Origin of the sequence: Streptomyces hokutonensis (assembly GCF_000376565.1) — a bacterium.
Classification (GTDB): Bacteria; Actinomycetota; Actinomycetes; order Streptomycetales; family Streptomycetaceae; genus Streptomyces; species Streptomyces hokutonensis.
In genome coordinates, this window is record NZ_BARG01000084.1 from 1 (window position 1) to 57,671 (window position 57,671).

Here is a 57,671-nt window from a genome sequence, read left to right on the forward strand (position 1 = left end):
CCCCAACAGCACGGCCGTCCGCACCACCGGTCTCATGGCCGACACCGCTCATGGACCGGTCCACATCCCCGGCCGCTACCTCCGCATCATCGAAAACGTCACGGCGGCCGGTCCTCAACTCCACGACCACACCGGCCAGTTGACGAACGGCCCGACCCAGGACCCCGACACCACCCCCATCCCCACCGACACCACCCCCACCTGGCCCACCTCCAACGCCCCCGTCGCGCCGCCCTCCTCGACGTTCGTCCTCGGCTACGGCTCCCAACTGGACGGCAACGTAGGCCTGGTGCACCTCGAACCGCTGTCGGCGGCTGTCGTGGACGGGCTGCACCAGCAGGTGATGACGGCGCTCGGGCTGGGACGCGCGGCGGACACGCATCCGGTGCGGGAGCAGTTGCGGACGGTGGCGAGCGCCGAGACGCTGGTGATCAACCTGCCGTATCTGCGCGGCAGTCTGGGCTTCCGGATCACGTTGCGCGTGGAGGGCCGGGACCGGGACGTGGACCTGCGGATGCGGCTCGCGAACCCGGTCGCGTCGGCCCGGTACGGGCAGGCCGAGGGTGCCGAGCGGGACGTACGGGTGGAGCGGCGCGGCATCGGCAGCCAGGAGTCGGTGTCGTCGGAGGTGTCCGGCAACATCCGTACCCTGTTGCTGCCCTGGACCGCGCTGTTCCCCGTGACCCGGGCGATCCCGGTGCGCGGGGTCGACGTGGCGCTGACGCTTGCGCTGACCTTGAACCAGCTCTCGTCCTCCGCGTCGGTGACCACGGTGGTGCAGTCGACGACGGCCCAGCGCAGCAACGAGCCCTCCGAGCCGTACGACTTCACCGCCCTGTGGGACGTACGGCTGGACACTCCGGCGCTGGCCGCGCCCGTCACCTGGGGCGCGCCGCAGTCGCACGGGCCGGTGACCTTCTGGTTCCCGCAGCATCTGGCGCGGGACGAGGAAGGGGAGTTGCCCGCGGCGGCGGGTCTGGGCGACCTTCCGGTGTGGGGCGTGGACACGGTGGCGGAGCCGGGGCGGCTGCTCGCGGAGACGCTGACGCGCTTCGACGCGCGGCTGCGGACGCTGCACGAGGACTCCCTCGCGGAACTGGAGACGTTCCTGTCGGAGCCGTTGCTGCGGGGCACCCTGCCGATGCAGCGGGAGGGCGGGGTCTTCTCGCCGGTGCTGCTCGACCGGTCGGGGCGCGCGGTCGGCATGTTCCAGCTGCTGACCGAGGTGGAGGTGGGGGAGCCGGTGCGGCAGAGCGTCCCCGGGAAGATCAATCTGGAGAGCCATCTGACGCAGGTGGTGAGGATCGAGGCCCAGTCGAGGTTCACCAGCGGTGTTTCCCTCTCCGGGAGCGTCGGCCCGGCGCTCACCGGTGACCACGCCGAGGGCCACCCGGACGCCTCGCGGCGGGTCGGCGGCGGTGTGCTGGGGCGGGTCGCCGTCCAGGCGGGGACGAACGACGCGCTGACCCAGAGCGCCGGCGCGGCACTGATGCACGCGGTGCGCACCAACCGCAGCCATCTGCTGGCGCCGACGACGGTACGGCACACCCTGGTGCTGCATCTGCCGGGCGGCGGGCAGGAGCGCTTCGAGCCCGGCGACTGGCCGCGCGGGATGCATCTGCGGCTGCTGACCGCCGAGGACGCCCGGGGACATGCCCCGGCCGATGACGAACTGCGGCGCCTTCCCGCCGAGTTGGAGCATCTGCGGTCGATCGGCACCACCGCGACACCGCTGGCCGTGACGGGCGGCGAACCCCTCTTCGTGCACGCCTACAACTGGCTGCGCCGCGAGGGCTTCCTGCCCGGCGACACCAACGCCCGCAACCGGGTGCTGCCCGACGAGGCGCTGGTGCAGGCCCAGTTGAACAATCTGCGCCGGTTCGAGCAGACCCGGTCGGGGATCGGACTGCGGGCGGCGACGGACGCCATGGTGGACGGCGGCCACCCGCTGTTCCTGGAGATCCCGACCGCGGGCGGCACCCGTCGGGTGAGGCTTGTGCTCAGCGCGGTGCGCGGCGAGGGCGAGAGCACGCACACCACGGTGCTGCCCGATGTGCAGGGCATCGGCCTGGCCTCGCTGTCGACGGTCGCCGGCGACTCGAACGGCTCGCAGTACGGGGCGTCGTACGGCGCCGGCGGTTCCTTCGGGCTGCCGGTGCGCGGCGGCGCGTGGACCCTGGGCGGGACCGGCGACCATGTGCGCTCCCACCAGGCGCAGCACGACAACAGTGCGCAGCTGTCCCTCGGACACGACCAGCAGTTCATCGGCAGCGGCGCGGGACAGCGCAGCGAGGTGTTCGAGGTCCCGGCCGAGCTGGCGCTCGACCTGTACGAGGGGCCGGGGGAGGAGCCGCAGGTGCGGTTCGCCCACGAGACGGTGGTACGGCCGTACGAACCGCACGGCGCGCCGGTCGCCGACCCGCAGGACCCGCCGCCCGACCGGGTGCCGGGGACGCTGCGGCTTTCGGTGCCGACGCTCCGCACGCTGCCCGCCGACGAGCCCGCCCCGGCGGCGCCCGCCGCGCCCACCGTGCGGGCCGCCACCGACGCCGACCGCGCCCTGCTCGAACTGACCGACGAGCACGGCACCCCGCGCCCCGACTCGATACCGCTGCCGGACGACTCGATGGTGGAGGTCTTCCAGGCATCGGCCGCCCTGGACGAGGCGTTCCGCGCGGTGCTCGGCAACACATACGCGGGGCACCCGGAGCGCGGCCTGCTGGACGGGGCCCGGGACGCGGTGGCGGACCGTACGCCCGCACCGGTGGCACGCGTCGGCCGGGCCGTGGGCGGGTCGCTGGCCGGCGCCGCCGCCACCGATCCGACCACGGTGGCGGCGGAGATGCTGACCGCCGCCCGCAGCCCCGCGGCCCTGCTGGCCCGTGGCCACCAGGTGTTCAAGGGCGCCTACGTCGTCGAGGGACTCACCCTGCCGGGGCTCGCCGCGGACGAGGTGCTGTCGGTGGAGATCCAGGGTGTCCTGCGCCGGCCGCGGGCGTCGGGCGAGTTCACGCAGTACTTCGAGTCCGGGCTGGCCGCGGGCGACGGGGCCGGGCAGCAGCGCGGGGTGTCCCACGCGGCTCAGTGGGCGGCCGGCTTCACCGCCGTCCGCAACGGTGCGTCGGTCCAGACGCCGGGCTCCGACCAGGCCGCGGGCAACGACGGCGACATCGGCGGCATGGACGGCGGCGGCACGCTGCACACCCGCGCCGACGAACCGGAGCAGCAACAGGGCGCCGCCACGACGAGCACCGCGCCCCGGCATCCGAGCCTCAACCCCTCGGCCCGGTACACCCGTACCACCCGGGGCGACAAGGCACGCGCGCTGGCCTCCTCGACGGTCGTGAACCGTACGGCCACCGAGTCCGGCGCCCAGCACCGCGTCACCGCCGACGCACTCCTGCTGGTGACGTTCCGCCGGGGCCGCCGCAACGTCGTCGGCAACGCGTTCGGGCAGGGCGAGGGCCGTACCGTGACGGTGGCGGTCGAACTGCCGGACGCCGTACGGTTCCTGGCCACCCCGGCACAACTCCGGCGCCACGCCGCCTGGTTCACACCGGTGGCCGGTCTCACGGTGCCCGGGGCGACGGTGGGCTCCGTGCCGCTGCCGCGCCGGTTCACCGCCTCGGGCGAGGTGGGCCTCGGCAGCGTCAACGGAATGGACCAGTTCACCGACGCCACACGGACGGTGCCGCGCCGCGACGCACTGCGCCAGGAACTCCTCACCCTGATCGAGGAAGAGGCATACGGCACGACCCGGCCCGGCCACGCGTCGTACCTCCCGGGCGTGGCCACCCGCATCGCCGACCTGGCCTCCACGGCGGGCCTGCGCACCCTGCCCGGCCGCGGCCCCGGCCACCTCCAGCGCTTCCGCTTCCGGCACGTCGGCTACGGCGGTGCCCGCCTCGTCGAGGTCACCCTCACCGCCCGGCCGGACGCCGACGAACACGCGCTGCGACTGCTGCGCGGACACCCGGCGGCAGCGGGCTCCGGCATCGAGCAGTACCACGGCCACACGCCGTCCTCGGTGACCGACCGGACCGCCGACAGCACCCGGCACTCCGGGTTCGTCCAGCTCCAGACCCGGCTCCCGAGGCCCACCGGCGGCCCCCGCACCGACCGGGCGAGCGCACTGCTCAGCGCCGACACCGTGCGCGGCAACTCCGCACGGGTCAGCCGCGCCGCCGAGGACCGCCACTGGCTGCGCACCGACAACGCCGCCGACTTCGACGGCGTCCCGTACCGGATCACCGCCACGGTACGGTCCACCCTCACCGCCGACTGGCTGGTGGACCTGCCGGGCAGCGTGATCCAGCACGGCGTGCTCAGCCTGACCGACGCGAACACCCCGCTCGCCGACCGCATCGCCCACCTCTTCCTCGGCCGCCCGGCGCGCACCGCGACCGTGCACGCCACCGCCGCGCTGCGCTTCACCGGAAGCGAGACCGACGAACCCGCCCCGGCCGAGCGGCAGTTGACGCCGGGCCGGTCCGACCGCCGGCCGCCGGCACCCGGCCACCGCTTCACACCGGGCGGCCCCGCACCGGTCTTCGGCTTCGACGCGGGCACCGAACTCGCCGCCGCGCTCGGCGAGGTGGCCCCGGCCCTGACCCGCTCCTGGCGCTCGCTCGCCGCCTCCGACTCCGCGGACACCACCGCCGTACGGATCGGCGAACTCCTCCAGGCGGGCACGATCTCGCTGGACCACCCTCGGGGTCCCGCCGGCCTCACCACCTCGATGCCGGGCGCCTACCCGTTCCAGAGCGCCCCCGGCACCCCGCCCCGGCTCACCGTGGAGCTGTACCGGCCGCGCCCGGTGACCGACACCGGCGACGTGACGGTGGACCGGGTGCGGCTCATCACCGTCGGCGCGGGCTCCTCCTCCCACGCGGGCCTCACCGGCGGCCTCTCTGCCCAGGGCGGCTTCAGCGCCGACGACTCCAACCGCCAACTGCTCGGCTTCACCGTGCCGGTACTGGCCCGCCAGGCGCAGGACCCCGGCACGGGCGCCACGGTCGCCGGCACTCGCCGCGAGTGGTTCAAACACGGCAACACCAGCACCCCGGAGGGCGCACGCGGCACCCGCAGCCACGAGATCGTCGCCGACGCGCTGCTCACCCTCCACGGCCCGAACGGCACCCGGTACGTGACGGGCACGGTCCGGCTGCGCCCCCTGGAGCGCGACCTCCTCGGCCACGGCGTCACCGCTCCGCGCACCGACCCGGGCGTCTACGACGGTGCGTCCCTGACCCGCGCGGCGGCCGACGCCCAGGCCCGGGAAGGCCGCGCGGCCGACGCACAGGCTCAGGAAGGCCGCGCGCCCGACGTGCTGCGCGACTGGCGCACGGTGCCGCTCCGCGACCTTCCGACCCTGCTGTCCCGCGGCATCGAGACGGCCCAGGCCCCCGCGCCCGACACCACCCCCATGCTCCAACTCTGGCTGGCCACGGACGGCGGCCCGTCCCAGACGGCCCGCGCCCTGTACGCCGCTTCCGGTACGGCCGCGCTGCTACGGCGCCCTGTCGAACTCGCGCTGCGGGACGGGGAGGGCGTGCGCTTCCGGCGGTTCGACGTGAACGGCGATCCGGAGGGGACGCCGGGCACGGAGGAGTACGGCGAGGAGGAGCGGGACGACCGGGGCCGGGGCGGCGAGGTTCAGGACGACACCGCGCACGACGCCGGCTGGAGGGCCGTACGCGATCAGATACGGACGTTGGAGGCGGCCGGGCAGGCGGAGGACGAGGCGCGGGTGCGGGAGGCCGGGCTCCAGGAGGGGATGCCGGGGGCCCGGCGCGCGCTGGAGGAGGCGCTGCGGCCGGTGGCCCGGGCGGAACGGGACGTCACCGACGCCCGCGCCGCCGCGGACACCGCGGCCGGCGAACTCTCCGTCGCCGACCGGGCTGTGACGGACGCCGCCGAGGACGACCACGAACGGCAGGCCCACGTAAGGCAGTTGACCGCCGACCTCAGGGACCGGACCCAGCGGGTGGCGGACGCGACCCGGGCGGCGGGGGAGTTCCACGAGGCGGTCAGGACGGCGGAGGACGAACTGGCGGCAGCGCGGGCTGCCAACTCGCCGACTCGGGCCGGTGGTTCGCAACGCGACGACGGCAACTCCGGCTCGGACGGCCCCGGTTCCCCCGCCCGGAGTGAGTCGCGCCGGAACCGGGCACAGCGCGCGCTGGACCGGGCGCGAACGGCGGCCGAGGCGGCCGACCGCGCCGTGGAGACGGCCCGGCACGCCGCCGACGACACCAGGGTCCGGCTCGGCCTGGCCCAGGACGCCGCCCGCACCGCGGCCGACGTCCTGGACCGGGCCCGGAACCTCGCCGTGACGGCGGCCGAGACGGACCGTACGGCCCGGGACGCGCTCGCCGCGGCCACCGCGCACCACGACCGGACGGTCGCCGCGCGGAACGCGGCCCAGGAGGAGTTGGACGCCCTCGGCCTCCGCATCATCGACGCGCTCGCCGAGCAGACCCGGCAGGCGGCCCGGCAGCGCCACGCGGAACGGGACCTCGGCGATGTCGTGGCCGTCCTGGAGGCACGGCGAGTTGCGGCGGGCGACGGCTCGGCAGTCCTGACGACCGGTTCCCTGTCCGCCACCCCGGCCGCCTGGCCCCGCCGCACCCCCCGCCCGGCACCGGCCCGTATGCCCCGGCTGACGGAGCAACCGGAGAACGAACCGGAGGTCGAGCCCGAGGCGGAGCCTGAAGCAGCGCCTCAGGAACCGGAGTTGAGGCCGGACGGAGCCGGGACGGAGGCCGACGAGGAACCCGAAGAGGGCCGTCGTCGTGTCGCCGTATCCCGGGCGCAGGGCCCCGAGACGTTCGCCCGCTCCCTGGCCCAGTTGCTCGCGACCCCCGCCCCCGGCACCACCGCATCCGATACCGCCGCCCCCACCTGGCCCAGCGCCCGAGACCCCCACGCAGCCCTCCTCACCTGGGCCCAGGCCGACGTAGCGGCCCACGGTGCCCCCGACGACGCGGCGCTCCCGGCCCCGGAGACCTCGGTGCCCACCGAGGCGCTGGCGGAGATCGGCGCCCTCACCCCGGAGTTGAACGCCCAGTCGATCCTCCAGAACGGCACGGTGACCGTGGCCGACGCCGGACTGGACGACCCCGCGCGCCTCGCCCTGGTGCTGGCCCGCCCCGACGACACCCTCGGCTACACGTCCACCCTGGCGGCCCTGGTCGCACGGAACACCGGCCGGCCGGTCCAGGTGCTCGGCCCCGACGGCCGTACCGACCGGTTCGGCCCGGCCGACGGCACCCCGCTGACCCTGTACTTCGACGGCAACCGGTTCTCGGTCACCCCGCCCGCCCCGGGCGACGACTGACCGGTCGTCCCCCCACCAATTTCCTGGAAGGAACACCATGTCCGGCAAGAACAACCCGCAGCACCAGGCGGCTACGGGCGGGACGGAGCCCGCCCCGGCCCCGGACACCACCACGGGCGGTGCCCCCGAGACCGCGACGACGCTCCCGCCGACGAGCGGCGAGACGACGGCCGCCGCTTCGGCGACCGCGGCGCAGGCGGAGGCGGCACTCACGGCCCCGGCTCAACTCCCGTCCCCCGCCGGGGAAGCGACTCCGGAAGCCGCCGTCGGCACCGACGAAGCCGCACTCCCGGCAGCGGACCCCGACACCCACGCGGACCCCGACCCCGAGGCCGCCACGGCCACCGCCACCTCGACCGGAGCCCCGTCGGAATCCGGGGCAGGCTCCGGAACCGGCGAGGACGTTGCCGCCGCGGCCCCCGCCTTCGGCCGCCCCTCCCGGGGACTCCTCGCCGGCGCCGCGATAGCCGGCGCGCTGCTGGTCGGGGTGCCGTTCCTGGTGTCCGGGATGCTCGGCAAGTCGAGTTCGGACGGGAAGCCGTCGGAGCAAGTGGCCGACGCCGGAACCGTGTTGAACAGCGCGTCGGCGAACATCGGTGCCGGCGCCTACGGTTCGGCCAGCCCGGACCCGGCCTCGCCGAAGCCGAGCGCCTCGAACTCGGTGGGCGGCGGCAAGAACAACACGGTGAAGAAGGGCGGGGGAGCCGTGGCCGCCGGTGCCGGTTCGGGCGCCGGAGTGATCGCGGGCAGCTCCGCCGAGGCCCCCAAGAAGGCGTCCTCAGGCGGGAGTTCGAAGAAGAAGTCCACGACCAAGGTCACGGCCACCAAGACGGTGACCACCGCGCCCGGCACCACGATCTACAGCCACGCCTCCAACAAGTGCATCGAGATGGTGGGCCACAAGGGCGCCGACGGTTCGCCGCTGCAGATCAACAGCTGCACCGGCAAGAACTGGCAGAAGTGGGACTTCCGTTCGGACGGCACGATCCGCTCGATGGGCCTGTGCATGGACGTCGCCTGGGGCTCGTCGGCGAACGGCGCGGTGATCCAGATCGCGGTGTGCAGCGGCAACCCGGCCCAGCAGTTCCGCCTCAACTCCAGCAACGACCTGGTCAACCCGCAGGCCAACAAGTGCGTGGACGTCAAGGACCAGGGCACCGCCAACGGCACCCGGCTCCAACTCTGGGACTGCAACGGCCAGGACAACCAGAAGTGGAGTACGCGCTGAGAGATGATGGATCCGTGTCCTGGCTCGAAGAAGTCCGGCGCATCATGCCCTCCCCTCCGGGAGCCGGTGACTCCGTGGACCGGGATGCTGTCGAGGCCAGTTGGGGAACGCGCTTCCCCGGCGACTACAAGGAGTTCATGGCCGAGTACGGCGAAGGTGCCATCGACGACTACCTGTCGCTGATGGCACCTGAGATCCACGTCGGTCCTGGTGGCGAGTCCCCCTGCATGGGCATGCAGCAGGAATCGGCGAACGCCGAGGACGTGTGGCGAGCCGCCGGGCGGGGGGCGGCGGAGACTCCGCGTCTCATCGCCTGGGGAGCGGATTCCAGCGCGGACATTCTGTGCTGGCCGGCCACGGACAGCGATCCGGACAAGTGGCCCGTGGTGGTGTGGGGCCGGGGCGACGCACGAGGCACCGAATACCCGTGCGGAATGGTGGAGTTCCTGTGCCGCCTGTTCCGCGCGGAGTTCGACGAGTGCCCGCTCGGTGCTGTATCGCTCTGGGGAGTCGGTTCCGCCCGCTTCCTGCCCGGGGAGGAGGAACAGCGGCTCCGGAAGGCCGGAATCTCTCCGTGGACCGGTGAACCGGACCCGTATGCCGGAATGTTCGGAGACTGAGCCGTCGCGGATGCCGCCGCACCCGTGAAAGGCACGGCGGCACCCCTACGACAACGGCTCAGATGTCGCCGATCTGCTCGGCGACCGTGCCACCCACACCGCGGACGACCACGCCGTCCTGCTCGACCTGCTCCACGAGAGCCTGGGCCGACTACACGCCCGGGTCCACCGCCGTACCGGCGCCGGTCTGCCGGGTACTCTTGCCCGGCTGCCGGCCGAGAGACGGCTCGCGCACGGTGGCTGTCCCGGTCGGGCTGCCGCAGGACTGGCCGGCTGAGGCGCGGGCCGAACAGGTCCTCGAAGAACCGCAGGTGACGGTGCGTCACCTCAACGCCGCGGACAGTGTGGTCACCGGGTGCGCGTCGGCGATCGCCGAGACCGGCACCATTGTCCTGGACCCCGGACCGGGCCAGGGCCGACGCGTCCTGACCCTGGCGGTCCGACCACCACATATGCGTGGTCCACGTTCCGGAGCAGGCCGTCGCCTCCCTGCCGTAGGCGATGCTCCGGTTGGACCCGGCGCGTCCGCAGTCCTGGATCTCGGGACCCTCTGCCACCAGCGACATCGAACTCGACCGGGTCGAAGGCGTCCTCGGACCCCGCACCCCTGGATTGCTGGACATACTGAACGACTGGTATGCTCCATCCTACTAAACGACCAGTATGTAACGGGCTTCGTTCAGGCATCCTGGCGGCAGCCCTGGGTCATCCAGTCGAAGGACGGTCAGGGCTATGAAGAATGACGACACCAGGTTCATCTCCCGGCGCTCGGCGCTGGCCGGGGCCGTGGTCGGCGGTGCGGCGCTCGCGGGCACGTGGGCCTTCCCGGGCTTCGCCGAGGCGTCCTCCGACGTCTCCGCCACGGCCCCGGCCAGAATCCAGCGCCTCTTCGCGTCCTTCCTGACGGCGAAGAGCGCGGCCGATGTCGACCGGACCATGGCGTTCTTCAGCCGAAGCGACACCACCTACTGGGACGCGACCGCCGGATTCGACTTCCCGGACTGGGCCGCTCTGAAGGCGGTGTTCGGGGCCTACATGCCGACCTGGGGCCCGGCCGCGCACTCCTACGCGACCAACCTCCTCGGCGGCGACACGGGCGCGGCGCTGTTCTTCACCAACACTCCGGAGGAGTTCGGGCACGAGATCCGTGGCATCTCGGTCGTGGACATCCGGGACGGGAAGTTCGTCCGCTGGATCGACTACTGGGACGGTCGCCACTACGGACTCGAGGCCCTGAACGGCTTTCGCGCACCCCTCGCGGCGTTTCCGAGCGACTTCGGGTGGGCGCTGCCGGGGGAGAACGCCTCGTCAGGGCTGAAGCGAACGGTGGCCGACCTGGCCCGGAGCCTGGGCGGCGGCGACTTTCAGCGCGCGGCGGGGCTCTTCGAGGAGAACGGCGTCCTGGAGGACCTGACCCTGCACACCGCGGTGGCCGGCCCGCAGTCGATCGCGGCCTACCTCAAGCAAGCGGTGGGCAGTCTGCCCTACGGCCGGGGAGCACGGGTGCGGCACACCGTGGGAGGCGACACGGGGGGTGCCTTCGAGTGGACGAACAGCCGCGGGCCCGTCCCGCGCGGAGTCAGCGCACTCCAGCTCGACGCCGCTGGAAAGATCACCCGGCTCAGCTCGATCTGGGACGGATCGCTGGTCGACCCGGCCTGGCTCACCCAGCGCATGGCCGAGACGATCGAAAGCTGACCCCACGACCGGGACACCCCCGAGGACCATGGTGAACACACAATGACTGTCGATCAGGCGACCCTGGAACGGCTTGCGTCGGGCAAGTACCTCCTGGTCACCACCTTCCGTCGGGACGGCAGGGAAGTGCCGACCCCGGTATGGGTGGTCCGCGACGGGGATGCACTCGGCATCTGGACCGTCACCGACTCCGGCAAGGTCAAGCGGACCCGCAACCGGGCCGACGTGCTGGTCGGCGAGTGCGACCTGCGCGGAAACCCCTTGAGTGAGCAGGTCCCGGGTCGGGCCGTCCTCCTCGATGCCGCACAGACCCAGCGCTATCGCGGCCTGGTGCGCCGCAAGTACGGCTTGACCGGCTGGTTGACGGTGCTCGGCAGCCGACTGCGGCGCGGAACGGAGGGGAGCGTCGGCATCCGGATCACCCTCGTCCAGCCGTAGTCGGCCCTGAACCGTCCCGGCCCGGCCCCGATCGCGAGTGAGGCGTCGGGGCCGTCGGTCGTTGGGTGTCCGGGTTCCCGTCGGTTCTAGGCGGCGGACCGGCTGCCCGGGTCGAGGGTTGCCAGTGCGGCTTCGAGCAGCTCCTGCCGTGTTCCGTCGGTGAGTGTGCCCTGGCCGGCCACGAGCGAGGCCATGGTGCCTTCCTTGACGGCGGCGACGGCCATCCGGGCCCGGATGAGGCGCATGGGCGAGGGGTTCTGCCCGGCGATGGCCAGGATGATCAGCTCGGTCTTGCCGGTGAAGTCGTGGCGCTGGGAGTGCTCCTGCAGCACCGAGGCGTCCCCGGACTGCAGTGCCATGTAGGCGGCCGGGTGCTTGGCCTGGAGGTCGATCAGCGCGGTGAGCAGTTCCTGCGGGGTCCGTTCGGCGGCGTCGCTGGCGATCACCGCGATCTCGGCGGCCGGCTCCGCGACCAGGGCGGAGAGGATCGCCTCCTTCGATTTGAAGTGGTAGTAGAGCGCGCCCTTGGTGACGCCCAGGGCTTCGGCCAGGTCGGCGATCGAGGTGACGGTGTAGCCCTTGGTCCCGAACAGCTTCCGTGCTGCATCGAGGATGTCCGCCCGCATGTCGCGGCGCTGCTGTGGGGTCATGGAACCAGAGTACTAAACGTTCGGTATGCTGTTGACATACTGAACGACTGGTATGTAGCGTAAAAGTGCAGTCCGGGGATCAGCCCCTGCAAGGCTTTGAGGAACGAGATGACTGACGAACAGACGCAGGACCTGGTGCGGCGCTACCACGAGGCCTGGACCACGACCAAGGACTTCGATACTGCGGCGGAGCTGCTCGCGGAGGACCTTGAGACGGATCTTCCCGTCAACACGTATGCGGACAAGCGGGAGTTCGTGGCGGCGATCCGCGGTTTCGGCTCGGCTGTGTCGAGCCTCCGGGTCCTGTCCGTCTGCGCCGGCGCGGGTGAGGCGGTGATGGTCTACGACCTGGTGCTGGACGGGATAGGTGCCCTGCGGATCGCCGAGCAGTTCACGGTCGCCGAGGGCAAGATCACCTTCATACGCCAGGTGCACGACACGGCGACCATGCGCGCGGCCGGTTTCGCGCCGCCCCTGCCGCAGTAGCGGACCCTCCAACCAGACCATCCCGATCGGAGCTTGATCACATGTCACGACGCACCTGGTTCATCACCGGCGTCTCCCGCGGCTTCGGCCGCATCTGGGCGGTCGCGGCGCTCGAGCGCGGCGACCGCGTGGTCGGCACCGCCCGCGACCTCGGCACGGTGAGCGACCTCGCCCGGCAATACCCCGACACCTTCCTCGGGCTGCCGCTGGACGTCACCGACCGCTCGGCGGTGTTCGCCGCGGTCAAGACCGCCCACGCCCACTTCGGCGAGCTCGACATCATCGTCAACAACGCCGGCTACGGCCAGTTCGGGATGATCGAGGAACTGTCCGAGCAGGAGGCCCGCGACCAGATCGAGACGAACCTGTTCGGCGCGCTGTGGGTCACCCAGGCCGTGCTGCCCTACCTGCGCGAGGCCCGCAAGGGCCACATCCTCCAGGTCTCCTCGATCGGTGGGATCACCGCATTCCCCGGCATCGGGATCTACCACGCCTCCAAGTGGGCACTCGAAGGGCTGAGCCAGAGTCTCGCGTTCGAGGTCAAGCAGTTCGGGGTGCGCCTGACGCTGATCGAGCCGGCCAGCTATGCGACGGACTGGGGAGGGTCCTCGGCCAAGCGGGCCGCCGCGATCGACGCCTACGGGCCGGTGCGCGAGGCGACGCGGAGCCGCCTGTCGGCCAACAGGCCCGGAGACCCGGGGGCCTCCGCCGCGGCGGTGCTCAAGGTCGTCGACGCCGAGGCTCCGCCGCTGCGGGTGTTCTTCGGCGCCGTGCCGCTCGGTGTCGCCGAGAGCGAGTACGCCGGTCGCCTTGAGGTCTGGCGTGAGTGGCAGCCGGTCTCCGAGCTCGCCCAGGGCTGACAGCCCCCCGACCCACCCCGTGCACCGCCGGAACGGTCCGTCCCCCCGTCCGAGGACGGCCGTCGACAGAGGAGGACAGACATGCAGATCACCAAGAACGGACTGGCCACGATGGTCGCCCCCGGCGACTGGTTCGCAGGCGACGTGTACATCGACGTCGTCAGCAGGTCGGCAACGCCCGCACGGGTGTTGGGCGGAGTCATCCGCTTCACGCCGGGATCGCGCACGGCCTGGCACAGCCACCCGAACGGACAGAACGTCTTCGTCACCGAGGGGGTCGGCCTGATCCAGCGCGAGGGAGGACCGGTCGAGGAGGTGCGACCGGGTGACCGCGTCTCCATCGAGCCTGGCGAGAACCACTGGCACGGGGCCACCTCGGCGTGCTTCCACACACAGATCGCCTACCAGGTCGCCGACGAAGCCGGCATCGACACCATCTGGGGGCGCCACGTGACCGAGGAGGAGTACTCCGCCGGCGTTTCAGGCAGCTGATCGCGCACTCCACCGTGCGGCGCTCCTTGCCGTCGACCCTGGCGGTGATCCACCGGCCTGGTGCCGGTCCAGCCTCACGAGGTCGGCCTGGCGGTGTGGCTGCGCAGCAGGTTCGCCACGATCAGGGCACAGAATTCATCGCCTGTCGGCTCGTCGGTGATCAACCGCCTGAGACCAGTGGGCCCAGCAGTTGTGCGAGAGCCGGGTGTTGCGATTCCCCAGGCCAGCCGCCTGTCCTGGGAGACATCCCAGGGACTTTTCAGGGACTTTCACGCCTGTCCCAGGGAGATTCCAGGGACTTTCCGCCGCGTAAGCAGGGAAGGCCCCGGTAGCGCTGAAAGATAAGAACGCGCTGGTCAGGACCTATACCGTCAACACTCGATGATGTTCACCGCAAGCCCGCCCCGAGCCGTCTCCTTGTACTTCACGGACATGTCCGTGCAGGTGTCCTTCATGGTCGGGCCCGACGACGGCAGCACGCATTTCACTGCTCGTCTCGACGCGCTCCCGGGCAGGGTCGTCGCGGATCCTGTCGGCGGGCGCCTCGGTGTCGGTGCGGACATTGCGAGGCCCCTTTGGCGAGCACGTGTGTAACGGCAGGTCAGCAGGCATTTAGGAGTGTCGTGCCCCTCATCTCCCAGGGGCACGACACTCCGCCGATCAGATGTCCCGGAAGATCTCGATCTGCGCCCCGATCGAGTTGAGCCGCTCCGCCAGGTCCTCGTAACCCCGGTTGATGACATACACGTTCCGCAGTACGGACGTGCCCTCCGCCGCCATCATCGCCAGCAGGACGACCACGGCCGGGCGCAGGGCCGGCGGGCACATCATCTCGGCGGCGCGCCAGCGGGTCGGGCCCTCTACCAACACGCGGTGCGGGTCGAGGAGTTGGAGGCGGCCGCCGAGGCGGTTGAGGTCGGTGAGGTAGATCGCGCGGTTGTCGTAGACCCAGTCGTGGATGAGGGTCTGGCCCTGCGCGACCGCCGCGATCGCCGCGAAGAACGGGACGTTGTCGATGTTCAGGCCGGGGAACGGCATGGGGTGGATCTTGTCGATCGGCGCCTCCAGCTTGGAGGGCCGGACCGTGAGGTCCACCAGGCGTGTACGGCCGTTGTCCGCGGCGTACTCGGGCGTGCGGTCGTGGTCGAGGCCCATCTCCTCCAGGACCGCGAGCTCGATCTCCAGGAACTCGATGGGGACGCGTCGTACCGTCAGTTCCGACTCCGTCACCACGGCGGCGGCGAGCAGGCTCATCGCCTCGACCGGGTCCTCGGAGGGGGAGTAGTCGACGTCCACGTCGATGGTCGGCACGCCGTGCACGGTGAGGGTCGTGGTGCCGATGCCCTCGACCCGTACGCCCAGCGCCTCCAGGAAGAAGCAGAGGTCCTGGACCATGTAGTTGGAGGACGCGTTGCGGATGACCGTGGTGCCCTCGTGGCGGGCGGCGGCGAGCAGCGCGTTCTCGGTCACGGTGTCGCCGCGCTCGGTCAGTACGATCGGCCGGTCGAGGGTGACGGACCGGTCGACCTGCGCGTGGTACAGGCCCTCGGTCGCCGCGATGTCGAGGCCGAAGCGGCGCAGCGCGATCATGTGCGGCTCGATGGTGCGCGTACCGAGGTCGCAGCCACCGGCGTACGGCAGCTTGAAGCTGTCCATGCGGTGCAGCAGCGGGCCGAGGAACATGATGATCGAGCGGGTGCGGCGGGCCGCCTCGGCGTCGATCGACGCCATCTCCAGCTCGGCCGGCGGCACGATCTCCAGGTCGACGCCGTCGTTGATCCAGCGGGTGCGGACGCCGATCGAGCCGAGTACCTCCAGAAGGCGGTACACCTCCTCGATCCGCGCGACCCGGCGCAGCACTGTGCGCCCCTTGTTGAGGAGCGAGGCGCACAGCAGTGCCACGCACGCGTTCTTGCTGGTCTTCACGTCGATGGCACCGGAGAGCCGACGACCGCCGACGACCCGCAGATGCATCGGGCCGGCATAGCCCAGTGAGACGATTTCGCTGTCCAGCGCTTCACCGATTCGAGCGATCATCTCAAGGCTGATGTTTTGGTTGCCGCGCTCGATGCGGTTGACGGCGCTCTGACTGGTGCCGAGTGCCTCGGCAAGCTGCGTCTGTGTCCAGCCCCGGTGCTGGCGGGCGTCACGGATGAGCTTGCCGATACGTACGAGGTAGTCGTCTGCCATGGGGCCGAGGTTATCTCAGATATGAGATGGCGCCTCTCGAGGGGGCCGTTCGGGTGACGCCCGGTCAGTCGTCCTTCTTGGTACGAGTCTTGCGCCACCCGAAAGGTCCGGGCAAATCCATCGATGTCGTACGACGTCCTGAAGTGCTCCGCGTGTACCGCGGACCCCGCTTGCCCCCTGTCGTGAACGACATGGACCCCTTGTTGATGTTCAGCCGGAGCCAGGGAAGGATCCGGAAACTCTTACGGAACGTGAGCGGCATACCCGCCCCCTTTCGTCCCGCACCGGGTACCCCGAAGTCCCGTGGATATGGCGGCGGGAGCGGTGAGTTAGCGTCGCGGCATGATCTCCGACGCGTCGTTGCCCGAGCACGAGCTCACGGCCACCGGCTCGACCGTGGTCTACCGGAACCGCTGGATGACCGTCAGCGAGGACCGGACGCTGCGCCACGACGGCACGGAGGGCCTGTACGGCGTGGTGCACAAACCCGGCTTCGCGTTGATCGTGCCGTACGAGGACGGGGGCTTCCACCTTGTCGAGCAGTACCGCTATCCGGTGAAGGCCCGTTACTGGGAGTTCCCCCAGGGCGCCTGGGAGGACCGGCCGGACGCGGACCCGCTGGACCTGGCGGGCGGTGAACTCGCGGAGGAGACCGGCCTGGTCGCCCGGACGATGACGCCCCTGGGGCACCTCTTCGAGGCCTACGGATACTGCGACCAGGGGTTCCACGTCGTTCTCGCCACGGATCTCACCCATGGCGAACCCCACCTGGACGACGAGGAGGCCGGCTTGGTCAGCCGCTGGTTCTCCGAGGCGGAGGTGTGGCAACTGATCGCCGAGGGCCGATTCAAGGACGCCCCGTCGGTGGCGGCGCTGGCGCTGTTCCAACGTCACCGCAAGGACGGCGGCTGAGACCGAGCGGCGGCGAACGGCACCTCGATCGGTGTCCTGACCCCGCCGGGCCCCCAGCGGACGCTGCCGGCATCCTTGGCCGGTGTCCTCCTCCGACCCCGTGGGTGCCGTGTTCTTCGACGTCGACGGCACCCTCGTTCCCGGTACGAGTTCGTCGGTGTTCCTGGCCGGCCACCTCGGTCATCGCGACGAGTTGGCCGAGGCCGAGGACGCCTATGCCTCCGGCGCCCTGGACAATCGGCGGGTCTCCGAGCTGGACGCCGCGGGTTGGGCGGGCGTGGCCGAAGAGCAGGTCTCCGGCTGGCTCGACGGGCTTCCCCTGGTCTCGGGCATCACGGAGACCGTGGCCTGGTGCCGGCGGAACGGATTGGTGCCCGTGCTGGCGACCCTCGCCTGGTCGCCGGTCGGCAGCTACCTGACCGACCGCTTCGGCTTCCACGCGTTCGGCGGACCGCGGCTGGAGACCGCGGACGGCCGCTTCACGGGCCGCGTCGCCGGGCACTTCGACGAGTACGACAAACGAGACGTCGCTCTCGCTCAGGCGCGAGAGCTGGGGCTGGCCCCCCGCTCCTGCGGAGCCGTCGGGGACAGCCGCTCCGACCTGCCGCTGTTCGCGTCCGTCGGGCTGAGCGTGGCGTTCAACGCCTCGCCGGGAGCACGGGCGGCGGCAACCGCCACGGTGGACGGCGGCGACCTGCGAGCCGTGCTTCCCGTCCTGAGCCGCTTGGTCACCGTCACCCGTTCACGGCCGCCCGCGGAAGGCTGAGAGAGGTCCGGGCATGACCAGCCCGCCCCCATGTACTAGAGTTATCTCGACATCGAGATATCTGCCGAGGTGCACCGCAGTCGCACACTCCGCCGATCCAGTAGTAAGGCTTGCCTAACTTAGCCTTACCTTAGCGGATTGGCCAAGACGTCGTGACGGCAGGATGCGGTGGGAACGCGCACATCAATGAAGGAGACTGTCGTGTCGGCGAACAGCTTCGACGCCCGCAGCACACTGCAGGTGGGCGACGAGTCGTACGAGATCTTCCGCCTGGACAAGGTGGAGGGCTCGGCCCGGCTCCCCTACAGCCTTAAGGTCCTGCTGGAGAATCTGCTCCGCACCGAGGACGGCGCGAACATCACCGCCGACCACATCCGCGCCCTCGGCACCTGGGACTCGCAGGCCCAGCCGTCGCAGGAGATCCAGTTCACGCCGGCCCGTGTGATCATGCAGGACTTCACCGGCGTGCCCTGCGTCGTCGACCTCGCCACCATGCGTGAGGCCGTCAAGGAGCTGGGCGGCGACCCGGCGAAGATCAACCCCCTCGCGCCGGCCGAGCTGGTCATCGACCACTCCGTCATCGCCGACAAGTTCGGCACCCACGAGGCCTTCGCGCAGAACGTCGAGCTGGAGTACGGCCGCAACCGCGAGCGCTACCAGTTCCTGCGCTGGGGCCAGACCGCGTTCGACGAGTTCAAGGTCGTCCCGCCGGGCACCGGCATCGTCCACCAGGTCAACATCGAGCACCTGGCCCGGACCGTCATGGTCCGCAACGGGCAGGCGTACCCCGACACCCTCGTCGGCACCGACTCGCACACCACCATGGTCAACGGCCTCGGTGTGCTGGGCTGGGGCGTCGGCGGCATCGAGGCCGAGGCCGCGATGCTCGGCCAGCCGGTCTCGATGCTCATCCCGCGCGTCGTCGGCTTCAAGCTCACGGGCGAGCTGACCCCGGGCACCACCGCCACGGACCTCGTGCTGACCATCACCGAGATGCTCCGCAAGCACGGTGTCGTCGGCAAGTTCGTCGAGTTCTACGGCGAGGGCGTCGCCGCCACCTCCCTGGCGAACCGCGCCACCATCGGCAACATGTCGCCGGAGTTCGGCTCCACCGCCGCGATCTTCCCGATCGACGACGAGACCCTGAAGTACCTGCGCCTGACCGGCCGTGACGAGCAGCAGGTCGCGCTCGTCGAGGCGTACGCCAAGGAGCAGGGCCTCTGGCTGGACCCGGCCGCCGAGCCCGACTTCTCCGAGAAGCTGGAGCTCGACCTCGCCACGGTCGTCCCCTCGATCGCCGGTCCGAAGCGCCCGCAGGACCGCATCGTCCTCGCGAACGCCGCCGAGCAGTTCAAGAGCGACGTCCGCAACTACGTCGCCGACGACGACGAGGCGGGCAAGGAGTCCTTCCCGGCCTCCGACTCCCCGGCCGCCACCAACGGCGTGCCGAGCAACCCGGTCACCGTCACGGCCCCCGACGGCTCGACGTACGAGCTGGACCACGGCGCCGTCACCGTCGCGGCCATCACCTCCTGCACCAACACCTCGAACCCGTACGTCATGGTCGCCGCCGCGCTCGTCGCGAAGAAGGCCGTGGAGAAGGGCCTGACCCGCAAGCCGTGGGTCAAGACCACCCTCGCCCCGGGCTCCAAGGTCGTCACCGACTACTTCGACAAGGCGGGGCTCACCCCCTACCTCGACAAGGTCGGCTTCAACCTCGTCGGCTACGGCTGCACCACCTGCATCGGCAACTCCGGCCCGCTGCCGGAGGAGGTCTCCAAGGCCGTCAACGACCATGACCTGGCCGTGACTTCGGTGCTCTCCGGCAACCGCAACTTCGAGGGCCGGATCAACCCGGACGTCAAGATGAACTACCTGGCGTCCCCGCCGCTGGTCGTCGCGTACGCCCTCGCGGGCTCCATGAAGGTGGACATCACCAAGGACGCGCTCGGCGTCGACCAGGACGGCAAGCCGGTCTACCTCGAGGACATCTGGCCGACCGAGGCCGAGGTCAACGACGTCGTCGCGAACTCCATCGGCGAGGACATGTTCAACAAGTCCTACTCCGACGTCTTCGCGGGCGACGCCCAGTGGCAGGCGCTCCCCATCCCCGAGGGCAACACCTTTGAGTGGGACGCCCAGTCCACCTACGTCCGCAAGCCCCCGTACTTCGAGGGCATGACGATGGAGACCACCCCGGTCTCGGACATCGCCGGCGCCCGCGTCCTCGCCAAGCTCGGCGACTCGGTCACCACCGACCACATCTCGCCCGCCGGTGCCATCAAGGCCGACACCCCGGCCGGCAAGTACCTCACCGAGCACGGCATCGAGCGGCGTGACTTCAACTCCTACGGCTCGCGCCGGGGCAACCACGAGGTCATGATCCGCGGCACCTTCGCCAACATCCGCCTGCGCAACCAGGTCGCGCCGGGCACCGAGGGCGGCTTCACGCGTGACTTCACGCAGGCCGACGCCCCCGTCTCCTTCATCTACGACGCCTCGCGCAACTACATCGAGCAGGGCATCCCGCTGGTCATCCTGGCCGGCAAGGAGTACGGCTCCGGCTCGTCCCGCGACTGGGCCGCCAAGGGCACCGCACTCCTCGGCGTCAAGGCCGTCATCGCCGAGTCCTACGAGCGCATCCACCGCTCGAACCTCATCGGCATGGGCGTCATCCCGCTCCAGTACCCGGCGGGCCAGTCCGCCGAGTCCCTCGGTCTGACCGGCGAGGAGTCCTTCTCCGTCGCCGGCATCACCGAGCTGAACGACGGCACCACCCCGAGCACGGTCAAGGTCACCACCGACACCGGTGTGGAGTTCGACGCGGTCGTCCGCATCGACACCCCCGGCGAGGCCGACTACTACCGCAACGGCGGCATCCTGCAGTACGTGCTGCGCAACCTGATCCGCAACTAGCAGATCCGGTAAGGCAGTTGAGGGCCGCATCCCCGGTGACGGGGGTGCGGCCCTCCGTCGTTCCGCTACAGCCAACCGCGCTGAGCGGCCCGCAGCCCGAGCTGGAAGCGGCTCGCCGCCCCGAGTCGTTCCTGGAGGTCGCTCACCCGCCGCCGCAGCGTGCGCAGACTGATCCCCAGATGACGGGCCACCGCCTCGTCCTTCAGCCCGGCCGCCAGCAGCCGTGTCAACGCCTGCTCGTCCTCGGAGAGTTCGCCGTTCCCGGCGGGCCGGCCGAGCGGGGTCGCCTGCTGCCAGGCCAGCTCGAAGAGCTTCTGCAGGGCCTCGGTCACCGCCGAGTGCCATACGACGACGGCGCAGTAGCCGCCCGCCTCGGACGAGGTCAGCGGGAGCAGGGCCCGACGTCCGTCGACCACCAGCAGTTTGAGCGGCACGGACGGCAACACCCGGGCCTGCTCGCCGAGTTCGACCATGTTCCAGGCGCGGGACAGGGTGTTCGGATCCTCCAGGGCGCTCGCCGCGTAGATGCCGCGCGAGACGATCCCGCGCTTGAGCAGATCGGCCTGGAGGTCCACCTGCGGCGCCGGCGGGGCGAGGTAGGGCGGGGTGTCGAAGAGACACACCTCGTGTTCCGCGCGGGCGTACATCTCCTCCAGGCGGGCCGCGATGGCGCCCTCGCCGGAGGCGACCTCGATCAGCCGGGACGGCTCCTCACGCAGCAGCCCCGCTTCGTACGCGGTGGCCATCTCCTCGGCGGTGGAGGCGAGCAGTTCGGACTCCGTCTCGCGGCGCCGGATCAGCGCGCGGATCGCCACCCGCGGGTCGACCGCCCGTAACCCGCCCATGGAGTCCGGCGGTTGGAGCAGTCCCAGCGAGAGCAGCCGGTTGCAGGCCTCGCGCAACTCGGCCGGTGTCGTACCGGTCAGCAGCGCCCAGCCGCCCGCGCCCGCGTCGGGCTGCTGGAGAATCGCCCGGTACACCAGCTCTTCGAAGGCGGAGACCCCCACCGCTGCCCAAGGGCTCGCGGCAGGGGCCTGCCGTACAGGATCCTGTGCCGTGTTCACCATGACCCGCCACGGTAGGGGCTCTTTGTTAAGAATCCTTACCGTGGCTCGGATGGTCCGTTCACTTCGGGCTATTCCGGGCTCACTTCAGGCCGAACGCCCGCAGTACGGTCTGGTCGATCGCGTTGCCGTCGCGGTCGGTGGCCCGCACGCGCAGCGACACCGACCCGGCGCCCTTCGCGGGCCTGAACCGTGCCTCGCCCTTCTCGACGCGCACCGACTTCCAGGACACGCCGTCGTCGTAGGAGACCCACGCCTTCAGACTGCTCGCCCGGACGCTCCCCGACGGGTTCGCGACCGGCAGCCCGACCGTCAACTCCCGTTTGGCGTCGGCCCGGTTGAGGAGGTCGAGGTCCTTCGGGGCGATGCCGACGGTGAGCAGCGGCAGTGCCGTCGCGGTGTCGGTGTGCGCCGAGGCGAAGGTCCACTCGGTGTGCGTGCTCGTGGAGTACTTCGCCCAGGCCGCCTTGCGCTGTACGTCCAGGTCGAAGCGGTACGAGGCCTTGGCCGCCGGGACGTCGAAGACGCCGTAGCCGCCGCGCGTCGAGTCGCCGACGAGCTGCCCGTCCGCGTAGAGCCTGCCCTGCGCGGTGTTGTCGACGCCGTCGATGTTTCCGTAGTGGCCCGGTGTGGAGTCGTTCAACTCCGTTACGGAGAAGGCGAGTTTGTCGCCGGTGCGGGTCGAGAGGCCGTACTCGTCGCTGCTGCCCGGCCGGACGACCTGGCGCAGCCAGTTCTCGGTGGGCTCGGTGCCCGCCTTGGTGAAGGTGCGCAGCGGGCTCCACTCGCCCTTGTAGGCCTTCGAGTTGGGATAGACGAGGTGCCAGGTGCGGGTGTCCGGGTCGACGTAGTAGTACTCGTCGCGTTCCGTGCCCAACTGCGTGGGCACGCTGCCGTCGACGCCGAAGCGCTGCCAGGGGCGGAAGGTGTACAGGGTGTCCGCGCCCATCTCGCCGGCCGTGGCACCGTAGTAACGGGCCTTCCGCTTCACGGTGTTGGACTTGTCGAGGCTGTAGGTCTGGTTCGCGGTGATGGTGCCGCTCTGCGCGGCGAGCAGGTTGTAGACGTACGGGCTGACCGGTGTGCCGCTCAGCTTCAGCGTGACCTTCTTGCCGGTCTTCAGCAGGGCGGCGAGTCCGGCGCCCTGCTCGCCGGTGGCGATCATCAGGGGGACGGTGGTCGCCCGGTCCACGGCCTCGATCCAGAAACCGGGTGTCTTGCGGTAGGCGATGAGGTAACCCGCCCCGGCCTTGGTCGCGTTGTCCAGCGCGCTCTGCGCCCGCTCGGTGGCGCCGAGTCCGACCACCGCGACTTTGCCCTTGACGTCGAGCCCCGCGAAGTCGGCCGCGGTACCGCCGCCCGCGTCCACCGCCTGCACCTTGTGGTCACCGCTGATCTTCAACGGGAAGTCGTTGTACGTCTGGGAGTAGTAGAGCGAGGACAGCGAGGTCTTCTCCGGACTGGTGACGCTCGCCGTCAACTCCTTGGCGTACAGCCGGAACTTGGCGTAGAAGCTCAAGGTGCCCACGGTGACCGGCTGGGTCGGCGCCACATAGATGTGGTCGGTCCAGAAGCCCTGGCTGTAGGTGATCCCCCAGGCAGTGCCCGGCCCCTCCCGGTGCCAACTGGTGCTGAATCCCTGGAACTCGGAGTCCTGCTTGGTCTTCGGTTTGATCTCCACGGCCTTGCGGGCGTCGAGGACGACCGCCGTGTTGCCGTCGACCTTGATCTCGGGATTGCCGACGACCGACGTGCCCACGGCCAGGCCGGCCCCGTCCCGGTCCGGGATCCAGGCCGCGATGGAGTAGGTGCCGGCCGGCACCTGCCAGGTCGCGCCGGTGCCGAGGAAGCCGTACTGGTCGTCGTAGGCGCCGTTCAGCTCCTGGAGTGCGAAGAGCGACGCCCCGGTGGACGGTCTGCCCTCGCGGTCCACGAGCGAGACCTTGAGGTTGTACGTCTTCGGCGCCTTCTCGAAGCCGACACTGGTGGTGACCTGGATTCCGCCGTCGGCGGTCGCCGTGACACGGCCCGTGTACCGGCCCCCGGCCTCCTGCGCCGGGTCGACGCCGATGGAGACGGTCGCGGTACCCCGCGCGGGCACGGTCAGGGTGTCCGCACCCAGAGCGAGGTCGGCCAGCGATGACGAGAGCTTCAACTCCACCGGGTTGTCAGTGGTGTTGGTGTACGTGATGTCCTTGCTGACGACACCGGTGTCGCCGTCCACGAACTTGCCGAAGCTCAGCGCCGAGGTCGCGAAGACGTCCTGCTCGACCGCCCGTACGGCGTCGACCCGGCCGTCGCCCTGCTCGAACACGGAGTTGACGGTGTTCGTCTTCGCGGTGCTGGCCAGCGCCTCCTTGATCTGCTCGCCGGTCCAGTCCGGATGGGCCTGCACGACCAGCGCCGCCGCGCCCGCGACATGCGGGGTGGCCATCGAAGTGCCGCTTGCCGTCGTGTAGTAGTCGTCGACCGGTGTACCACCGGGCATGGTGGTGCCGGCGGCACGGGCCGCCGTGATGCTCACGCCCGGAGCGGTGATCTCCGGCTTGACCGCGTAGTCGCCGAGGCGCGGACCCCGGCTGGAGAACGAGGCCAGCTGGTCCGACTTGTCGACCGCGCCCACCGTCAGCGCCGAGTCGGCGATGCCCGGGGTGCCCACGGTCTGCTCGCCCGGCCCCGCGTTGCCGGCCGCGATCACGAACAACGCGCCGGTGGACGCCGACAGTTCGTCGACGGTCTCACTGAGCACGTCCGAGGGGCCGGAGGCCGTACCGCCCAAGGACATCGAGACGATCTTCGCGCCGGAGTGCGCCGCCCACTCCATGCCCGCGATGATCCAGGAGGCCTGACCGCTGCCCGTGTTGTCCAGCACCTTGCCGACCAGCAGCTTCGCGCCCGGTGCCACGCCCTTGTACCGGCCGCCCGAGGCCGCGCCCGAGCCGACGATCGTGGACGCCACATGGGTGCCGTGGCCGAAGCCGTCTTGAACGGTCTCGTCCGGTACGAAGCTCTCCGAGCCGGCGATCTTCCCGGCCAGGTCCGGGTGCCCGGTGTCCACGCCGGTGTCCAGGACCGCGACCTCGACGCCCGTACCGTCGTAGCCCGCCTTCCACACCTCGGGGGCGCCGATCTGCGGCACGCTGACGTCGAGGGACGCCTGCACCTTGGCGTCCAGCCAGATCTTGTCGATGCCGTCGCCGAGCTGCTTCGCGGCCTTCGCGGTGGGTGCGGTGCCGAGTGCCGGGGCGATGTCCGACCAGAAGGCCGTGGACTTCTTCGCGCTGAGCGCGGCGCCGTCGATCCCGGGCAGCGCCAGCGTCCGGCGCGTGCCCTCGGGGGTCTCGGTGCCCTTGCTGTACGTCGCGATGACGGGGGTGGTGCCGGTCTTCGCGTCGGTGTAGCCCTGCTTGACGAGCTGGGTGATGTTGAAGAGGGCGGGGTCGAGGCGGCCCGCCTTGATGAGCGGGACGGCGTCCGCCGGCAGGACGCTGATCTCGCCGTTCTTCTCGCTGGACAGGAAGGTGGCGGCCTCGCGGCCCTGGCCGCGCCGGACGTCGACGGCGTTCCTGCCGTCCGGTCCGACGGTGAGGGTCACGGTGTCGCCGGTGATGAGGGTGACGGTCTGCGGTGGGGCGGTGCTCGGGCCCGTGAGGTGGGTGGAGTCCGTGGAACCGGCGGTGGCTGTCGCGGGCGTGATGGCCCCCGCGAGCAGTCCGGCCGCCGAGGCCACGGCCCACAGGGCGTGGAGTCTTCGCATGGGTGGACGTCCTCCCCTGAACGCGGAAACGCTTCCGCCCGGTGAGCGGAAGCCAGCCATCAGAGTGAGTGCCGGGGCGCCGGCGGCTCAAGGGAATCACGTGGCCGGAGAGTGCCAACGCCCCCTTCGGTCAAGGCAGTTGGAGAAGACACCGGTCGACGGACCAGGGACTTCCCGCCTCGCCCGCCGCTGCCCGCGCCCCGGACACCCGCCCGCTCGCACGGCTGCGCCTCAGGTGGAACACAGGATTCCCTCAGCGGACCGGGACAGAATCCGGACATGACTGGCACCACTGGGTCCCGCAGCAGCCGCGTCCGTGTGCTCATCGTCGACGACGAGCCCGCGCTCACCGAGCTGCTCTCCGTCGCGGTCACCGAGGCCGGCTGGCGGCCCTACCCCGCGCCGGACGGGCACAGCGCGCTGCGGATCGCCCGCGGCTGCGCCCCGCACGCCGTCGTCCTCGACGGCATGCTGCCCGACCTGGACGGCGTACAGGTGCTGCGCCGGCTGCGCTACGAGAACCCGCGGCTGCCCGTCCTCATGCTCACCGCGCGCGACGCGATCGAGCACCGCCTCGACGGCCTGGAGGCGGGCGCCGACGACTACGTCACCAAGCCCTTCTCCCTGGAGGAGGTCGTCCTGCGGCTGCGCGGACTGCTGCGCCGGGCGGGCAGCGAACGGACCCCGACCGACGACTCCGTACGGGTCCTCGGCGATCTCGTACTCTCCGGCGAGACCCGTGAACTGCGCCGCGCCGGTGAGCCGATCCAGCTCACCGCCAAGGAGTTCGACCTGCTCACCCTGCTCCTCGACCATCCCCGCCAGGTGCTGAGCAAGGCCCAGATCCTCGACCACGTGTGGAGCACCTCCTTCGACGGCGGCGGCAACCTCGTCGAGGTCTACATCTCCAGCCTCCGCCGGAAGATAGACCGGGGCCGCGCGCCGATGATCCACACCGTACGGGGGATGGGATACGCCATACGGCCCGTGGAGGACGGCAGATGAACCTCCTGACCCGCAACCGAGGCCGCCTGCACGGCCGTTCACTCCGTACCCGCCTGCTGCTCTTCATCAGCGCCACCCTGATCGCCGTGTGCGCCACGATGGCCCTCACCACGGTCTTCGTCCAACGCGCCTATCTGCTGGGCAACTTGGACGACCGGGTCGGCGACGTCGCCCAGCGCAGCCTCGGCGGGGCCGAACTGCGTTCGGGCTTCGACGACGACCTCGGGTTCCTCTCGGAGAACGGTCACGCGGCCGGGACACTCGCCGCGCGGCTGGACGGCAAAGGCGCGATCATCGCCGCGGCCGTCGTCAGCCAGGACGCTCCGCCCCAGAACCTCACCACCGCCCAGCGCACGGCCCTCAAGGGCATCGAAGCCGACGGCGCGAAGCACACCCGCACCGTGCCCGGCCTCGGCACCTACCGGATCACCGTGCTCGACGACGACAACGGCGTCCGGGTCCTCGCCGGCCTTCCGATGGACGACGTACAGGACATGATCAGCGGCCTGGTCGTGGTCGAGGCGGCCGTCGCCCTCACCGGACTGACCGTGGCGGGCTTCCTGTGCGCGGTCGTCATACGACGGCAGCTGCGGCCGCTCGGCCGGGTCGCCGCCACCGCCGTCGAGGTCTCCCGCTCACCGCTCGGCCACGGCGAGGTCACCGCGCTGACCCGGGTGCCCGAGCGGGACACCGACCCGGGCAGCGAGGCAGGACAGGTCGGCGCCGCGCTCAACCGCATGATCGACCACGTCGAGTCCTCGCTCGCCGAACGCCAGCGCAGCGAGGAGCAGGTGCGCCGCAGCGAGGAACGCATGCGCCGCTTCCTCGCCGACGCCAGCCACGAACTCCGCACCCCGCTCGCCTCCATCGCGGGCTACGCCGAGCTGATGAACCGCGGCACCGACCGCATCGAACCCGGGCTCGCCTGGCGCCGGGTCACCGCCGAGTCGGCACGGATGACGGGCCTGGTGGAGGACCTGCTGCTGCTCGCCCGGCTCGACGAGGGCCGGCCGCTGCAGTCCGCCGAGGTGGACCTCGCGGCCGTCCTCGCCGAGGCGGTGTGGGACGCGCGCGCGGCGGGCACCGGCCACGAGTGGCAGCTCCACCTGTCCGTGGACGCCCCCGCCCTGGTGATCGGCGACGAGGCCCGCCTCCACCAGGTGCTGGCCAACCTGCTGGCCAACGCGCGTATGCACACCCCTGCCGGCACCACGGTCACGGCGAGCGTCGAGGCCACCGCCGACCGCACCGTCGTCATCCGGGTACGCGACGACGGCCCCGGCATCCCCCCGGCCCTCCTCCCCACGGTCTTCGAACGCTTCACCCGCGCCGACGCCTCCCGCGCCCGCTCCGGCGGCAAGGAGGGCGGCTCCGGCCTCGGCCTGGCCATCGCGACGGCGATCACCGGTGCCCACGGCGGCCGTATCGACGTCACCAGCGTCCCCGGCCGCACCGAGTTCACCATCGAACTCCCGGCGGCCGAACTCCCGCCCGCAGAAACACAGATACGCGCCCGTACGGCACCGGTCTAGCCGCCGTACGGGCGCGTATCCGCTACTGACTCGCTGCTACGGAGTGGTCGTGAACGAGTCGAAGTCGGCCTCGCCCGTGGTGCCCGAGGCGTGCGAGGTCTGGGTCAGGCCGACGTCCTGGGTGGCCGCGGCGGTCGGGACGTCGATCGTGCCGACCAGGTTCCAGGTGACGTCGTCGGTGGAGTAATAGCCGCTGTAGGTCGTGCCGTTGCGCACCAGCTTCAGCCACGACGGGTAGACGGCGGTGCCGGTGGAGTCCTGCGAGTCCAGCTTTCCGTCGCCGTCGCTGTCCCAGTCGAGGAGGTAGCCGTTGCCCGGGGTCGCGACCAGGGCCAAGTAGCCCGGGGACGTGTCGGGTTGGGTGATGTCGTTGCGGACCATGATCCCGGCCTTGGCCCAGACATCCGTGTCCGACTGCGAGTTGAGCTTCACGGTCGTCACCGAACCGTCGTGCTCGGCACCCGGCAGATAGACCGTGCCGTACTCGTTCGTGCCGTTGTACAGGTCCGCGCCCTGGGCCCGGATGCCGAGTTGGGTCCCGGACTGGCTGAAGCTCGCCGTGGTGGAGGCGAACGTCTTGTAGGGGGCGGTCACTTGGTGGTTGACGGTGATCGTGTCACCGGCGGCCAGCCGGGTCTGCCCCGCCGACTTGAAGCGGTAAGTGGCGCTCCCCTTGAAGTCGCTGGAGTCGAAGAGCTTCGGCGAGGACGGGATGGAGACGGAGTAGGTGACCTTCAGCGCGTGCCCGCCGCGGATCGTCCTGGCCCGGGTCGCCGAGTGCGTGGTGATCTTCGTGCCGGCCGGCCCGGTGAGGGTCAGCGCGGCATCGGTGATCGGCCGCGACCCGTTGTCGGACAGGACGGCCGTCACCGTACGCGTGGTGCTGTCGCTCGACGCGGGCGCCCAGTCGAGCCCGAACGACACGACCGGAGCCGCGCCGCTCACCACGTGCCGGCTGCCGTGCACCCGGTACAGGACCACGCCGTGCGCCGGCACATTGGCGGCGATCCGGCCCGCGGACTCGGTCAGCCGCTTGCTCCACAGATCCCGCAGGGAGTAGTCGCCCGCCTTGGCCAGCCCCAGCGCGGACGCGGTCGTGGCGACCTCCCGGGGCGCCGATCCGGTGTTGAACAGGCCCACCACGACATCCCCGTTGGGCTCGGTCTTGGCGAACACCTGCGCATTCGCGTCCGAGGAGACCCGCTTGGCGTCGATGCCGTCCTGGTCGACCGCGAGGACATCGGTGTTCTTCAGCAACGCGAGGTCGGCCGGGTCGAGATGCGTGAGATCGGTGCCGAGGAAGAGCGGCGAGGCGGCGAGCGACCACAGACTCATCTGCGTCCTGCGCTCGTCCGGGGTCAGACCATTGTTGTCCCCGTTCCCGATCTCCAGGGAGTCGTAGTCGTTGTACCCGCCGGGTCCGCCGTACGGCGCCCAGGCGGCGACCTGGTCGAAGCGCGAGGCGACGGAGGCCCAGGTGGTCAGGGGGTAACTGCTGCCGTCCGGACCGCAGTAGCACTCGATGTCGCCGCCGGTGCGCCAGCCGTTGGAGAGCTTCTTCCAGGTGGCCGCGTTGTTGATGTCGAGGTTGTTCGACAGCTCCAGGTGGATCGGCCGGCCGGTGTGCCGTAGCGCGTCCGACCAGGCCTGGACGTCCTGCTGGTCCGAGGTGCCGACGCCGTCGATCTTGAGGTAGTCGATGCCCCAGCCGGCGAACTGCCCGGCCCAGGAGTCGATGAACGTCTGCGCGCCGGGCTTGGTGTAGTCGATGCCCACCATGCCGCCGCAGTTGTAGTTGCTCTCCGTCGTCGTGGTCGCGATGTCCCGTGCGTGGTACGGCGTTCCCTCGATCGCCGTGTTCTTGGCGACCGCCTGCTGGGAGATCCCGGGCGTGACGTACAGCCCGAACTTCAGCCCCAGGGAGTGGACGTAGTCGGCCACCACCTGGATGCCGTTCTCACCGCCCTTGGGCGGGAACTTGACGGGGTCGGTCACCCAGCGCCCGTACTGGTCGACGTCCGGCCCCTGGCTGCCCGGGCACTGGTACCAGAAGTCGTCGACGTTGGCGTACACGAACCCGTTTTCGGCCAGTCCGCTGGTCTTGAGCGCCTCGGCCTGTGCCTCAATTGTCTGCGCGGTCGGATTGCGCCGGACGAAACTCCAACTGCTCCACCCCAGCGCGGGTTTGACCCCGACAGCGTTGCCGACAGCGTTGTCATCGGCCCGCGCGGACTGCCCGCCCGTCGCGGTGACCCCCATGGTGAGCAGCAGCGCTCCGGTCAACGCGGCCAGCGCACCGCGGATCTGTCTTCTCATGAGCTGTTCCTCCATCGCAACGCCCACATGACTCAGAAAACGTCAAGAACAAACCCAGTGAACGCGACAAGTGAACATGACCGAACGCCAGTCACCACATAGCGCGCTTGGCCAAAACTGGGTCAAGTCTGTGGGGCAGCTGTGGCGACATCGGAGGGAAGGTCCCACTTGGGCAGGTCGGCCGGATCGGTCGAGGCGCTCAGCCGCCGCCGGCCGGGCGGTCACCCAGCAACCGCGCCTGTTCCCGCTTCAGTTCGCCGAAGCCCTGCCGCGCGTACGCGGCCAACTCCGGGCCCGGGAACCAGACCAGCGACAGATGGTCCGAGAAGTCACCCCGTGCCCAGCGCTCCACCGTGATCTCGTACCCCGCCGCGTGTGCACACAGTTCCAGCAGCAGCGACGGCATCTCCGGCTCTCGGAGCAGATCCGCCCGGCCGACGACGAGTTCCCGCATCTCCCGCAGGACGGGCAGGAACACGGTGGTCACCCACAGCCGCCAATCGGCCAGTTCCTCGTCGGTCGGCGGGGCCGCCCCGTCGCTGAAGGGCGAGACACCCCCGGGCCGGGCGTGCCGTTCCACGAACGCGGCGAAGGTACGGGCGTTGACCTCCGTCAGTGCGAACAACGGCCCGTAGAAATCGCTGAGTTGCCGGTTGACCCGGGCGAGCCGCTCCTGTCGCTGCGCCAGCCGCAGACTGTTGAGATAGGTGGCGGCGAACCCGGCGAAGGCCAGGGCGACCGTGACGGCGACTGCGAGCATCCACTGATCGTAGGAGCATGCCGCCGCAGCGGGCCGACCTGAAAGCAGTTGCCGTCCCGGTGGATTCGGTGAACGCTCCCGCTGTTCGGGGAGTCGGGGGAGGGCGGGAAACGCCACATCCTGGAAGGGCGGCTGCTCTCGCTCGCTCTGGAGGCGCTGCGGATCGGAGCCGATGTGATTCTGGATTTCGGCTGCTGGTCCCGTGACGAGAGATCCGCGATCCGCCGGCTCACGGAGCCCGCGGACGCGTCCTGCCGCCTCGTGTACCTGCCGGTGGAGCGGGCGACCCGGCGCGCCCGGATCGCTCACCGCCAGGCCTCGGCCCCCGAACACACCTTCCCGATGAGCGAGTCGGACCTCGCGCGCGCCGGCGGGCGCGCTTCGAGGAGCCCGACGCCGCGGAAATCGCCGGTCGTGACATCGGCTGTCCGCCGCCGGGCCGGCCGGATTGGCCCGCGTGGGCCGCCGCTCGCCGGCCGTCCTTCGCTTGACCGTCCTTCACCTGACCGTCCTTCACCCGACCGCCCGGCGCCCAGCAGAAGCAGGAGCAGGAGCAGGAACACGGCCAGGCTGCCCGGTCCGCCCGCCTCCAGCACCTTCGCTGGTCAAACGAGGTCGGGAGTGTTCACTTCGCCGGGATCACGTTGCGCAGAACGGGAGTTGACCGCCGTCCAGGGACAACCTCGCCGCGGCGCCGGACTTCTGTCCGTCCCGCACCCCGTCCGTCCCGCACTCCGGTCGACCTCTGGACCCGGCGGCCCGGAAGCCGTCCGGGCCGCCGGTGCAGGCCGTCGACGGCGCCTGCCGTCGGACGATCAGTCGTAGGGGTTGAGCGACGCGCCGGACGTGCTGCAGTTGTCGAAGGTCGTGTCGCGGCAGACCGTCACCCCGAGGCTGTGGATGCCGCCGTCCAGACTGCCCGGCAGGGCGCTCCAGGTGGTCGTGGTGCCGCACCCGCTGGTGTTCCAGTGGTTCGGGAACTGGAAGCCCGGCACGGTGACGTAGAAGAACACCGGGTGGGCGTCGCAGGAGGTGTCGCTGAGCTTCACGTTGCGCAGGGTGAAGGACTCCGATCCGGTCCAGTCGACGGTGAGCGAGACGGAGGCGCCCGTGGTGCTGGCGCTGAGCGGTTGGTTGTCCGAGGCGTTGGCCGTGCCGGGCGTGAGCCCCAGGGCCACGGCCGCGAGGCCGCCAACGAGGGCGGCGATACCGCGCTTCTTCATGATTCCTCCCGTGAGTTCGGGGCGAGTTGTCTTCTCCCGCCGCGATGTGGTGCCGAGTCATCGGTTGTGCGGACCGACGGCGTGGTCACTCGCCGACGGCTTGGCGGCAACAGGCTGTCGCCGCGGCCGGGCCGGCGCCAAGGGGCTCGGGGTGCCTTGGGAGGACGGGATGGCGATGCCCCTCTGACCTGCGTCGTCGCGAAGTCGCTGGGACGTCGCTGGGATGCCGCTCCCGCGTTCCGGCGTCTCCGCGGAAGCCGGTGCCGACGAAGCCGCGGGCCGGACCCCGGCGCCGCCCCGGAAACGGTCCACCCGTGCCCCGCCGTTTACAGCCTCCCCAGTCCGCGCTAACTTCACGGGCAGTGGGGTGGGAGCGCTCCCACCCGCCCGGCGGTCCGGAACCCGCCGGGTGCGGCCGGGTCGCCCCACCCCACGCCTTCACCTCCGCACGTTCCGCACGACCGCCGAGCGAAGGTAAATCTGTCATGCCTATGACAATCTTGAGAACCGAACCACGATTACCGCGCCCCACCCCTCGACGAGCCCTGTTCCTCGTCCTGTTGGCCCTGCTCACCACCGTCCCCGCGCTGGCCCTGATCCTCGCCACCGGCGGCACCGCGCAGGCCCACGGCACCCCCATGAAACCCGCCAGCCGCACCTTCCTCTGCTGGCAGGACGCGCTGACCACCACCGGCGAGATCAAACCGATCAACCCGGCCTGCAAAGCGGCCCAACAGGTCAGCGGCACAACGCCGTTCTACAACTGGTTCTCCGTGCTGCGCTCCGACGGCGCCGGCCGCACCCGCGGCTTCGTGCCGGACGGTCGGCTGTGCAGCGGCGGCAACCCCAACTTCACCGGCTTCGACCTCCCGCGCGACGACTGGCCGCTCACACATCTCACCTCGGGCGCGACGGTCGACTTCTCGTACAACGCCTGGGCGGCGCACCCGGGTTGGTTCTACGTCTACATCACCAAGGACGGCTTCGACCCGACGAAGACACTCACCTGGGACGACATGGAGGACACCCCGTTCCTCACGGTCGACCACCCGCCGCTCAACGGCACCCCGGGCACCGTCGAGGCCAACTACTCCTGGACCGGGCAGCTTCCGGCGAACAAGTCGGGGCGGCACATCATCTACATGGTGTGGCAGCGCTCGGACAGCACCGAGACCTTCTACTCCTGCTCGGACGTCGTATTCGACGGCGGCAACGGCGAAGTGACGGGTATTCACGACCCGGGCAACCCCACCGACCCGGTACCCGGGGTCTGTTCGGCCACCCGCCGCACGACGGGCAGCTGGCCCGGCGGCTACCAGTCCGAGGTGACCGTCACCAACTCCGGTGACGTCCCGATGCTCGGCTGGATGGTCGACTGGACGCTTCCCGGCGGCCAGTCGGTCGCCAGCCTCTGGAACGGCAACGCGACCTACGCCGGCCAGGACGTGATGGTCCACAACGCCGACTGGAACGGCTCACTGAGTCCGGGACAGAGCACCACCTTCGGCTACGTCGTGAACGGCGACGGAGGTGACCCGGCAACTGCCCTTCCCTGCCAGGTCGGTTGAGCCTGCGCTCGGGGCGGACCCGGTGGACGGGGGGCCACCGGGTCCGCGAGCCGGATGGGCGATGGGGGTGAGCCCACCCGGGTGGTGCATGGCTTGGAGCGACACTGCGATGCGACAACGTTGTCAAATGGTCTGCATACGACTCTACCGCGCCAACGGACAACGATGTCAACCCAGTTGGCCTGCGGACGCCGTCCGAGTGGCCGCCCAGCGTGCCCTCGCCGGCCCATGCGCTCTTCCGTGGTACGGGTGGCGCACGTTACTGTCCCTGCGGCTTGTGCGACCTGTGGTGCGCGACCCGTCCGAAGGAGGAGGGGCCGCGTCATGCGTTTCCGTCCCATGTCCCTGCTGCTCGCCACCGCGCTCGCGGTCGGCGGCGCCACCCCCGCCCTGGCGGCCACCGCCGCCCCACCGCAACTCGTCAAAGACCCCAGCGCCTACGTCGATCCGCTGATCGGCACCAAGAACGGCGGCAATGTCTTCCCGGGCGCCGTCGTGCCCTTCGGCATGCTCTCCTGGAGCCCGGAGAACACCAGAGGCAGCGCAACAAGTACGGCCGCGCCGGGCGGTTACCAGTACGACGCCACCCGTATCCGCGGCTTCAGCCTCACTCACATGTCCGGCACGGGCTGCGCGGGCGGCAGCGGCGACATCCCGTTCTTCCCGTATGCCGGCGAGGTCACCTCCTCCCCGGCCAGCGACACCAAGGACGCCGTCTACGCCTCCGACTTCAGCCACACCGCCGAGACCGCCGAACCCGGCCACTACAAGGTCGGCCTCGCCTCCGGCGTCACCGCCGACCTCACGGCCACGGCCCGCACCGGCTCCGGCCGCTTCACCTACCCGGCCGACAAGCCCGCCTCACTCCTGATCCGCACCGCCAACTCCGAGGTGGGCTCCACCGATTCGTCGGTCACCATCGACCCGGCGACCCGCACGGTCTCCGGCTCGGTCACCTCCGGCAACTTCTGCGGCTACCTCGACCCCGAGGGCCAACGCGCCTACTACACCCTGTACTTCACCGCTACCTTCGACCGCGCCTTCAAGACCACCGGCACCTGGCAGGACGACAAGCTCACCCCCGGGTCGACCTCCGCGACCGGCGGCACGGGCGGCTTCACCAACGGCGGCCGTCCCGTCGCGGGCAAGGGCGCGGGCGGCTACGTCGAGTTCGAGCCCGGCACCGGCCCGGTCGGCGTCAAGGTCGGTATCTCGTACGTCAGTCAGGCCGGCGCCGCGGCCAACCTCGCGGCGGAGAACCCGCCGAAGCGCTCCTTCGACGCGGTCGAGGACGCGGCCCACCGCGCCTGGCGCGACCAGCTCGGCGCGATCAAGGTCGGCGGTGGCACCGACGCCGAGCGCACCACCTTCTACACCGCGCTCTACCACTCCCTCCTGCACCCGAACGTCATCAGCGACGCCGACCGCAGATACACCGGCAGCGACGGCAAGGTGCACAAGGTCGGCAAGGGGCACGAGGCGCAGTACGGCACCTTCTCCGGCTGGGACATCTACCGCTCCCAGGTCCAGCTCCTCACCCTCCTCAACCCCCGAACGGGCTCCGACATCGCCCAGTCCCTCTACGAACTCGCCCAGCAGAACGGCGGGATCTGGGACCGCTGGCTACATGGCGCGAGCGGCACCCACGTCATGAACGGCGACCCCTCGCCCACCGCCCTGGCCGGCATCCGCGCCTTCGGCGGCACGGACTTCGACCTGAAGGGAGCCCTCGCCTCCCTTGTGCAGGCGGCGACCGTACCGACGGCCCAGGACCTGTCCTCCTCGGGCAAGCCGGTGCTCTCGGTCGGCCAACGCCCGTCTCTCGACAAGTACTTGAACCTGCACTACATGCCGTCCGTCTCCAACGCCTGGGGCGGTGCCGCCGAGACGCTGGAGATGTCCACGGCGGACTTCGCACTCTCCCAACTCGCCACGGCAGCAGGGAAGAAGAGCACGGCGGCCGACTTCGCCAAGCGCGCCCAGTGGTGGCAGAACAACTTCAACATCGCCGCCGATCCCACCGGCGGCTACATCGCCAACCGCAAGGCGGACGGCAGTTGGGTCACCGGCTTCACCCCGGGCACCGGCAACGGCTTCGTGGAGGGCACGGCCGCCCAGTACACCTGGATGGTCCAGCACAACCCGGCGGGCCTCTTCGCGGCCATGGGCGGCACGGACAAGGCCCTCGCCCGCCTCGACTCCTTCTTCCATGAGGCGGACGGGAGTTGGGCCTTCACGGGTAGCGGTGGCGACAAGTCCGAGCTGGACAACGAGCCGTCCGTCAACGTCCCCTACCTCTACGACTACGCGGGCGCGCCGTACAAGACCCAGGAGACGGTCAGGGCGGCCATGAAGCAGCTCTGGACGACCGACCCGGCCGGCATCCCCGGCAACGACGACCTCGGCGAGATGTCGTCCTGGTACGTCTTCTCCGCGCTCGGCATGTACCCCCAGGTCCCCTCCCGCGCCGAACTCACCCTCGCCTCCCCGTTGTTCGAGCGCATCGAGATCAAGCGCCCGCACGGCAACGACATCTCCATCCACGCGCAGGGCGCGGCGACCGACGCCCCGTACATCCAGTCCCTGAAGGTCAACGGCCGTAGCAGCGACCGCCCTTGGCTCTCCTCATCGATCGTCAGGAACGGCGGCACCCTCGACTACACCCTCTCCACCACCCCGAACCGCACCTGGGGCAGCGACCCCGCCGACGCCCCGCCGTCCTTCCGCACCGGCGAACAGCCGTACCAGATCGGCGTCGGCCCGACCGCCGCGACCCTCGCCCCCGGCGACACCACCAAGGTCAACATCAAGGCCCTGTCCCTGAGCGGCGGCACCGGCCCCGAGGTCCGCTACAGCGTCGAGACGCCCGCCGGAGTGACGGCAACTCCCGCGCAGGGAACGGTCGTCGACGGCTCCCAGGACATCACCCTCACGGCCGCCACGGACGTCAAGCAGGGCTTCTACGACGTGAAGGTCACCGTCACCTCGGGCGACACGTCGTACGAGCAGCCGGTGTCCCTCACGGTCGCCGCGCCCGGCACCCTGCTCGCCGCCTACAACAACACCGGCGTCTCCGACGACACCGGCGAGCACGACGAGGCGGACTACGACGGGGGCGGCTGGAGCTACTCCCTCCAGGCGCTCTCGGCGGCCGGGCTGACGCCGGGCGGCACCGGCACGGTGGACGGGCTCGGCTTCACCTGGCCGAACTCGCCGAACGGGCGCCCGGACAACGTCTCGGCGGCCGGTCAGACCCTCCAACTCCCGCAGCCCGCGGCCAACTTGTCCTTCGTCGGCAGCGCGGTCAACGGCAACCAGCAGACCAAGGCGACCGTCACCTACACCGACGGCAGCACCGACGTGATCGATCTGTCCTTCACGGACTGGACGGTCGGCGGGGGCGGCGGCACCGTGCAGTACGGGAACGAGATCGTCGCTCGGACCGCGTACCGCAATGTCGCGGGTGCGGACAAGGACCCGGTCGTCACCTATGTGTTCGCCACCAAGCCCTTCGCGGCACCCACGGGCAAGACCATCAAGAGCGTGACACTTCCGGACGACCCGGATCTCCATGTGTTCACCCTTGCGGTGAACTGACGTCCACAATGTGTGCCCTCGTCCGTTCCGGTGGCGGGGGCACACCGTCGCGTGCGAGCATCCGCAGATGGTTAAACGGCCGCAGCTGCCCGAGGAGTTCCGGGCCGAGGCGCGTTCGGCCTTCGCTTTCCTGGTCGAGGGCGAGGGCTTCGCGCCGCCGGAGGACATAGACGGCGGCCTGCGTTATGTGCGCGCCGACCTCATGGTGCGCGTCTGGTTCCTGGGCGGCGCCGAGTCGGAGGTCCTGACACGACTGATCCCCCTGGCGCCGGACGGCACCAGGGGGAAAGGGGCTTGGCTGGACGACCTGTACAAGGCCGCCGCCTGCGGCCCGGCCCAGGACGTCCCCGTCTTCGCGTCGACCAGGAGAGGCGTGCTCAGACGGGTCCACCAGCACGCGGAGGCGTTGCGCCGACTGCTGCCCCGCCTCCCCGTGCCGTGACCGTGCCTCAGGCCAGCAGCTCCACCTCCGCGAGGGTCGAGGAACCGTCCAGGACCAGGCGGTAATGGGCGTACGAGCCGGGCGACTTGACCGAGAACGCGCGCGTCTGCTTGTCCCAGGTGAAGGACTCGCCGGAGCGCTTGTCGAGCGTCTTCCACTTGGTGCCGTCGGTCGAGCCCTGAAGGGTCCAGCCGGTCGGCGCCGTCGTGTGGTCCGCGGACGAGGTCAGCGTGTACTGGATGCCCTTGACGGCCTTGGCGACCGGCAGGTCCACCGAGGTCACCGTCGCGGCCGTGGCCGACGTGTTGTCGAACAGGGCGCCGTCACCGGCGAGTTGGTCGCTGCGGGGCGTCGGCACCTGGTCGTTCTTGGTGATCGACACCGGCGCCGCGTTCTTGCCGCTGCCCCACGACGAGGGCTTGGAGCCCATGGAGAAGTCCAGCACTCCGCCCTTCTCCAGCAGCGAGTGCGGGAGCGAAGTCGACGTCCAGGGCTTGCCGTTGACCTTCAGGCTCTGGACGTAGACGTTCTTCGTGCTGTTCTTCGGCGCCTTGACGACCAGGTCCTTGCCGTTCTCCAGGTGGACGGTCGCCTTGGTGAACAGCGGGGAGCCGATGGTGTATTCGCCGCTGCCCATCACCAGCGGGTAGAAGCCGAGCGCGGAGAAGAGGTACCAGGCCGACTGCTCGCCGTTGTCCTCGTCGCCGTGGTAGCCCTGCCCGATCTCGCTGCCGGTGTAGAGCCGCGACAGCACCTCGCGCACGTCCTTCTGCGCCTTCCAGGGCTCGCCGGCCGCGTCGTACATGTACGTGACGTGGTGGGCGACCTGGTTGGAGTGTCCGTACTGACCCATCCGGACGTCCCGCGCCTCCGTCATCTCGTGGATGACACCGCCGTAGGAGCCGACGGTGGCGGAGGAGGCCTTCTCCGGGGTGGCGAAGTACTCGTCGAGCTTGTCGCCGAGGGCCTTCTGGCCGCCGTAGAGGTTGGCGAGGCCTCGGCTGTCCTGCGGGGCGGTGAAGGCGTAGCCCCAGCCGTCGGTCTCCGTGTAGTCGTAACCCCAGATCTTCGGGTCGTAACTCGCCGACGCCACGCGCCAGTTGCCCTTGGCGTCCTTGCCCTGGAAGAACCCGGCCTGCTTGTCGAAGAGGTTCACGTAGTCCTGGGCGCGGTTGAGGAAGTACTCCGACTCCTCCTTGTAGCGCTTCTCGCCGGTCTTCTTGTAGAGGGCCAGGCCCATCTGGGCGATGCCGTAGTCGTTGTTGTAGCCCTCCATCGCCCAGGAGAAGCCCTCGCCGGTGTCGGTGCTCGTGTAGCCGAGGAAGGGCGAGGTGGTCATGCCCTTGCGGCCGACGCCCGAGGAGGGCGGGACGACGGTGGCGTTCTTCACGGCCGCGTCGTAGGCCGACCTGGCGTCGAACTGCACGCCCTTGACGTACGCGTCCGCGAACGCGACGTCCGAGGAGGTGCCGGTCATCAGGTCCGCGTAGCCGGGGGAGGACCAGCGGGAGGTCCAGCCGCCGTCCTTGTACTGCTGCACGAACCCGTCGACCATCTCACCTGCCTGACCGGGCGTCAGAAGTGAGTACGCCGGCCAGGTGGTCCGATAGGTGTCCCAGAAGCCGTTGTTGACGTACACCTTGCCGTCGACGATCTTCGCGCCGGTGTGCGTCGGGGTGTCCTGGCTCGGCATCGGGGAGAACGGCGAGGCGTACTGGTAGGTCGAACCCACCTTCTCGAAGCCGGAGTTGGGGTACAGGTACAGCCGGTACATGCTGGAGTAGAGCGTGGTCAGCTGGTCGGGGGTCGCGCCCTCCACCTCGACCTTGCCGAGCAGCTTGTCCCACACCTTCTGGGCCTGGTCCTTGACCGTGTCGAAGGAGGTGCCGTCCGGGATCTCCTGGCTCAGGTTGGCCTTCGCCTGGTCGACACTGATCAGCGAGGTGGCCAGCCGCAGGGTGACCGTGTGGTCGGCGCCCGCCTTGAACCGCAGATAGCCCTTGACGCCGCTGGAGGAGCCGTCCGTCACCGGCGCGTCGAACACGCCGTAGACGAAGAGCCGGGTCGCGCCCGTGGACAGACCGGACTTGACGTCCGAGTAGCCGGTGACGGTCCCGTCGGTCTTGTCGAGGGTCAGGCCCGCCTGCTCGGTGACGTTGTCGAAGATGACGCTCGCGTCGTCGCCGGGGTAGGTGAAGCGCAGCGAGGCCGCGTGGTCGGTCGGGGCCATCTCGGCCTTGAGACCGTTCTCGAACGTGACGCCGTAGTAGTACGGGCGCGCCGTCTCGTTCTCGTGCCTGAACGCCAACTCCCGTGCGTTCGGGTCGGTGTTGGGCGTTCCCGAGGCCGCCGAGGGCATCACCTGGAAGGTCTGCCGGTCGCCCATCCAGGGGCTCGGCTCATGGCTCAGGCTGAGCGCCTGGAGCGTCGGCAGGTTGGCGTCGTTGTTCGCGCGTGCGTAGTCGTAGAGCCAGCTCAGCGACGCCGAATTCGTCACCGGGGTCCAGAAGTTGAAGCCGTGCGGCAGCGCGGTCGCGGGGAAGTTGTTGCCGCGCGAGAAGCTGCCGCTGGAGTTGGTGCCCCGGGTGGTGAGCGCGTAGTCGGACAGATGCGCCTTCGGCTTCTCGGGCGCGACGCTCTTGATGCTCACGTCGTCCAGCCAGCCCCGGAACCTCGCCGGCCCGCTGGGGGAGTCGTAGGCCAGCAGGATCCGGTCGACGGTCTTGCCGGCCGCGACCGAACCGATCCGCGAGAGGACGTTGTTCCACTGGTTGACGTAGAGGATCTTGGCCGCGCCCTGCCCCTGCGGGGTGAGCGCGAAGCCGTGCGAGTCGGTCGCGCCGAGGCCGCTGAGATAGGTGCCGTCGGTGAAGGCGAGGTCGACGGAGACGTTCGTGGCGTCGTAGTCGAGGTCGCCGTCGGCCATCTGCGGGAAGATCTTGTACGACAGCTCGCTGTCCCGGCCGACGGCCACGTCCACGTCGAAGACCTTGTTGTACGAGTACGCCCGCCCCGTCGCCGTATGACGGCCCGCGTACCGCAGCGCGCGCGTCCCGGTGAAGCCGGCGCCCGCCTTGGCGGTGGGGGAGCCGCTGGGGCCGCGGTCGACCAGCGAGAGCATGTCCTCGGGGACCGGGGCGGTGGAGCCGCCGGTGGAGAACTGGACGTCGGCGAGCTGCAGGATGTCGCCGCCGTTGTTCTTGCTCACGTCCAGCCGGAAGTGCTGGTACTCGGCGGGCTCGGCGAGGTCGTACGACTTGGTCTGGAACCGGGCGGAGAACGACTCGCCGGAGCGGGTGTCGACGGTCTTCCAGTCCTTGCCGTCGGTCGACCCCTGGAGGGTCCAGTCCTGCGGGTCGCGCTCGTCGTGGTCGTTGGCCGAAGTCAGCGCGTACGTCACTATTTTGAGCGGTTTGTCGAGATCGAACTCGACCCAGCCCGTCGGTGCGAAGGTGAGCCACTTGGTGCCGGACTCGCCGTCGACGAGGTTCTCCTTCACCTCGCCCGCACCGGTGTTCTCGCCGCTGGCACGCAGGTCCGTGACGTGATCGTCCACATTGCCCGGGATACCGCTGGTGTATCCCCCGTCGACACCGGAGGCCCGCTTGGCGCCGTCGGGCCCGGTGTCCACGGTGTTCAGCCAGTCCGGCGCCGGATCGCCCGTCTCGAAGGAGGAGGCGAACTCCCCGGCCGGAGCGGGAGCCTTGACGGGCAGCGCGACGGCCGCCCCCTGCGAGCCCGCCACCAGAGCGACGGCGGCCACCGAGACGGCCGCCGAACTCCACCATCTGTGATGCATACGAGGGCATCCTCCCTGCACGTGGGACAACGTTGTCAATTTCGACGCGCAGGCAACAGTAGGGAGTCAAGTGGCCAGGGATGTCAAGGGTGTTGAGTGCGGCATTCGAGCGCAATAGCGGGGATTTCTCCGGCATCGAACGCACAGGGCCTTCATATTTCCGCGAGGTCTCACTTCGGAAAAGACCGACAACCTACCCTGCATTCGATCTTGCTCTGTCGACCGGAAGTGGACTATACCTGTCGCGTTCGACACCGCTCTCACAGCAGCACGCACGAAGTACCTCTGCACGACCAAGCTCGACCTGACCGCGGTGCCGGGGAGGATCCGGTTCACCGCCTGAGTCCTGTTGAAGGCGAGGACTTGAGCATGGGATCCACTTCAGCCGAGAACAACGGTTCCAATGGCGTCGGCCGCCGTGATCTGATCAAGCGGTCGGCCGCACTCGGCCTGATCGCCGTACCCACGATGAGTTTCCTGTCCGCCTGTGCCAGCGGTGGCGGGGACGACAGCAGCAGTGACGACAGCACCAAGGGCACCACGTCGAAGTCGAATCCCTTCGGTGTGAAGAAGGGCAGCACGCTCGACGTCGTCGTCTTCAAGGGCGGTTACGGAGACGACTACGCGAAGGCGTGGGAAGCCAACTTCAAGACGAAGATCGGCGTCAGTTCCACCCACACCGGAACGCAGGAGATCACCGGCAAGCTCCAGCCCCGCTTCAACGCGGGCAACCCGCCGGACATCGTCGACGACTCCGGCGCCCAGCAGATCAAGATCGACGTCCTGTACAAGAACGGCCAGTTGCTCGACCTCTCACCGGTCCTGGACGCGCCCGCGATCGACGACCCGACCAAGAAGGTCCGCGATCTGCTGATCCCCGGCACTCTCGACCCGGGTGTCCAGGAGGGCAAGGTCGTCGCCCTCAACTACATCTACACGGTCTGGGGGCTGTGGTACTCCGGCAAGCTCTTCAAGGAGAAGGGCTGGACCCCGCCGAAGACCTGGGACGAGTTCATCGCCGTGTGCCAGAAGGCGAAGGCGGCCGGTATCGGCGGTCTCGCCCACCAGGGCAAGTACCCGTACTACATCAACGTGGCGATCATGGACCTCATCGCCAAGAAGGGCGGGATCGACGCCGTCAAGGCGATCGACAACCTCGACCCGAAGGCGTTCGTCGGCTCGGCCGCCGCGCAGGCCGGCGTCGAGGCGATCTACGAGGTGGTGGAGAAGGGCCTGTTGATGCCCGGCACCAACGGCCTGACCCACACCGAGTCGCAGACCCGCTGGAACCAGTACAAGGCGGCCTTCATCACCTGCGGTTCCTGGCTGGAGAACGAGCAGCTCAAGCTGACGCCGACGGACTTCGACATGAAGTTCCTGCCGATGCCGCTGCTGGCCGACAGCAAGATGCCGTTCGAGGCGATCCGGGCCGGCTCCGGCGAACCCTTCATCATCCCGGCGAAGGCCAAGAACCTCCCCGGCGCCAAGGAGTTCATGCGGCACATGCTCTCCAAGGAGTGGTCGACGCTCTTCGCCAAGGAGGCCAACTCGCTCACCATCCTCAAGGACGGTGTCGACTCCAGCGTCACCCTGCGCCCGGGCACCCAGTCCACGGTCGACGCGTCCAAGGCGGCCGGCGCCAACACCTTCCGCTACCTCTACCCCGACTGGTACAGCGAGATGGACACCTCCATCCAGAACGCGTCCAACGAGCTGATGGCCAAGCGCATCCAGCCCAAGGAGTGGCTGAAGCGCTGTCAGGCCGCGGTCGACAAGCAGGCCAAGGACCCGGCGTCCAAGAAGAACGTGCACTCCTGATCACAACGCCTGATCGCACCACCTGATCACGCTCGGGACACCAGGGGCAGGAAACGCCAATGCGCAAAGGGCAGTACAGGTTCGTCGCGGGATTTCTCTTCGTTCCCGTGGCGCTCTATCTGATCTTCGTGATCTGGCCGTACATCCAGACGTTCGGCTATTCGCTGACCGACTGGAAGGGTGAGTCACAGACCTTCAAGTTCGTCGGACTGGACAACTATCGAGCACTGCTCCACGACGACGTCTTCAAGGAGGCCATCTGGCACAACCTCCTGTTCCTGGTGTTCATCCCGGTGATCACCATTCTGCTCGCCCTCTTCTTCGCCTTCATGGTGAACGCGGGAGGGCGCAGCAAGGCCGGCGGTGTAACGGGAGTCGCCGGCAGCGGGTTCTACAAAATCGTCTACTTCTTCCCACAGGTCCTGTCGCTGGCGATTCTCGCGGTGCTGTTCAACGCCGTGTACCGGAGTGACGGCGGCGGTCTGCTCAACGGTTTTCTGATCAAACTCCACCTGGTCGACGTCAACAATCCGGTGGAGTGGCTCAACGAGCCCAACATGGTGCTGTGGGCACTGATGGCGGTCGTGGTGTGGCACGGCGTCGGTTTCTATCTGGTGCTGTTCTCCGCCGCCATGCAGTCCATTCCCAGGGACATCTACGAGGCCGCTCTGATCGACGGCGCGAACCGCTCCCAGTCCTTCTTCCGGATCACCCTGCCGCTGCTCTGGGAGACCGTCCAGACGGCCTGGGTGTATCTCGGCATCATCGCGATGGACATGTTCGTCCTGGTCTCCTCCATGACCTCGAACATGGGCGCCTACGGAGGCGGTCCCGACCACGGCAGCGACGTCATGTCGACCGTGATGATGCGCAACTTCCTCTACTTCGGGAAGAGCGGCTACGCCTGCGCGATGGGCGTCGTCATGCTGCTGCTCACCCTGGTCCTGTCCGTGGTCACGCTGCGCGCCACCCGCCGTGAGCGCATCGAGTTCTGAGCGGGAGACATACGACGATGAGCGCACCCCTGAAGGAGACCGCCCCCACGGGCGGCACCGTCCCGCCGCAGCCGTCGGTCCGGAAGGCCGGCGCCCGGCCCGGTGAACCACGCGGTGAGGGCGTGGTTCTGAACGTCTTCTCGCACGGCTTCCTGGCCCTGTGGGCCCTGTTGATCGTGCTGCCGCTGCTGTGGCTGGTGTTCAGTTCGTTCAAGACGGACGTGCAGATCGGCAACTCGGCCTTCGGCTGGCCGCACAATTGGTCGTTCGACGTGTTCCGGCGGGCCTGGAACAAGGGCATCGGCGACTACTTCCTGAACACCCTGATCGTGCTGGTGTTCTCGGTGCCGCTGACGATGCTGTTCGGCTCGATGGCCGCGTACGTGCTGGCCCGCTACCAGTTCTGGGGCAACCGGCTGCTGTACTACTTCTTCGTCGCCGGCGCGATGTTCCCGGTGTTCCTGGCGCTGGTCCCGCTGTTCTTCATGGTCAAGCGCCTCGACATGCTGAACACGTACCAGGGGCTGATCCTGGTCTACATCGCCTACTCGATGCCGTTCACGGTGTTCTTCATGCACGCGTTCTTCCGGACGCTGCCCACGGCCGTCTTCGAGGCGGCGATCCTCGACGGCGCTTCGCACACCCGGACGTTCTTCCAAGTGATGTTGCCGATGGCCAAGGCCGGGCTGATCAGCGTCGGCATCTTCAACACCCTCGGCCAGTGGAACCAGTTCATCCTGCCGACGGTCCTGATGCAGCCGCAGAGCGGCTCGGACCCGGAGCGCTATGTCCTCACCCAGGGGCTCATCCAGCTCCAGCAGCAGCAGGGCTACGCCTCCGACCTGCCCGTTCTCTTCGCGGGCGTCACGATCGCCATGATCCCGATGCTGGTCGTCTACCTGTCGTTCCAGCGCCAGGTGCAGTCCGGTCTGACTTCGGCGACGCTGAAGTAACCCGCCTGGGCGACGCGACAGGAAGAGATCGTTCCGCCACCGCTTCCGGCAGGCCGGGAGCGGTGTCCACGTATGTGTCCTGGACCCTCGATGCGGTTCAACCTCTTGACGGGAGGCGACCCTAACGGCTCAGCTTAGAGTTCACTAGTTGGACATAGACGGGGCCTCATCGATGCGGTCCCGCGCGCAGGAGGTCGTCGTGGAGACTCCGGGGTCGCAGTCGTCGCTGCACCGAGCGAATCTAGAGCGGGTCGTGCGAGCGGTGCGGCTGGCCGGGTCGCTCACGCAGGCGGAGATCGCGAGGACGACGGGTCTGTCCGCTGCGACGGTCTCCAACATCGTGCGCGAGCTCAAGGACGGCGGAACGGTCGAGGTCACACCGACCTCGGCGGGTGGCCGCCGGGCCCGCAGCGTGTCGCTGAGCGGGGACGCCGGCATTGTCATCGGCGTCGACTTCGGGCACACGCATTTGCGCGTCGCGGTCGGAAATCTCGCCCATCAGGTGCTGGCCGAGGAGTCTGAACCCGTCGATGTGGACGCCTCCTCCACACAGGGCTTCGACCGGGCGGAAGAGCTGGTCAACCGCCTGATCGCGGCAACCGGAGTGGACCGTTCCAAGATCGCCGGGGTGGGCCTCGGCGTGCCCGGTCCGATCGACGTGGAATCGGGCACCCTGGGCTCCACCGCCATCCTCCCGGGCTGGACCGGCACCAGACCCGCCGAGGAGCTCGGCAGCCGTCTGGGCGTACCGGTGCACGTGGACAACGACGCCAACCTCGGCGCCCTCGGTGAGCTGGTCTGGGGCAGTGGGCGGGGCGTCAGGGACCTGGCGTACATCAAGGTCGCGAGCGGGGTCGGCGCGGGGCTGGTCATCAACGGCAAGATCTACCGGGGCCCGGGTGGCACAGCGGGAGAAATCGGGCATATTACTCTTGATGAGTCCGGCCCTGTCTGCCGTTGCGGAAACCGGGGCTGCCTGGAGACCTTCACGGCCGCGCGCTATGTGCTGCCGCTCCTCCAGTCCAGCCACGGCACCGACCTGACCATGGAGGGAGTCGTACGGCTGGCGCGGGACGGAGACCCGGGCTGTCGTCGGGTGATCGCCGACGTCGGCCGACACATCGGCAGTGGAGTCGCCAATCTCTGCAATTTGCTGAACCCGAGCCGAGTGGTCCTCGGTGGCGATCTCGCCGAGGCCGGTGAGCTGGTGCTCGGGCCGATCAGGGAGTCTGTCGGCCGCTATGCGATCCCCAGTGCGGCGCGTCAACTGTCCGTTCTCCCGGGGGCACTTGGAGGCCGTGCGGAGGTGCTCGGAGCACTCGCTCTCGCGCTCAGCGAGATGGGCGATTCGACACTTTTGGACGGGTCGCTGACCGCAGCGACACCTGTCTTCACTTAGAGAACGCACGACGCCGTTGCCATCTCGTTAAGTATTTACTTCTTGACGTCGCACGCGTGGCCGAGTTGACTTCCAGCCACCTCGGCCGCAACGACGCGGCCTCGTCAGGGAGGTTTCTGAAGTGAACACGCGTATGCGTCGTGCCGCCGTTGCTGTCATCGCCACCACGATGGCCGTTTCGCTGGCCGCCTGTGGCAAGGCCGGCGACGACAAGAAGTCCGACAGCAGCTCCTCGAGCTCCTCGGGCGGTACCAACGCCAAGATCGGTCTGCTCCTGCCCGACAGCGTCACCACGCGGTACGAGAAGTTCGACAAGCCGTACTTCGAGGCCAAGGTCAAGGAGCTCTGCTCCGGCTGCACCGTCGAGTACAACAACGCCAACGCCAGCGCGGCCACCCAGGCCCAGCAGGTCAGCAGCATGATCACCAAGGGCGTCAAGGTCATCGTGATCAGCGCCCAGGACTCCGCCGCGATCAAGTCCTCGATCCAGCAGGCGGTCGACAAGGGCATCAAGGTCGTCGCGTACGACCGTCTGGCCCAGGGCCCGGTCTCGGCCTACGTCTCCTTCGACAACGTCCAGGTCGGCAAGCTCCAGGGTGAGGCCCTCCTCGCCGCGCTGGGCTCGAAGGCCACCCCCTCGGCGAACGTCGTCATGATCAACGGTGACGACGCCGACCCGAACGCCGCGCAGTTCAAGAAGGGCGCCCACGAGGCCCTCGACGGCAAGGTCAAGATCGCCTACGAGCAGTCGGGTCTGTGGAAGGACACCGTCGCCGGGCAGAAGATGTCCGCGGCCATCACGCAGATCGGTGCCAGCAAGATCGCGGGCGTCTACTCCGCCAACGACGGCATGGCCGGTGGCATCGCCACCGTCCTCAAGGGCGCCAAGATCAGCGGCATCCCGCTGACGGGCCAGGACGCGGAGCTCGCCGGTATCCAGCGCATCGTCGCCGGTACCCAGTCCTCCACCGTCTACAAGGCCTTCAAGCCGGAGGCCGAGGCCGCCGCGACGCTCGCCGTGGACCTGGCGCAGGGCAAGAGCATCACCTCGCTCGCCACCACCACCCAGACCAGTGGCTCCGGCGACAAGGTGCCCTCGCAGCTGCTGACCCCGGTGTCGGTCACCAAGGCCAACATCAAGGACACGGTCATCAAGGACGGTCTCTACACCGTCGCGCAGATCTGCACCTCGGAGTACGCCGCGGCGTGCAAGGCGGCCGGTCTGTCGTAACCACCGCCCAGCGGTGACAAAGCCCCTTCGGCGTCCGCCCCACCTTCCAACCCCGCTGTGGGGCGGGCGCCGATCGGAACCTGTGCGAACGCAGCCGTTGCCAACTGGCACCGGCCGCGCGCATGTTCATCTTGTAAATCTGTGCCTAGGCACAACCCTCCGCGCCTTTTGACAAGCGCGGCATCCCCGCCGGTCAGGCGGCGAAGGAGATGGTTCACGTGTCCGCTACGCCCGTGCTGGCGTTGCGCGGAGTCTCCAAGCGATTCGGTGCGGTGCAGGCCCTCACCGACGTAGAGCTGGAGGTTCACGCCGGAGAAGTGGTCGCACTGGTCGGCGACAACGGCGCAGGAAAGTCCACCCTGGTGAAGACGATCGCCGGTGTGCACCCCATCGATGAAGGAGTCATCGAATGGGAGGGCAACCCGGTCAGCATCAACAAGCCGCACGACGCCCAGGGACTCGGCGTCGCGACGGTCTACCAGGACCTCGCGCTGTGCGACAACCTCGACGTCGTCGGCAATCTGTACCTCGGGCGTGAGCTGCTTCGCCGTGGCATCATCGACGAGGTCACGATGGAGAAGAACTCCCGCGAACTGCTGAGCACTCTCTCCATCCGCATCCCGAGCGTGCGGATCCCGATCGCCAGCCTCTCCGGTGGCCAGCGGCAGGTCGTCGCCATCGCCCGCGCGCTGATCGGTGACCCCAAGGTCGTCATCCTCGACGAGCCCACCGCCGCCCTCGGCGTCGAGCAGACCGCTCAGGTCCTCGACCTGGTCGAGCGGCTGCGCGAGCGCAACCTCGGCGTCATCCTCATCAGCCACAACATGGCCGACGTCAAGGCGGTCGCCGACACCGTCAACGTGCTGCGCCTGGGCAAGAACAACGGCTCCTTCCCGGTGAAGGACACCAGTCAGGAAACGATCATCGCCGCGATCACCGGTGCCACGGACAACGCCGTGACCCGTCGTGCGGTGCGCAGCACGGAGGCGGCAAAGTGAGCGACACGTCAGGCACCGTGAAGAAGGACGCGGTCGAACCGACCGCCCCGGCTCCGGCCGACGACCCCACGGCGGCGACCGCTGCCGCCACCGTCGTCGACCCTCGTCTGCTGGTCCGCGATGAGGGCTTCAAGGGCTACATCACCGAGTTCAGGCGCAGGGTCAAGGGCGGTGAACTCGGCTCGCTGCCGGTCATCGTCGGCCTGATCGTCATCGGCATCATCTTCCAGGCCCAGAACAGCCGGTTCCTGAGCGCGGACAACCTGTCCAACATCAGCTACTACCTGTCGGCCACCGGCATGCTCTCCATCGGCCTGGTCTTCGTGCTGCTGCTCGGCGAGATCGACCTGTCCGTCGGCTCGGTCAGCGGTCTGGCGTCCACCCTGTTCGCCGTCTTCGTGGTCAACCACGGGATGAACGGCTGGCTGGCGCTGTTCCTGACCATCGTCACGGGTGTCGGCATCGGCGCGCTGCACGGCTTCTTCTTCGCGAGGATCGGCGTACCGGCCTTCGTCGTGACACTGGCCGGCTTCCTCGGCTGGAACGGTCTGATGCTGTGGCTGCTCGGTTCGAGCGGCACCATCAACATCCCGGACGAGGGCCCGGTGCACCTGCTCGGCCAGAGCTCGTTCTTCATGGACCAGTCGATCGCCGGCGCCTACATCCTGGCCGCCCTCGGCACCGCGTCCCTGCTCTTCGGCTCGCTCACCGACCAGCGCCGCCGCAAGGCCGCCGGGGTGCCCTTCCGGCCCACCAGCGAGATCCTGCTGCGGGTCGTGCTGCTCGCCGTGGCCGCGTTCGTCACCGCCGCGGTGCTGAACTCGTCCTCCGGTGTCTCCAACTCGCTGGTGATCTTCCTCGCCTCCCTGGTGATCGTGGACTTCGTGCTCCGCCGTACCCCGTACGGCCGCAAGGTCTTCGCGGTCGGCGGCGGCATCGAGGCCGCGCGCCGTGCCGGTATCAACGTCTCCATGATCCGCATCACCGTGTTCGCCATCTCCGGCGGCTTCGCGGCGGTCGGCGGTATGTTCTTCGCCGGTCAGACCCAGAGCGCCACGCTGAACGCCGGCGGCGGCAACACCCTGATGCTGGCCATCGCGGCGGCCGTCATCGGCGGTACGAGCCTCTTCGGCGGCCGCGGCACCGTCTGGTCCGCGCTGCTGGGCATGCTCGTCATCCAGTCGATCCAGACCGGTCTCGACCTGCTCAACATGAACACGTCGATCCAGTACATGATCACGGGTGGCGTTCTCCTCGGCGCGGTCGTCATCGACTCCGTGTCCCGCAAGAGCCAGAAGGCGGCAGGTCGCGGCTGACCTGCGTCCTTTCGGACCAGTGCCCGGTACCGATCGCGGTACCGGGCACAGTCATGTCACAGGAAAGGTCGTAGGACAGGCTGTTCTTGGGTACAGCCGATCGCGTGACGTACGACGCACAGCCCGGGCGCGGTCCGCGAAGGCGGAACATTAGACTCGACAAGCCCGGCAACAGCTCGATCAGCTCTACTCGCAAGGAGGCACGGGTGCCGCTGCTGACCCGCATCAGGGGACCGCGCGATCTGGACCGGCTCAGCCTGGAGCAGCTGGACCAGCTGGCCGAGGAGATCCGGACCTTCCTCGTCGACGCCGTCTCCAAGACCGGCGGCCACCTCGGCCCGAACCTCGGTGTGGTCGAGCTGACCATCGCCCTGCACCGCGTCTTCGAGTCCCCGAAGGACCGCGTGCTGTGGGACACCGGCCACCAGTCCTACGTGCACAAGCTGCTCACCGGCCGCCAGGACTTCTCGAAGCTGAAGCAGAAGGGCGGCCTCTCCGGCTACCCCTCGCAGGCCGAGTCCGAGCACGACGTCATCGAGAACTCGCACGCCTCCACGGTCCTCGGCTGGGCCGACGGCCTCGCCAAGGCCAACCAGGTGCTGAAACGCGAGGACCACGTGGTCGCCGTGATCGGTGACGGCGCGCTGACCGGCGGTATGGCCTGGGAGGCGCTGAACAACATCGCCGACGCCAAGGACCGCCCCCTCGTCATCGTCGTCAACGACAACGAGCGGTCCTACGCACCGACCATCGGCGGCCTCGCGAACCACCTGGCGACCCTGCGGACCACCGACGGCTACGAGCGCTTCCTGGCCCGCGGCAAGGACCTCCTCGGGCGCACCCCGGTCGTCGGCAAGCCCCTCTACGAGACGCTGCACGGCGCGAAGAAGGGGCTGAAGGACTTCATCGCCCCGCAGGGCATGTTCGAGGACCTCGGCCTCAAGTACGTCGGCCCCATCGACGGCCACGACATCGAGGCGATGGAGTCCGCGCTGGCCCGCGCCAAGCGCTTCGGCGGCCCGGTGATCGTGCACGTCCTCACCGAGAAGGGCCGCGGCTACCAGCCCGCCCTCCAGGACGAGGCCGACCGCTTCCACGGCATCGGCCCCATCCACCCCGACACCGGCCTTCCCATCAAGGCCTCCGGCGCCGACTGGACCTCCGTCTTCGGCGACGAGATGGTCGCGCTCGGCCAGGAGCGCGAGGACGTCGTCGCGATCACCGCCGCGATGCTCCAGCCGGTCGGCCTCAAGAAGTTCGCCGACGCCTTCCCGAACCGGATCTACGACGTCGGCATCGCCGAGCAGCACGGCGCCGTCTCCGCGGCGGGCCTCGCCACGGGCGGTCTGCATCCGGTGTTCGCGGTGTACGCCACATTCCTGAACCGTGCCTTCGACCAGGTCCTCATGGATGTCGCCCTCCACAAGTGCGGTGTGACCTTCGTACTGGACCGGGCCGGCGTCACCGGCACCGACGGCGCCTCCCACAACGGCATGTGGGACATGTCGATCCTCCAGGTCGTCCCCGGCCTCCGGCTCGCCGCCCCGCGCGACGCCGACCAGGTCCGCGCCCAGCTCCGCGAGGCCGTCCAGGTCAAGGACGCGCCGACCGTGGTCCGCTTCTCCAAGGGCGCGGTCGGCCCCGCGGTGCCCGCCGTGGGCCGCATCGGCGGCATGGACGTGCTGCGCGCGCCCGGCACCGACGCCCCGGACGTCCTGCTCGTCTCCGTCGGCGCGCTTGCGCCGATGTGCCTGGAGATCGCCGGCCTCCTCGACAAGCAGGGCATCACCACCACCGTCGTCGACCCGCGCTGGGTCAAGCCCGTCGACGAGGCCATGGCGCCGCTCGCCGAGCAGCACCGCGTGGTCGTCACCGTAGAGGACAACTCCCGTGTCGGCGGCGTCGGTTCGTCGATCGCCCAGGCCCTGCGCGACGCGGGCGTGGATGTTCCGCTCCGCGACTTCGGCATCCCGCCGCGCTTCCTCGACCACGCCTCGCGCGCCGAGGTGATGACGGAGATCGGCCTCACCGCACCGGACATCGCCCGCCAGGTGACCGGCCTGGTCTCGAAGCTCGACGGCCGCTTCGACCGGCCCACGGCGGAGGTCGACTCGGTGGAGTCGGCCCGGGACTGACACGGCCGAATGGGCTGCTTCCACCACTCGTTGCAGTGGTGAAAGCAGCCCATTCGCGTGAACCCGCCCGCGTCGGGGCATACGCACATCGCCCCCTCTCGATCATGTCGAGGACGCCAAGCGTGGGAGGTACACCCGTGAGCAGCACCCTCTTCCGGACGAAGAGAGTCGAACAGTCCATCCAGGACACCGAGGAACCGGAGCACGCGCTCAGAAAGTCCCTCTCGGCCCTGGATCTGACGGTGTTCGGCGTCGGAGTGGTCATCGGCACCGGCATCTTCGTCCTCACCGGCACCGCCGCAAAGAACAACGCCGGTCCGGCGGTCTCCCTGTCCTTCGTCGTGGCCGGCGTCGTCTGTGCCCTCGCGGCGCTCTGCTACGCCGAGTTCGCGTCCACGGTCCCGGTCGCGGGCTCCGCGTACACCTTCTCGTACGCCTCCCTCGGCGAACTCCCCGCCTGGACCATCGGCTGGGACCTGGTCCTCGAACTCGCGCTCGGCACGGCGGTGGTGGCGGTCGGCTGGTCCGGTTACATCCACTCGCTGCTGGACAACGCGGGCTGGCATCTGCCCGAGGCGCTCAGCGGCCGGGACGGCGCCCACGGCTTCGGCTTCGACATCCTCGCCGCCGCGCTCGTCCTGGTCCTCACCGCGATCCTCGTGCTCGGCATGAAGCTCTCCGCGCGGGTGACCTCCGTCGTCGTCGCCATCAAGGTGGCCGTCGTCCTCGTGGTGATCGTCGCGGGCGCCTTCTTCATCAAGGGCGACAACTACAAGCCGTTCATCCCCAAGTCGCAGGCCGTGGAGGCGGGCGGCAACCTCAAGGCCCCGCTCATCCAGCTGATGTTCGGCTGGGCGCCCTCCAACTTCGGCGTCATGGGCATCTTCACCGCCGCCTCCGTGGTCTTCTTCGCCTTCATCGGCTTCGACGTCGTCGCCACCGCGGCCGAGGAGACCCGCAACCCGCAGCGGGACGTACCGCGCGGCATCCTCGGCTCACTGATCATCTGCACCACGCTGTACGTCGCCGTGTCGATCGTCGTCACCGGCATGCAGAAGTACAGCTCCCTGTCGATCGACGCACCCCTCGCGGACGCGTTCAAGGCCACCGGACACCCGTGGTTCGCGGGCCTGATCAGCTTCGGCGCCGCGATCGGCCTGACGACGGTGTGCATGATCCTTCTCCTGGGCCAGGCCCGGGTCTTCTTCGCGATGAGCCGAGACGGTCTCCTGCCCCGTTTCTTCTCGCACGTCCACCCGCGCTTCCGTACCCCGTACCGCCCGACCATCCTCCTGGGCGTGGTCATCGCGATCGTCTCGGGCTTCACGAGCCTCAGTGAACTCGCCGAACTGGTCAACATCGGCACCCTGTTCGCCTTCATCGTGGTCGCGATCGGCGTGATCATCCTCCGGAACAAGCGCCCCGACCTGCCCCGCTCCTTCCGCACCCCCCTGGTCCCGGCCCTCCCCATCCTCTCGGTCCTCGCCTCCCTCTGGCTGATGCTCAACCTCCCCGCCGAGACCTGGCTCCGTTTCGCCATCTGGATGGCGATCGGCTTCGTCGTCTACTTCTTCTACGGCCGCACCCACAGCCGGCTCGGACAGCAGCAGGCGGCGGAGGCGGGCCGCTGACGACAGTCGCCAACCGCCTTGCCCCACCGGCCCCGTGGGCCCCGCTCCGGCGGAATCCGCGGGGCCGGACCGCGTGCCCACCCTGACCGGAATTGGCTGTCGCCGTACCGGGGCCGACCCGTAAGCTGCCTCTGCCGCCCTTGTATCGACCGGAAACGACCACGATGATGGGTGGAGTGGTGACGACATGCCACCTCCCGACCGCTCAGTGCGATTCCACTCGGTGGGAATCCGTTCGACACGCGATTCCACGAACCGGCGAAGGAGACCGCGATGACGAATTCCGGAGAGGCATCCGGTGTGGTCCAGCGCGCGTTACGGGCCGCGACCCCGCAGCCGCCGCAGCTGACCACGCACATCCCCGACTGCGGCACCAGCTCGCTGGCCGACCTGGGGTCGATCGACCAGCACACGCTGAACAGGCTGCTGTCGACCGGGCGGCCACGGGGCTCCGGCTTCAACTCCAGCGTCTGACACCCCGGACACCATGGACCGATGACCGCCGGGACAAGAGCGTTCCGCCAGTTCGTCCTCAAGGTGCACAGCAGATGCGACCTCGCCTGCGACCACTGCTACATCTATGAGCACGCCGACCAGAGTTGGCGCCGCCGGCCGCGGGTGATGTCGGACGAGGTGGCGCGGGCGGTCGTGGCCCGCATCGCCGAACATGCCAGGGCCCACCCCGAACTCCCGCGCGTGCACGTCATTCTGCACGGCGGTGAACCCCTGCTCGCCGGCCGCGAGCGGCTCGCCCGGATCGCCCGGGACCTGCGCACCGCACTGGACGGCGTGTGCGAACTCGACCTCCGCATGCAGACCAACGGCCTCCGCCTGGACGAGGAGTCGTGCCGCATGCTGGTCCGCGAAGGGATCAGCACCGGCGTCTCCCTCGACGGCGACCGCGCCTCGAACGACCGCCACCGCAAGCGGGCCGACGGCACCGGTTCGTACGACGCCGTCGTCCGCGCGGTACGGCTCCTCGGCTCGGCCCCCTACCGCAGCGCCTTCGCGGGCCTGCTGTGCACCATCGACACGGCGAACGACCCCCTCGACGTGTACGAGGCACTGGCCGCGCTCGACCCGCCGCGCGTGGACTTCCTTCTGCCGCACGCCACTTGGGACCATCCGCCGCGCGGCGGCGCCGCCCACGCGCGCTGGCTGATCGCCGTCCACGACCGCTGGCGCGCCGACGGCAGACCCTTCCCGGTCCGTGTCTTCGACTCGATCGAGGCCGGGCGGGACGGTCAGGAGTCCTTCACCGAGGCGCTCGGCCTCGGCAGCCCCGACCTGGTCGTCGTCGAGACCGACGGGGAGATCGAGCAGGCCGACTGGCTCAAGACGGTCCAGGAAGGCGCGCCCGGCACCGGTTTCCACGTCCTGCGGCACAGCTTCGACGAGGCGGCCGCCCACCCCGGCTTCCTGGCCCAGCACGGGGGAGTGGAGGCGCTGAGCCCGCAGTGCCGCGCGTGCCCCGTGGTGCGGATCTGCGGGGGCGGCCTCTACGGCCATCGCCACCGGGCCGACAACGGCTTCGACAACCCCTCCGTCTACTGCGAGGACCTCTTCCGGCTGATCGGACACGTCCTGCGAACTCCCCGCCCGCAGCCGGTGAGCCGCCCGCACACGCTGACCGCGCACGGCTTCGACTCGCTCGCCTCCGGCGACGGGGACGCCGACGCGCTGCGTGCCCTGGCCGCCGCCGAGGCCAGCGTCCGCCGGATGCTGCTCGGTGCCGTGTGCGCCCGCTACCCCGGCCCCGAGGCGAGCGCGGTGACCCGGCTGGACCGGCACCGGCCCCGGGAGACCGCCGGGACCGTGCGCCATCCCCACCTCGGCACCTGGGCGGTGCGCGCCCTCGAAGGACGGCTGCCGGCCCCCGCCGTCCGCCGGCGACTCGGCGAGATCGCCGCCGCGACGGCACTGCGGGCGGGCTCCGGCTACCGGCTCGCGCTGCCGGAGGACGCCGACCAGGCGCACCTGCCCGGGATCGGACGGCTGACCCTGCCACCCGGCCACGGACCGGCCGAACTGATCGCGCGCGAGGGCGACTTGCTGATCGCGCTCCGGCCCGCCCGCGACCCGCTCCCGCTCGCCCGGGCGGCGGGACCGGACACCGGCGTCGGCTGGGAACCGGTACGCCGTCTCGCCACGGGCGAGGCCACTGTCCTCCTGGAGGACGGCGACCCCCACCGCGACGGGTTCCCCGCCGAGCCCGCACCCCGGCCTGACGAGGCCGAATACGCCCGCTGGGCCCGCCTGTTCGCCGAGGCAGGCGCACACCTGCGCACCCGGTACCCGCACCGCGCGCCAGGGATCCGCGCCCTGCTCGCCACCTGCACCCCGCTGCGCGCGGCGGACGGCCCGGGCGGCGTGGCGGTCGACCCGCACGCCTTCGGCGCCCTCGGCATCGTCCTCCCGTACACCGCCGAGGAGTTGGCCGGACTGCTCGTGGAAGGAGTCCAACAGATCAAGTTCAACGCCCTGTTGGACCTCTTCGACCTGGCCGGCAGCGACGAGTCCAGGGAAGACCTCCGGTCCGCGTACCTCAACCGCCCCCCGGCGCAGGCCGTTTCCCTCGACGGCCTCACCGACTACGGACGCCGGATGGCCGTCAGGCTGCGAGGCTGACGGGGGATGCACACAGCGGTCTCCCTCACCGCCGATCTGCGCGAACTCGGCGTCGAGAAGGGCATGACGCTGCTGATGCACGCGTCCTCGCGGTCCCTCGGCCGGGTCCGCGGCGGCGGCCCCGCGACACTGCGCGCGCTGCGGGGCGCGCTCGGCCCCGAGGGCACCTTGGTGGTACCCACGTTCACCGAGGGAAATTCGCTGACATCACGGACGTACCTCCACTTGACGCAAGGCCTGACACGACATCAACTCCTGGCCTACCGTGAAAACATGGAGCCCTTCAGCGCGGCTTCCACCCCCTCCTACGGCATGGGACGGCTGGCGGAGGTGGTACGGGGCGACCCGTCCGCCGTGCGCAGCACCCACCCGCAGACGTCCTTCGCCGCGCTCGGCCCCGGGGCCGCCCGGATCACCTCCGGGCACGCCCCGGACTGCCTGCTCGGCGAGCGCTCCCCCCTCGGCCGGCTGTACGAGGAGGAGGCGTACGTCCTGCTGCTGGGCGTCGGGTACGAGCCCTGCTCGGCCTTCCATCTCGCGGAGTACCGGCAGCCCGGCGCGGTCCGCCGCCGCTACGACTGCCGGGTGCTGACCGACGACGGTCCGCGCTGGACCCACTTCGTCGACGTCGACCTCGACGACAGCGACTTCGGGCAGCTCGGCCACTGGCTGGAGACCCGGGCCCCCGGCGGGCGCGAGCGGATCGCCCGCGGCCGGATCGGCGCCGCCGACAGCCGGCTGTTCCCGCTGCGCTGGGCCGTCGACACCGCCGCCGACTGGATGGCCGCCGGCCGCACCGCGCCCCGGGACCGCTCCGCGGGGGCCGACCATGCCTGAGGTCGGCGGCGGCAAGTACCGGGCACACCGCGGCGTCCAGCGGTCGTACGGCTTCCTCAGTTACGGCCGTAC

The 57,671-nt window shown here is 69.7% G+C and carries 39 protein-coding genes and 1 pseudogene (1 of these 40 running past the window's edge); 31 read left to right on the forward strand and 9 right to left on the reverse strand.

The window, feature by feature from the left end:
* The first annotated feature begins 34 nt into the window (after positions 1–34).
* The 6 genes and pseudogenes from SSP08S_RS57015 to SSP08S_RS43325 all read left to right on the forward strand — a co-directional run bounded on the left by SSP08S_RS57015 (position 35) and on the right by SSP08S_RS43325 (position 11,323).
* The gene (locus SSP08S_RS57015; protein ID WP_245608070.1) at positions 35–7,339 is read left to right on the forward strand and encodes a hypothetical protein; all 7,305 of its coding nucleotides are present in this window, start codon (positions 35–37) and stop codon (positions 7,337–7,339) included.
* 37 nt (positions 7,340–7,376) lie between these two features.
* A complete protein-coding gene (locus SSP08S_RS43305) occupies positions 7,377–8,567 on the forward strand; it encodes an RICIN domain-containing protein (protein WP_019073895.1) in 1,191 nt (396 codons plus the stop codon).
* Positions 8,568–8,581: 14 nt separating this feature from the next.
* Positions 8,582–9,187 (forward strand): SMI1/KNR4 family protein, encoded by a 606-nt coding sequence (locus SSP08S_RS43310; RefSeq protein ID WP_019073896.1) that lies wholly within the window; start codon positions 8,582–8,584, stop codon positions 9,185–9,187.
* Between the two features lie 73 nt (positions 9,188–9,260).
* Positions 9,261–9,841, forward strand: a pseudogene (locus SSP08S_RS60100) (LutC/YkgG family protein).
* 78 nt (positions 9,842–9,919) lie between these two features.
* Positions 9,920–10,885 carry a nuclear transport factor 2-like protein gene (locus SSP08S_RS43320; protein WP_019073898.1) on the forward strand — a complete coding sequence of 322 codons (966 nt, stop codon included), beginning with the start codon at positions 9,920–9,922 and terminating at the stop codon, positions 10,883–10,885.
* Between the two features lie 42 nt (positions 10,886–10,927).
* Positions 10,928–11,323: a PPOX class F420-dependent oxidoreductase gene (locus SSP08S_RS43325; RefSeq protein ID WP_019073899.1), complete on the forward strand. Its 396-nt coding sequence runs from the start codon at positions 10,928–10,930 to the stop codon at positions 11,321–11,323.
* 86 nt (positions 11,324–11,409) lie between these two features.
* Here the strand turns inward: SSP08S_RS43325 and SSP08S_RS57025 are convergent, their stop codons facing one another.
* Complete coding sequence (locus SSP08S_RS57025) at positions 11,410–11,973, reverse strand: TetR/AcrR family transcriptional regulator (protein ID WP_078532722.1); 564 nt, start codon at positions 11,971–11,973, stop codon at positions 11,410–11,412.
* A gap of 108 nt (positions 11,974–12,081) precedes the next feature.
* On the opposite strand from SSP08S_RS57025, the gene SSP08S_RS43335 reads away from it, so the two are divergent.
* From SSP08S_RS43335 to SSP08S_RS43345, 3 genes are all read left to right on the forward strand, one after another.
* Positions 12,082–12,459 (forward strand): nuclear transport factor 2 family protein, encoded by a 378-nt coding sequence (locus tag SSP08S_RS43335; protein WP_019073901.1) that lies wholly within the window; start codon positions 12,082–12,084, stop codon positions 12,457–12,459.
* 41 nt (positions 12,460–12,500) lie between these two features.
* Positions 12,501–13,319, forward strand: a complete 819-nt coding sequence (locus tag SSP08S_RS43340) for an SDR family oxidoreductase (RefSeq protein WP_019073902.1) — start codon at positions 12,501–12,503, stop codon at positions 13,317–13,319.
* An 81-nt stretch (positions 13,320–13,400) separates the two neighbouring features.
* Positions 13,401–13,811 carry a (R)-mandelonitrile lyase gene (locus SSP08S_RS43345; RefSeq protein ID WP_019073903.1) on the forward strand — a complete coding sequence of 137 codons (411 nt, stop codon included), beginning with the start codon at positions 13,401–13,403 and terminating at the stop codon, positions 13,809–13,811.
* A 660-nt stretch (positions 13,812–14,471) separates the two neighbouring features.
* On the opposite strand, the gene SSP08S_RS43355 is transcribed toward SSP08S_RS43345, so the two are convergent.
* Together SSP08S_RS43355 and SSP08S_RS60105 are read right to left on the reverse strand one after the other, a co-directional pair.
* Positions 14,472–16,001 carry a helix-turn-helix domain-containing protein gene (locus SSP08S_RS43355; protein WP_019073905.1) on the reverse strand — a complete coding sequence of 510 codons (1,530 nt, stop codon included), beginning with the start codon at positions 15,999–16,001 and terminating at the stop codon, positions 14,472–14,474.
* 64 nt (positions 16,002–16,065) lie between these two features.
* Entirely contained in the window at positions 16,066–16,263 is a 198-nt protein-coding gene (locus SSP08S_RS60105; protein WP_078532723.1) for a DUF4236 domain-containing protein, read from the reverse strand.
* Between the two features lie 80 nt (positions 16,264–16,343).
* Here SSP08S_RS60105 and SSP08S_RS43360 point away from each other — a divergent pair, with 80 nt between their 5' ends.
* From SSP08S_RS43360 to acnA, 3 genes are all read left to right on the forward strand, one after another.
* Positions 16,344–16,913, forward strand: a complete 570-nt coding sequence (locus SSP08S_RS43360) for an NUDIX domain-containing protein (protein WP_019073906.1) — start codon at positions 16,344–16,346, stop codon at positions 16,911–16,913.
* Between the two features lie 82 nt (positions 16,914–16,995).
* A complete protein-coding gene (locus tag SSP08S_RS43365) occupies positions 16,996–17,679 on the forward strand; it encodes an HAD family hydrolase (protein WP_019073907.1) in 684 nt (227 codons plus the stop codon).
* Positions 17,680–17,880: 201 nt separating this feature from the next.
* A complete protein-coding gene (acnA, locus tag SSP08S_RS43370; protein ID WP_019073908.1) occupies positions 17,881–20,595 on the forward strand; it encodes an aconitate hydratase AcnA in 2,715 nt (904 codons plus the stop codon).
* A 65-nt stretch (positions 20,596–20,660) separates the two neighbouring features.
* Here acnA and SSP08S_RS43375 read toward each other — a convergent pair whose 3' ends face one another.
* Positions 20,661–21,662, reverse strand: coding sequence for a helix-turn-helix transcriptional regulator (locus tag SSP08S_RS43375; protein ID WP_026179340.1), 1,002 nt, complete (start codon positions 21,660–21,662; stop codon positions 20,661–20,663).
* 79 nt (positions 21,663–21,741) lie between these two features.
* On the reverse strand, positions 21,742–25,416 hold the full coding sequence (locus SSP08S_RS43380; RefSeq protein WP_019073910.1) for a S8 family serine peptidase: 3,675 nt from the start codon (positions 25,414–25,416) through the stop codon (positions 21,742–21,744).
* Between the two features lie 279 nt (positions 25,417–25,695).
* Between SSP08S_RS43380 and SSP08S_RS43385 the strand changes: the two genes are divergently transcribed.
* A complete protein-coding gene (locus tag SSP08S_RS43385) occupies positions 25,696–26,421 on the forward strand; it encodes a response regulator transcription factor (RefSeq protein ID WP_026179341.1) in 726 nt (241 codons plus the stop codon).
* A complete protein-coding gene (locus SSP08S_RS43390) occupies positions 26,418–27,953 on the forward strand; it encodes a sensor histidine kinase (RefSeq protein WP_019073912.1) in 1,536 nt (511 codons plus the stop codon). The genes SSP08S_RS43385 and SSP08S_RS43390 overlap by 4 nt, the downstream gene beginning before the upstream one ends.
* 36 nt (positions 27,954–27,989) lie before the next feature.
* Here SSP08S_RS43390 and SSP08S_RS43395 read toward each other — a convergent pair whose 3' ends face one another.
* Together SSP08S_RS43395 and SSP08S_RS43400 are read right to left on the reverse strand one after the other, a co-directional pair.
* Positions 27,990–30,269, reverse strand: coding sequence for an NEW3 domain-containing protein (locus SSP08S_RS43395; protein WP_245608071.1), 2,280 nt, complete (start codon positions 30,267–30,269; stop codon positions 27,990–27,992).
* A gap of 199 nt (positions 30,270–30,468) precedes the next feature.
* A complete protein-coding gene (locus tag SSP08S_RS43400; protein ID WP_019073914.1) occupies positions 30,469–31,029 on the reverse strand; it encodes a hypothetical protein in 561 nt (186 codons plus the stop codon).
* A 174-nt stretch (positions 31,030–31,203) separates the two neighbouring features.
* On the opposite strand from SSP08S_RS43400, the gene SSP08S_RS64650 reads away from it, so the two are divergent.
* Positions 31,204–31,854 (forward strand): P-loop nucleotide/nucleoside kinase family protein, encoded by a 651-nt coding sequence (locus SSP08S_RS64650; RefSeq protein ID WP_369407115.1) that lies wholly within the window; start codon positions 31,204–31,206, stop codon positions 31,852–31,854.
* On the opposite strand, the gene SSP08S_RS57030 is transcribed toward SSP08S_RS64650, so the two are convergent.
* On the reverse strand, positions 31,845–32,252 hold the full coding sequence (locus tag SSP08S_RS57030) for a hypothetical protein (RefSeq protein WP_019073915.1): 408 nt from the start codon (positions 32,250–32,252) through the stop codon (positions 31,845–31,847). The two genes, SSP08S_RS64650 and SSP08S_RS57030, sit on opposite strands and share 10 nt — an antisense overlap.
* Positions 32,253–32,737: 485 nt before the next feature.
* On the opposite strand from SSP08S_RS57030, the gene SSP08S_RS43410 reads away from it, so the two are divergent.
* The 3 genes from SSP08S_RS43410 (at position 32,738) to SSP08S_RS43420 (ending at position 37,859) form a co-directional block, all read left to right on the forward strand.
* On the forward strand, positions 32,738–33,820 hold the full coding sequence (locus tag SSP08S_RS43410; protein WP_026179343.1) for a lytic polysaccharide monooxygenase auxiliary activity family 9 protein: 1,083 nt from the start codon (positions 32,738–32,740) through the stop codon (positions 33,818–33,820).
* A 324-nt stretch (positions 33,821–34,144) separates the two neighbouring features.
* Positions 34,145–37,417, forward strand: a complete 3,273-nt coding sequence (locus tag SSP08S_RS43415; protein ID WP_026179344.1) for a GH92 family glycosyl hydrolase — start codon at positions 34,145–34,147, stop codon at positions 37,415–37,417.
* Positions 37,418–37,484: 67 nt separating this feature from the next.
* Positions 37,485–37,859, forward strand: a complete 375-nt coding sequence (locus SSP08S_RS43420; protein ID WP_019073918.1) for a hypothetical protein — start codon at positions 37,485–37,487, stop codon at positions 37,857–37,859.
* A gap of 7 nt (positions 37,860–37,866) precedes the next feature.
* On the opposite strand, the gene SSP08S_RS43425 is transcribed toward SSP08S_RS43420, so the two are convergent.
* Positions 37,867–41,658, reverse strand: a complete 3,792-nt coding sequence (locus tag SSP08S_RS43425) for a GH92 family glycosyl hydrolase (protein WP_019073919.1) — start codon at positions 41,656–41,658, stop codon at positions 37,867–37,869.
* Positions 41,659–42,027: 369 nt separating this feature from the next.
* Here SSP08S_RS43425 and ngcE point away from each other — a divergent pair, with 369 nt between their 5' ends.
* From ngcE to SSP08S_RS57045, 13 genes are all read left to right on the forward strand, one after another.
* Positions 42,028–43,476, forward strand: coding sequence for an N-acetylglucosamine/diacetylchitobiose ABC transporter substrate-binding protein (gene ngcE / locus SSP08S_RS43430; protein WP_019073920.1), 1,449 nt, complete (start codon positions 42,028–42,030; stop codon positions 43,474–43,476).
* 59 nt (positions 43,477–43,535) lie between these two features.
* Complete coding sequence (locus SSP08S_RS43435; protein WP_019073921.1) at positions 43,536–44,471, forward strand: carbohydrate ABC transporter permease; 936 nt, start codon at positions 43,536–43,538, stop codon at positions 44,469–44,471.
* A 17-nt stretch (positions 44,472–44,488) separates the two neighbouring features.
* On the forward strand, positions 44,489–45,424 hold the full coding sequence (locus tag SSP08S_RS43440) for a carbohydrate ABC transporter permease (protein WP_019073922.1): 936 nt from the start codon (positions 44,489–44,491) through the stop codon (positions 45,422–45,424).
* A 199-nt stretch (positions 45,425–45,623) separates the two neighbouring features.
* Complete coding sequence (locus SSP08S_RS43445) at positions 45,624–46,823, forward strand: ROK family transcriptional regulator (RefSeq protein ID WP_026179345.1); 1,200 nt, start codon at positions 45,624–45,626, stop codon at positions 46,821–46,823.
* A 133-nt stretch (positions 46,824–46,956) separates the two neighbouring features.
* Positions 46,957–48,054, forward strand: a complete 1,098-nt coding sequence (locus SSP08S_RS43450; protein WP_019073924.1) for a sugar ABC transporter substrate-binding protein — start codon at positions 46,957–46,959, stop codon at positions 48,052–48,054.
* A gap of 209 nt (positions 48,055–48,263) precedes the next feature.
* Positions 48,264–49,052, forward strand: a complete 789-nt coding sequence (locus SSP08S_RS43455; RefSeq protein ID WP_078532725.1) for an ATP-binding cassette domain-containing protein — start codon at positions 48,264–48,266, stop codon at positions 49,050–49,052.
* Positions 49,049–50,368 carry a sugar ABC transporter permease gene (locus SSP08S_RS43460; RefSeq protein ID WP_019073926.1) on the forward strand — a complete coding sequence of 440 codons (1,320 nt, stop codon included), beginning with the start codon at positions 49,049–49,051 and terminating at the stop codon, positions 50,366–50,368. The genes SSP08S_RS43455 and SSP08S_RS43460 overlap by 4 nt, the downstream gene beginning before the upstream one ends.
* Positions 50,369–50,574: 206 nt before the next feature.
* Positions 50,575–52,503, forward strand: coding sequence for a 1-deoxy-D-xylulose-5-phosphate synthase (dxs, locus tag SSP08S_RS43465; protein ID WP_019073927.1), 1,929 nt, complete (start codon positions 50,575–50,577; stop codon positions 52,501–52,503).
* A 137-nt stretch (positions 52,504–52,640) separates the two neighbouring features.
* The gene (locus SSP08S_RS43470) at positions 52,641–54,134 is read left to right on the forward strand and encodes an amino acid permease (protein ID WP_019073928.1); all 1,494 of its coding nucleotides are present in this window, start codon (positions 52,641–52,643) and stop codon (positions 54,132–54,134) included.
* Between the two features lie 273 nt (positions 54,135–54,407).
* Positions 54,408–54,608 (forward strand): hypothetical protein, encoded by a 201-nt coding sequence (locus tag SSP08S_RS43475; protein WP_019073929.1) that lies wholly within the window; start codon positions 54,408–54,410, stop codon positions 54,606–54,608.
* 21 nt (positions 54,609–54,629) lie between these two features.
* The gene (locus SSP08S_RS57035; RefSeq protein WP_019073930.1) at positions 54,630–56,762 is read left to right on the forward strand and encodes an FxsB family cyclophane-forming radical SAM/SPASM peptide maturase; all 2,133 of its coding nucleotides are present in this window, start codon (positions 54,630–54,632) and stop codon (positions 56,760–56,762) included.
* 6 nt (positions 56,763–56,768) lie between these two features.
* A complete protein-coding gene (locus tag SSP08S_RS57040; protein ID WP_019073931.1) occupies positions 56,769–57,599 on the forward strand; it encodes an AAC(3) family N-acetyltransferase in 831 nt (276 codons plus the stop codon).
* Positions 57,592–57,671, forward strand: partial view of a TIR-like protein FxsC gene (locus tag SSP08S_RS57045; protein WP_019073932.1) — the beginning only. 598 nt of this gene lie beyond the right edge of the window; 80 of the gene's 678 nt are visible here — the first part of the coding sequence; its start codon is at positions 57,592–57,594; the stop codon falls past the right edge of the window. The genes SSP08S_RS57040 and SSP08S_RS57045 overlap by 8 nt, the downstream gene beginning before the upstream one ends.

What these genes read in the sequence shown, in the direction of transcription:
- SSP08S_RS57015 (WP_245608070.1), top strand. Translation starts at nt 35, where the DNA reads ATGGCCGACACCGCTCATGGACCGGTCCACATCCCCGGCCGCTACCTC.
- SSP08S_RS43340 (WP_019073902.1), top strand. Translation starts at nt 12,501, where the DNA reads ATGTCACGACGCACCTGGTTCATCACCGGCGTCTCCCGCGGCTTCGGC.
- SSP08S_RS43455 (WP_078532725.1), top strand. Translation starts at nt 48,264, where the DNA reads ATGGTTCACGTGTCCGCTACGCCCGTGCTGGCGTTGCGCGGAGTCTCC.
- SSP08S_RS43390 (WP_019073912.1), top strand. Translation starts at nt 26,418, where the DNA reads ATGAACCTCCTGACCCGCAACCGAGGCCGCCTGCACGGCCGTTCACTC.
- SSP08S_RS43435 (WP_019073921.1), top strand. Translation starts at nt 43,536, where the DNA reads ATGCGCAAAGGGCAGTACAGGTTCGTCGCGGGATTTCTCTTCGTTCCC.
- SSP08S_RS43395 (WP_245608071.1), bottom strand. Translation starts at nt 30,269, where the DNA reads ATGAGAAGACAGATCCGCGGTGCGCTGGCCGCGTTGACCGGAGCGCTG.
- SSP08S_RS43450 (WP_019073924.1), top strand. Translation starts at nt 46,957, where the DNA reads ATGCGTCGTGCCGCCGTTGCTGTCATCGCCACCACGATGGCCGTTTCG.
- SSP08S_RS43425 (WP_019073919.1), bottom strand. Translation starts at nt 41,658, where the DNA reads ATGCATCACAGATGGTGGAGTTCGGCGGCCGTCTCGGTGGCCGCCGTC.
- SSP08S_RS43410 (WP_026179343.1), top strand. Translation starts at nt 32,738, where the DNA reads ATGCCTATGACAATCTTGAGAACCGAACCACGATTACCGCGCCCCACC.
- SSP08S_RS43355 (WP_019073905.1), bottom strand. Translation starts at nt 16,001, where the DNA reads ATGGCAGACGACTACCTCGTACGTATCGGCAAGCTCATCCGTGACGCC.
- SSP08S_RS43380 (WP_019073910.1), bottom strand. Translation starts at nt 25,416, where the DNA reads ATGCGAAGACTCCACGCCCTGTGGGCCGTGGCCTCGGCGGCCGGACTG.
- SSP08S_RS43325 (WP_019073899.1), top strand. Translation starts at nt 10,928, where the DNA reads ATGACTGTCGATCAGGCGACCCTGGAACGGCTTGCGTCGGGCAAGTAC.
- SSP08S_RS57035 (WP_019073930.1), top strand. Translation starts at nt 54,630, where the DNA reads ATGACCGCCGGGACAAGAGCGTTCCGCCAGTTCGTCCTCAAGGTGCAC.
- ngcE (WP_019073920.1), top strand. Translation starts at nt 42,028, where the DNA reads ATGGGATCCACTTCAGCCGAGAACAACGGTTCCAATGGCGTCGGCCGC.
- SSP08S_RS57040 (WP_019073931.1), top strand. Translation starts at nt 56,769, where the DNA reads ATGCACACAGCGGTCTCCCTCACCGCCGATCTGCGCGAACTCGGCGTC.
- SSP08S_RS43385 (WP_026179341.1), top strand. Translation starts at nt 25,696, where the DNA reads ATGACTGGCACCACTGGGTCCCGCAGCAGCCGCGTCCGTGTGCTCATC.
- SSP08S_RS43320 (WP_019073898.1), top strand. Translation starts at nt 9,920, where the DNA reads ATGAAGAATGACGACACCAGGTTCATCTCCCGGCGCTCGGCGCTGGCC.
- SSP08S_RS43475 (WP_019073929.1), top strand. Translation starts at nt 54,408, where the DNA reads ATGACGAATTCCGGAGAGGCATCCGGTGTGGTCCAGCGCGCGTTACGG.
- SSP08S_RS43420 (WP_019073918.1), top strand. Translation starts at nt 37,485, where the DNA reads ATGGTTAAACGGCCGCAGCTGCCCGAGGAGTTCCGGGCCGAGGCGCGT.
- SSP08S_RS43415 (WP_026179344.1), top strand. Translation starts at nt 34,145, where the DNA reads ATGCGTTTCCGTCCCATGTCCCTGCTGCTCGCCACCGCGCTCGCGGTC.
- SSP08S_RS57030 (WP_019073915.1), bottom strand. Translation starts at nt 32,252, where the DNA reads ATGAAGAAGCGCGGTATCGCCGCCCTCGTTGGCGGCCTCGCGGCCGTG.
- SSP08S_RS43335 (WP_019073901.1), top strand. Translation starts at nt 12,082, where the DNA reads ATGACTGACGAACAGACGCAGGACCTGGTGCGGCGCTACCACGAGGCC.
- SSP08S_RS43345 (WP_019073903.1), top strand. Translation starts at nt 13,401, where the DNA reads ATGCAGATCACCAAGAACGGACTGGCCACGATGGTCGCCCCCGGCGAC.
- SSP08S_RS43400 (WP_019073914.1), bottom strand. Translation starts at nt 31,029, where the DNA reads ATGCTCGCAGTCGCCGTCACGGTCGCCCTGGCCTTCGCCGGGTTCGCC.
- SSP08S_RS60105 (WP_078532723.1), bottom strand. Translation starts at nt 16,263, where the DNA reads ATGCCGCTCACGTTCCGTAAGAGTTTCCGGATCCTTCCCTGGCTCCGG.
- SSP08S_RS43375 (WP_026179340.1), bottom strand. Translation starts at nt 21,662, where the DNA reads ATGGTGAACACGGCACAGGATCCTGTACGGCAGGCCCCTGCCGCGAGC.
- SSP08S_RS57025 (WP_078532722.1), bottom strand. Translation starts at nt 11,973, where the DNA reads ATGACCCCACAGCAGCGCCGCGACATGCGGGCGGACATCCTCGATGCA.
- SSP08S_RS43305 (WP_019073895.1), top strand. Translation starts at nt 7,377, where the DNA reads ATGTCCGGCAAGAACAACCCGCAGCACCAGGCGGCTACGGGCGGGACG.
- SSP08S_RS43360 (WP_019073906.1), top strand. Translation starts at nt 16,344, where the DNA reads ATGATCTCCGACGCGTCGTTGCCCGAGCACGAGCTCACGGCCACCGGC.
- SSP08S_RS43440 (WP_019073922.1), top strand. Translation starts at nt 44,489, where the DNA reads ATGAGCGCACCCCTGAAGGAGACCGCCCCCACGGGCGGCACCGTCCCG.